Annotated in this window: 48 protein-coding genes and 1 tRNA gene (2 of these 49 cut by a window edge); 24 read left to right on the top strand and 25 right to left on the bottom strand. The window is 55.3% G+C overall.

Annotated elements, in window-relative coordinates; genetic code table 11:
- Positions 1-2,470: the 3' portion of an aminotransferase class III-fold pyridoxal phosphate-dependent enzyme gene (locus AC2FGC_RS07315; RefSeq protein ID WP_496781825.1), read on the top strand. Its footprint begins 596 nt before the window's first position; the window shows 2,470 of its 3,066 coding nt (coding positions 597-3,066); the start codon falls outside the window, past its left edge; it ends in the stop codon at positions 2,468-2,470.
- 50 nt (positions 2,471-2,520) lie between these two features.
- Here the strand turns inward: AC2FGC_RS07315 and AC2FGC_RS07320 are convergent, their stop codons facing one another.
- Positions 2,521-2,997: a hypothetical protein gene (locus AC2FGC_RS07320; protein WP_496781826.1), complete on the bottom strand. Its 477-nt coding sequence runs from the start codon at positions 2,995-2,997 to the stop codon at positions 2,521-2,523.
- Positions 2,994-3,161 carry a hemin uptake protein HemP gene (hemP, locus tag AC2FGC_RS07325; protein ID WP_081894606.1) on the bottom strand — a complete coding sequence of 56 codons (168 nt, stop codon included), beginning with the start codon at positions 3,159-3,161 and terminating at the stop codon, positions 2,994-2,996. The genes AC2FGC_RS07320 and hemP overlap by 4 nt, the downstream gene beginning before the upstream one ends.
- Positions 3,162-3,386: 225 nt before the next feature.
- Here hemP and gph point away from each other — a divergent pair, with 225 nt between their 5' ends.
- Positions 3,387-4,046 (top strand): phosphoglycolate phosphatase, encoded by a 660-nt coding sequence (gph, locus tag AC2FGC_RS07330; protein WP_496725347.1) that lies wholly within the window; start codon positions 3,387-3,389, stop codon positions 4,044-4,046.
- 143 nt (positions 4,047-4,189) lie between these two features.
- Here the strand turns inward: gph and AC2FGC_RS07335 are convergent, their stop codons facing one another.
- Both AC2FGC_RS07335 and AC2FGC_RS07340 read right to left on the bottom strand, forming a co-directional pair.
- A complete protein-coding gene (locus tag AC2FGC_RS07335) occupies positions 4,190-4,624 on the bottom strand; it encodes a hypothetical protein (RefSeq protein ID WP_496781828.1) in 435 nt (144 codons plus the stop codon).
- A gap of 422 nt (positions 4,625-5,046) precedes the next feature.
- A complete protein-coding gene (locus AC2FGC_RS07340) occupies positions 5,047-6,246 on the bottom strand; it encodes an ROK family transcriptional regulator (RefSeq protein WP_496725343.1) in 1,200 nt (399 codons plus the stop codon).
- A 186-nt stretch (positions 6,247-6,432) separates the two neighbouring features.
- On the opposite strand from AC2FGC_RS07340, the gene AC2FGC_RS07345 reads away from it, so the two are divergent.
- The 4 genes from AC2FGC_RS07345 to AC2FGC_RS07360 all read left to right on the top strand — a co-directional run bounded on the left by AC2FGC_RS07345 (position 6,433) and on the right by AC2FGC_RS07360 (position 10,052).
- A complete protein-coding gene (locus tag AC2FGC_RS07345; RefSeq protein WP_496725341.1) occupies positions 6,433-7,452 on the top strand; it encodes a sugar ABC transporter substrate-binding protein in 1,020 nt (339 codons plus the stop codon).
- 115 nt (positions 7,453-7,567) lie between these two features.
- A complete protein-coding gene (locus tag AC2FGC_RS07350) occupies positions 7,568-8,638 on the top strand; it encodes an ABC transporter permease (RefSeq protein ID WP_496725339.1) in 1,071 nt (356 codons plus the stop codon).
- Positions 8,638-9,420 carry an ATP-binding cassette domain-containing protein gene (locus AC2FGC_RS07355; RefSeq protein ID WP_496725337.1) on the top strand — a complete coding sequence of 261 codons (783 nt, stop codon included), beginning with the start codon at positions 8,638-8,640 and terminating at the stop codon, positions 9,418-9,420. The genes AC2FGC_RS07350 and AC2FGC_RS07355 overlap by 1 nt, the downstream gene beginning before the upstream one ends.
- A gap of 122 nt (positions 9,421-9,542) precedes the next feature.
- Positions 9,543-10,052: a nucleoside/nucleotide kinase family protein gene (locus AC2FGC_RS07360; protein ID WP_496725335.1), complete on the top strand. Its 510-nt coding sequence runs from the start codon at positions 9,543-9,545 to the stop codon at positions 10,050-10,052.
- Positions 10,053-10,907: 855 nt separating this feature from the next.
- On the opposite strand, the gene AC2FGC_RS07365 is transcribed toward AC2FGC_RS07360, so the two are convergent.
- The 5 genes from AC2FGC_RS07365 to AC2FGC_RS07385 form a co-directional block, all read right to left on the bottom strand.
- Complete coding sequence (locus AC2FGC_RS07365) at positions 10,908-14,282, bottom strand: D-Ala-D-Ala carboxypeptidase family metallohydrolase (protein ID WP_496725333.1); 3,375 nt, start codon at positions 14,280-14,282, stop codon at positions 10,908-10,910.
- Between the two features lie 30 nt (positions 14,283-14,312).
- Positions 14,313-16,517, bottom strand: a complete 2,205-nt coding sequence (locus AC2FGC_RS07370; RefSeq protein ID WP_496781830.1) for a hypothetical protein — start codon at positions 16,515-16,517, stop codon at positions 14,313-14,315.
- A gap of 125 nt (positions 16,518-16,642) precedes the next feature.
- Positions 16,643-17,890, bottom strand: a complete 1,248-nt coding sequence (locus AC2FGC_RS07375) for a type 2 periplasmic-binding domain-containing protein (protein ID WP_496725329.1) — start codon at positions 17,888-17,890, stop codon at positions 16,643-16,645.
- Positions 17,887-19,908, bottom strand: coding sequence for a hypothetical protein (locus AC2FGC_RS07380; protein WP_496725327.1), 2,022 nt, complete (start codon positions 19,906-19,908; stop codon positions 17,887-17,889). The genes AC2FGC_RS07375 and AC2FGC_RS07380 overlap by 4 nt, the downstream gene beginning before the upstream one ends.
- Positions 19,909-20,253: 345 nt before the next feature.
- The gene (locus AC2FGC_RS07385) at positions 20,254-20,448 is read right to left on the bottom strand and encodes a hypothetical protein (protein WP_496781833.1); all 195 of its coding nucleotides are present in this window, start codon (positions 20,446-20,448) and stop codon (positions 20,254-20,256) included.
- Positions 20,449-21,158: 710 nt separating this feature from the next.
- On the opposite strand from AC2FGC_RS07385, the gene AC2FGC_RS07390 reads away from it, so the two are divergent.
- Positions 21,159-21,416: a hypothetical protein gene (locus AC2FGC_RS07390; protein ID WP_496725323.1), complete on the top strand. Its 258-nt coding sequence runs from the start codon at positions 21,159-21,161 to the stop codon at positions 21,414-21,416.
- Positions 21,417-21,516: 100 nt separating this feature from the next.
- Here AC2FGC_RS07390 and AC2FGC_RS07395 read toward each other — a convergent pair whose 3' ends face one another.
- From AC2FGC_RS07395 to AC2FGC_RS07420, 6 genes are all read right to left on the bottom strand, one after another.
- On the bottom strand, positions 21,517-22,335 hold the full coding sequence (locus AC2FGC_RS07395; RefSeq protein ID WP_496725321.1) for a nucleotidyltransferase domain-containing protein: 819 nt from the start codon (positions 22,333-22,335) through the stop codon (positions 21,517-21,519).
- A 225-nt stretch (positions 22,336-22,560) separates the two neighbouring features.
- Positions 22,561-24,366, bottom strand: a complete 1,806-nt coding sequence (locus AC2FGC_RS07400; protein WP_496781835.1) for a TniQ family protein — start codon at positions 24,364-24,366, stop codon at positions 22,561-22,563.
- Positions 24,363-25,355 carry an ATP-binding protein gene (locus AC2FGC_RS07405; protein WP_496781838.1) on the bottom strand — a complete coding sequence of 331 codons (993 nt, stop codon included), beginning with the start codon at positions 25,353-25,355 and terminating at the stop codon, positions 24,363-24,365. Before AC2FGC_RS07405 ends, AC2FGC_RS07400 begins: the two co-directional genes overlap by 4 nt.
- Positions 25,348-27,486 carry a TnsB C-terminal domain-containing protein gene (locus tag AC2FGC_RS07410; protein ID WP_496781839.1) on the bottom strand — a complete coding sequence of 713 codons (2,139 nt, stop codon included), beginning with the start codon at positions 27,484-27,486 and terminating at the stop codon, positions 25,348-25,350. The genes AC2FGC_RS07405 and AC2FGC_RS07410 overlap by 8 nt, the downstream gene beginning before the upstream one ends.
- Positions 27,483-28,256 carry a TnsA endonuclease N-terminal domain-containing protein gene (locus AC2FGC_RS07415; protein WP_496781842.1) on the bottom strand — a complete coding sequence of 258 codons (774 nt, stop codon included), beginning with the start codon at positions 28,254-28,256 and terminating at the stop codon, positions 27,483-27,485. Before AC2FGC_RS07415 ends, AC2FGC_RS07410 begins: the two co-directional genes overlap by 4 nt.
- 176 nt (positions 28,257-28,432) lie before the next feature.
- Entirely contained in the window at positions 28,433-28,657 is a 225-nt protein-coding gene (locus AC2FGC_RS07420; protein WP_496781844.1) for a helix-turn-helix domain-containing protein, read from the bottom strand.
- A gap of 953 nt (positions 28,658-29,610) precedes the next feature.
- Between AC2FGC_RS07420 and AC2FGC_RS07425 the strand changes: the two genes are divergently transcribed.
- The 3 genes from AC2FGC_RS07425 (at position 29,611) to AC2FGC_RS07435 (ending at position 34,304) form a co-directional block, all read left to right on the top strand.
- Positions 29,611-30,558, top strand: a complete 948-nt coding sequence (locus AC2FGC_RS07425) for a DUF2726 domain-containing protein (RefSeq protein WP_496781846.1) — start codon at positions 29,611-29,613, stop codon at positions 30,556-30,558.
- Positions 30,559-30,735: 177 nt separating this feature from the next.
- The gene (locus AC2FGC_RS07430; RefSeq protein WP_496781847.1) at positions 30,736-32,523 is read left to right on the top strand and encodes an ATP-dependent nuclease; all 1,788 of its coding nucleotides are present in this window, start codon (positions 30,736-30,738) and stop codon (positions 32,521-32,523) included.
- Entirely contained in the window at positions 32,523-34,304 is a 1,782-nt protein-coding gene (locus AC2FGC_RS07435; protein ID WP_496781851.1) for an ATP-dependent helicase, read from the top strand. Before AC2FGC_RS07430 ends, AC2FGC_RS07435 begins: the two co-directional genes overlap by 1 nt.
- 731 nt (positions 34,305-35,035) lie before the next feature.
- On the opposite strand, the gene AC2FGC_RS07440 is transcribed toward AC2FGC_RS07435, so the two are convergent.
- From AC2FGC_RS07440 to AC2FGC_RS07460, 5 genes are all read right to left on the bottom strand, one after another.
- Positions 35,036-35,953 (bottom strand): toll/interleukin-1 receptor domain-containing protein, encoded by a 918-nt coding sequence (locus AC2FGC_RS07440; protein WP_496781854.1) that lies wholly within the window; start codon positions 35,951-35,953, stop codon positions 35,036-35,038.
- 269 nt (positions 35,954-36,222) lie between these two features.
- Positions 36,223-36,299, bottom strand: a tRNA-Arg gene (locus tag AC2FGC_RS07445).
- 64 nt (positions 36,300-36,363) lie between these two features.
- Positions 36,364-37,746 carry an ATP-binding protein gene (locus tag AC2FGC_RS07450; protein ID WP_496725304.1) on the bottom strand — a complete coding sequence of 461 codons (1,383 nt, stop codon included), beginning with the start codon at positions 37,744-37,746 and terminating at the stop codon, positions 36,364-36,366.
- 18 nt (positions 37,747-37,764) lie between these two features.
- A complete protein-coding gene (locus AC2FGC_RS07455) occupies positions 37,765-39,183 on the bottom strand; it encodes a dihydrolipoyl dehydrogenase family protein (RefSeq protein WP_496781856.1) in 1,419 nt (472 codons plus the stop codon).
- Positions 39,184-39,187: 4 nt separating this feature from the next.
- Positions 39,188-39,919, bottom strand: a complete 732-nt coding sequence (locus AC2FGC_RS07460) for a TVP38/TMEM64 family protein (protein ID WP_496781858.1) — start codon at positions 39,917-39,919, stop codon at positions 39,188-39,190.
- Positions 39,920-40,215: 296 nt separating this feature from the next.
- Here AC2FGC_RS07460 and rpmH point away from each other — a divergent pair, with 296 nt between their 5' ends.
- The 14 genes from rpmH (at position 40,216) to AC2FGC_RS07530 (ending at position 52,613) form a co-directional block, all read left to right on the top strand.
- The gene (gene rpmH, locus AC2FGC_RS07465) at positions 40,216-40,350 is read left to right on the top strand and encodes a 50S ribosomal protein L34 (RefSeq protein ID WP_005632162.1); all 135 of its coding nucleotides are present in this window, start codon (positions 40,216-40,218) and stop codon (positions 40,348-40,350) included.
- A 25-nt stretch (positions 40,351-40,375) separates the two neighbouring features.
- Complete coding sequence (gene rnpA, locus AC2FGC_RS07470; RefSeq protein ID WP_496725298.1) at positions 40,376-40,801, top strand: ribonuclease P protein component; 426 nt, start codon at positions 40,376-40,378, stop codon at positions 40,799-40,801.
- Positions 40,798-41,037, top strand: a complete 240-nt coding sequence (gene yidD, locus AC2FGC_RS07475) for a membrane protein insertion efficiency factor YidD (protein ID WP_058272404.1) — start codon at positions 40,798-40,800, stop codon at positions 41,035-41,037. The genes rnpA and yidD overlap by 4 nt, the downstream gene beginning before the upstream one ends.
- Positions 41,038-41,113: 76 nt before the next feature.
- Positions 41,114-42,730, top strand: coding sequence for an acyl-CoA dehydrogenase family protein (locus AC2FGC_RS07480; RefSeq protein WP_496725296.1), 1,617 nt, complete (start codon positions 41,114-41,116; stop codon positions 42,728-42,730).
- A 44-nt stretch (positions 42,731-42,774) separates the two neighbouring features.
- Positions 42,775-43,668: a tRNA 2-thiocytidine(32) synthetase TtcA gene (gene ttcA, locus AC2FGC_RS07485; RefSeq protein ID WP_496770130.1), complete on the top strand. Its 894-nt coding sequence runs from the start codon at positions 42,775-42,777 to the stop codon at positions 43,666-43,668.
- Between the two features lie 71 nt (positions 43,669-43,739).
- Positions 43,740-45,272, top strand: a complete 1,533-nt coding sequence (locus AC2FGC_RS07490) for a putative bifunctional diguanylate cyclase/phosphodiesterase (RefSeq protein ID WP_496781862.1) — start codon at positions 43,740-43,742, stop codon at positions 45,270-45,272.
- Positions 45,273-45,395: 123 nt separating this feature from the next.
- On the top strand, positions 45,396-47,225 hold the full coding sequence (yidC, locus tag AC2FGC_RS07495) for a membrane protein insertase YidC (protein WP_496781864.1): 1,830 nt from the start codon (positions 45,396-45,398) through the stop codon (positions 47,223-47,225).
- Entirely contained in the window at positions 47,222-47,959 is a 738-nt protein-coding gene (locus tag AC2FGC_RS07500; RefSeq protein WP_496725288.1) for an MOSC domain-containing protein, read from the top strand. The genes yidC and AC2FGC_RS07500 overlap by 4 nt, the downstream gene beginning before the upstream one ends.
- Positions 47,956-48,609 (top strand): ribosome biogenesis GTP-binding protein YihA/YsxC, encoded by a 654-nt coding sequence (yihA, locus tag AC2FGC_RS07505; protein WP_058276193.1) that lies wholly within the window; start codon positions 47,956-47,958, stop codon positions 48,607-48,609. The genes AC2FGC_RS07500 and yihA overlap by 4 nt, the downstream gene beginning before the upstream one ends.
- A complete protein-coding gene (locus AC2FGC_RS07510) occupies positions 48,606-48,974 on the top strand; it encodes a DUF2946 domain-containing protein (protein ID WP_496725285.1) in 369 nt (122 codons plus the stop codon). Before yihA ends, AC2FGC_RS07510 begins: the two co-directional genes overlap by 4 nt.
- Before the next feature lie 67 nt (positions 48,975-49,041).
- Positions 49,042-50,445, top strand: coding sequence for a PepSY-associated TM helix domain-containing protein (locus AC2FGC_RS07515; RefSeq protein ID WP_496725284.1), 1,404 nt, complete (start codon positions 49,042-49,044; stop codon positions 50,443-50,445).
- Between the two features lie 105 nt (positions 50,446-50,550).
- Positions 50,551-51,414: an acetylglutamate kinase gene (argB, locus tag AC2FGC_RS07520; protein WP_496725282.1), complete on the top strand. Its 864-nt coding sequence runs from the start codon at positions 50,551-50,553 to the stop codon at positions 51,412-51,414.
- A gap of 18 nt (positions 51,415-51,432) precedes the next feature.
- Positions 51,433-52,119 carry a ferredoxin gene (locus AC2FGC_RS07525; protein ID WP_496725280.1) on the top strand — a complete coding sequence of 229 codons (687 nt, stop codon included), beginning with the start codon at positions 51,433-51,435 and terminating at the stop codon, positions 52,117-52,119.
- Positions 52,116-52,613 carry a SixA phosphatase family protein gene (locus tag AC2FGC_RS07530; RefSeq protein WP_496725278.1) on the top strand — a complete coding sequence of 166 codons (498 nt, stop codon included), beginning with the start codon at positions 52,116-52,118 and terminating at the stop codon, positions 52,611-52,613. Before AC2FGC_RS07525 ends, AC2FGC_RS07530 begins: the two co-directional genes overlap by 4 nt.
- 48 nt (positions 52,614-52,661) lie before the next feature.
- Here AC2FGC_RS07530 and AC2FGC_RS07535 read toward each other — a convergent pair whose 3' ends face one another.
- From AC2FGC_RS07535 to AC2FGC_RS07555, 5 genes are all read right to left on the bottom strand, one after another.
- Positions 52,662-53,453, bottom strand: a complete 792-nt coding sequence (locus AC2FGC_RS07535; protein WP_058272392.1) for an amino acid ABC transporter ATP-binding protein — start codon at positions 53,451-53,453, stop codon at positions 52,662-52,664.
- Between the two features lie 12 nt (positions 53,454-53,465).
- Positions 53,466-54,770: an amino acid ABC transporter permease gene (locus AC2FGC_RS07540; protein ID WP_496725276.1), complete on the bottom strand. Its 1,305-nt coding sequence runs from the start codon at positions 54,768-54,770 to the stop codon at positions 53,466-53,468.
- A gap of 1 nt (position 54,771) precedes the next feature.
- Complete coding sequence (locus AC2FGC_RS07545; protein ID WP_282153885.1) at positions 54,772-56,040, bottom strand: amino acid ABC transporter permease; 1,269 nt, start codon at positions 56,038-56,040, stop codon at positions 54,772-54,774.
- A gap of 126 nt (positions 56,041-56,166) precedes the next feature.
- Entirely contained in the window at positions 56,167-57,183 is a 1,017-nt protein-coding gene (locus AC2FGC_RS07550; protein WP_282153884.1) for an amino acid ABC transporter substrate-binding protein, read from the bottom strand.
- Between the two features lie 208 nt (positions 57,184-57,391).
- Positions 57,392-57,671 carry the 3' end of an ATP12 family chaperone protein gene (locus AC2FGC_RS07555; protein ID WP_496781866.1) on the bottom strand. The gene runs 428 nt beyond the window's last position, so the window shows 280 of its 708 coding nt (coding positions 429-708); its start codon lies beyond the right edge, outside the window — the gene reads right to left on this strand; it ends in the stop codon at positions 57,392-57,394.

The following is a 57,671-nucleotide window of genomic DNA, read 5'->3' on the forward strand; positions in this document are numbered from 1 at the left end:
CAATGATGCCAACGACTACAATATATTGGTCGACGGTGAACTGGGTCAGCGGCAAACCGTCTCTGGCTTGATCGACCTGGGCGACATGTGCGCCGCACCGCGTATTTGCGATCTGGCGATAGCCGGGGCGTATATCGTCCTGGACCACCCAAAACCCGAGCCGGCATTGACGGCGTTGGTCCGCGGCTATCACGCCGCCAATCGTCTGCGTGCTGACGAGGTCGATTTGATCTGGCCGCTGCTGCGGATGCGGCTGGCCGTGTCCGTGGTAAACTCGACCCTGATGGCGGCGGACAATCCGGACGACCCTTATGTGACCATCAGTCAGGCCCCCGCTTGGCGGTTTTTGGAAAACGACAGGGTGAATGGCGGCTTGATGCTCGCCCGGCTGCGCGCCGCCTGCGGGTTGCCGGTAACCGACGGGGCCGAACGTATCCACGCCTATCTGTCCGAACATCGCGGTCAATTCGCGCAGATGTTCGAACAGGACCTGAGCGATGTTCCGATGGGATCGCTTTCGGTCGAGAATTCAACTTGGCCCCAGAACCCGTTCCACATGCCTCTGGATGAAGCCGCGCGTGTCGGTGAGGAATTCGGTGAGGGGCTCTGGCTGGGCTACTACAACGAACCGCGCCTGATCTATGCCGAGCCAGCGTTCCGCAAAGGGCCGTGGAAAGCCTCTGACCGACGGACAGTGCATTTGGCGGTGGATGTGTTCGCCCCAGCCGGAACCGTGTTGTATTCCCCGATGAGCGGTCGGGTCGAAGCGGTCGAAAACCGTGACGCGCATCTGGACTATGGCGGCGTCGTGATCCTGCATCATGAAACACCCGAGGGCGATCCGTTCTATACACTCTACGGTCATCTCGACCCCGAAGTCTGCGACCGACTGAAACCGGGCGATCCTGTGGCGCAGGGCGCGGCTTTTGCGCGATTGGGGGATGCTACGCAAAACGGCGGCTGGGCTCTGCATGTGCACTTTCAACTGGCCCTGACAACCAATGGCATGCAAAACGACTGGCCCGGCGTTGGTGATCCTGACGAAATGGAGCTGTGGCACGCCGTCTGTCCAAATCCGGCAGCGTTGTTGAATCTGCCGGACGACAAGGTGTTCTATCGCCCGACCGACAAGCAAGCGATCCTGCAAGGTCGGCATGACCATTTCGGCGGCAACCTATCCTTGACCTATGACGACCCGGTCATGCTGGTCCGCGGTTGGAAACATCACCTGTTCGACGAATGGGGGCGCCCCTATCTGGACGCCTATAACAACGTCCCCCATGTGGGTCACGCTCATCCGCGCATTCAAGTGGTCGCGGCAGATCAGCTTAAGCGGATGAATTCGAACACTCGCTACCTGCACCCGGCGCAGACAGCCTTCGCTGACAAAATCCTGTCCAAGCTACCGGATCATTTCGAGGTGTGCTTTTTCGTCAACTCGGGCACCGAGGCCAACGAGCTGGCCTTGCGTCTGGCGCGCGCGCATACCGGGGCCAAAGGCATCGTAACGCCTGACCACGGGTACCACGGCAATACGAATGCGGCGGTGGCGATCTCTGCCTACAAGTTCAACAAACCGGGAGGAAATGGTCAGGCCGATTGGGTCGAGTTGGTGGAAGTCGCGGACGACTATCGTGGCTCGTTCAAGCGTGATGATCCTGATCGGGCACAGAAGTTTGCCGATCTGATTGACCCGGCAATTGCTGCGTTGTTGGACCGAGGCCAAGGGTTGGCTGGCTTCATCGCCGAGACCTTCCCCTCGGTTGGCGGCCAGATCATCCCACCCAAAGGGTATCTGCCAGCCGTTTACGACAAAATCCGTGCGGCCGGCGGGGTTTGTATTGCTGATGAGGTGCAGACCGGGCTGGGGCGTCTGGGCCAATACTACTTCGGCTTTGAACACCAAGGCGCGCTGCCGGATATCGTTGTCATGGGGAAACCCATCGGCAACGGCCATCCGCTGGGCGTACTGGTCACGACCAAAGCCATCGCCGACAGTTTCAACAACGGCATCGAGTTCTTTTCGACTTTTGGCGGCTCCACCCTGTCCTGCCGGATCGGCAAAGAGGTGCTGGACATCGTCGATGACGAAGGCTTGCAAGATAACGCCCGTGTCATGGGTGGGCAGCTGATGGATGGGCTCCGTCAGATCGAGGCTGATTTCGCCTGTGTCGGTGACGTGCGCGGTATGGGCTTGTTTCTGGGCGTGGAACTGATCAATCCGGACGGATCCGAAGGCACCGAAATCTGCAATTATATCAAAAACCGGATGCGCGATCACCGTATCCTGATCGGCAGCGAAGGACCCAAGGACAACATCCTGAAAATTCGCCCGCCTTTGACGATTGAGGCTGAAGATGTCGACATGATCCTAGGGGCTTTACGCGAGGTCCTATCCGAGGTCGGCGATTACGCCCCCACCTCGGTCTGCGATCATGACCACCACCACGCGGGCTGTGGGTGTTGCTGAAACAAAAAACCCCGGCTCTGACAGGCCGGGGTTTTGAAGTCGCCTGCCGCTTAGTGCAGCACGGCCGAGGGGGTTCTGTGCCCGGTGGTTGGCAGGGGAATCGATGCGGTCATCCGGCGCAGCACCATACCCATCTCTTCGGACAGTGACGCCAGTGCCGGGGCAAAGTCGGGTCGAACGATCAGCGTTGCCATCATCATCGCGTCTTCACGCGCCCCTTCCGAGGCTGCAGCAATCATCTGGGCGAAACAGTTTTCGTCTGCGCCAAGGCAGGAACAGCCAAGCCCGTGCCGCACCAATGGGCGACGGCCGTGATGGGCACACAGCCCGCACAAACGATCCAGCGTCATCATTGCCGCCCGCCCCTGATCCAGACCAAGCGCAATTTCGAAGTCGCTTGCAGCATCCGCACGGGCCTCGGGACTTTCGCTCCACAATCGCAGATACATCACAGCACCGGCTTCGATTGGGCTAAGGTCGGACAGACGCCCAACCGCAGCGCCACCGCGAGAGGAATGCGTGCTCATTTCGTCAGGATCAGCTTGCCGGCGCGTGTGATACGCAAGGTATAAAGTTGATCGCCCAGTTCGATATGGGCCAGGTTGCCACCCTTGGTCAGATCTTCGGCCTTATGTGCCGGAAGCATGGACACCGCATAGGACTGGCTGGGATTCGGGGTCTGCACATTCATCAGGACAACTCCAGTAGGTTCTCGGGCAAAGGGCCTTAATTTGTTCGCGCTTTCAACAACTTGGCTGACCCGAACTGGGTTGGCTGAGGGGGTCTTTCCGTTAATCTGATTAATTTAGTCAGGTATGTCAACCCTATTCGATGGAAACCGCGAATGTGGGGTGATTGCGCAAGGATTTCATGCAGGTTAGGTCTGGCTCACACGCATTAACCGACGGGGAAACCGATGACGGCAACAATCATGTTCGACCTGGACGGAACGCTGGTGGACAGTCTTCCGGACATTGCAGCGGCCGCCAACCGGACATTGCTGGATATCGGCATCGCCCCGTTGCCGGAAAGCACGATCAAACAATTTGTGGGCAACGGCCTGCCAAAACTGGTCGAACGCATGATCCGCCATCACGACCTGCCGATCGAACAGCATAGCGAATTGACCGAACTCACACTCGCCCATTACTCTGCCGCCTCCAGCGACAAAACAATCCCTTACCCAGGCGTCCCGCAAGCTCTGACGCAACTGCGCGAATTGGGCTGCGTTCTGGGCGTATGCACAAACAAACCTGAGGCGCCCGCACGTCATATTCTGGACGCACTGGATCTGGCGCATCACTTCGAAACAGTGTTTGGCGGCGACACACTACCCGTTCGCAAACCAGACCCCGCGCACCTTGAGGCAAGCTTCAACGCGGTCGCCAACGCTGGACCCCGGCTCTATGTCGGAGACAGCGAAGTGGATGCCGAAACTGCGCGTCGTGCAAACGTGCCCTTTCTTTTGTTTTCGGAAGGCTACCGAAAAACTCCGGTGGAAGAGATCCCACACAGGTTCAGCTATGATGACGCGCACAAACTACCCGCACTCGTCCTGGAGGCATTGCAGGGATAGCGGAGAAATTTGCTGGCAGGGGGATTTGGGAAGGCGGTTGAGGGGCCGGCCGAGGGGGTAAGTAGCCAGCCCCTCATCGGGGAAAAGTGGTATTGTCCGCAGTAATTCTTTGGATGCATTAACCCTAACGAATCGACCTGCATTCAGAAATTGGGGGTTTCCCGTAGGCAGAGATAACTAATTGAATTTTCATCCATTTTTATGACAAAAAATGCCAAATAACCGAAAATGCACATTTTGGCACGCGTCTGAACCCAAGAATCATCCATCTGGCCGGCGAAAACTCTACTCCATGCGCTGCCTGCCAAGAAAAATTGGACAGACCTTCCTTGGAAAACAATCCTCGTCCGCAGGCCGATCAGGGTGACGCTGGATTGCGCCAAATTCAGCAATGGGTTTTCGATAAACTGAAAAAACGGTGTGTTCTTCGGGTCCGGTGAGATTGCGAGCCGGCAGAACGCTTCAAGCTTGAATTGCTCGCCATCAACGCTGCTGGCTTCGGCCCAGTTCAGACCAGGCCGTGCAAGGTTTGTCTTGCGATCCATATGGCTGCGGCGATTTTTGATTTTGAACGTCAAAGAGCCTCGTTCGGTCGCCTGCCAGTTGGTTCAGGCGCAAGCCGCGATCTGTACCATGAACTCAACTCGCAACCTTCAGGGTGCTTCGTTGCACGAGATCCTTGTAGAGCTCGCGTGTCCAATCGACCGTGAATGCGAGTTGGTTAATAAACATCATCACTATCAGACTGCTCACACACTACCATTGCCAAAACGCAAAATAACAGACGCGAACACTATGGGCTCATTACGGACCTCGGTGCCTTTTCAGCGCAGGCTCCTGCCTCGCCGACAGCTGATCACGCAGACGGCCCAATCCGGTCCTCCGCTGCTTTTTCTATACTGCGCTGCAACCTCGCCAAAGCGGCCCATCAAAGGCCGCCTCCTTGAGCAGGATCCGCGATTCTTTCTTGATCAGGAAGTTTGACGACGACGAGCTTCCTCTACATCCCAGAAAGCCCAGCATTGGTATTCAATAGAAATTGGCGGAAAATTGGGCTGCTAGCCGCCCCAATGCCGCGAGCGTTTTCCCCAACCGCAGCGACCTCAACGACCGGAGGAATCAAGCCGCGTTTGTCTTGATTGACTAAGTAACGGCGAACCCTAGACACCAGTTCTTCCCGAACCTCAGGCGGGAACGCGCCATCGATGAAAATGGCCTCAAAGTCGATGACAGCACAGATTGAAAGAGCGGCCTTAGCTAATTCTTGCGCCGTGGTGCCAATCCACGGCTCGACATAGCGAGAAATGCTGCTCCAGTCCTGCGGCTTCTCCCATAGAATCCCCGGGTCGACACCCGCTTCGATCAATCGGTCCTCGAGCAAAAACAGCGACCCCGTGTCGATCAGTTGTTGGCTTTCACCCAAAGGACCGGTCGTGCGCATGGCGCCCAATGCACCGGCATTGCCTTGGTTGCCTTCGAACACGGTGCCGTTCAATGCAACACCGCCGCCGATCATTGAGCCAATAAAAAAGTAGAAGTAGTCACGGTATTCTGCCCCACGTCCATAGAGATGCTCTGCGTGACAGGCGGCTGTCGCGTCGTTGACCACAAAAACCGGCAAATCGCTGAACTTGGCGACCTCGGAAAAGAAATTCACGTTTCTCCAAGACCTAAATTTTTTTGCAGCAAGCCCAGACAGATCGTGCCATTTCCAAAGTTCAAATGGAGTCCCGATCCCGATCCCACAAACACGATCACGAAGCCTCTGAGGCTCGTGGGACAGAAGCGTTTCCAAACCAGACTCCAAAAAACCGAAAATGACTTCTGGTAGCGGATAGTCATAAGTCGTGGAAAGTTGGCGGCGCGGCGTGCCAGTAAAGTCGATCAAGAGCAGATCGGCGCTACGCCGCCCGATCTTCATCCCAACCGACAAGATGCCTTCCGGGTTTAATTCCATAGGGGTTGAGGGCTTTCCAACCTTCCCGCGCAGTGGAGTACCACGCTTGAGAATCGCGTCCTTTTCTAGCTTGCGCAGAATGATTGATACAGTCTGAGGAGACAAGCCCGTTAATCGCGCGACGTCGGCGCCTGCGGCGGGCCCATGCCGTTGTAAAACTGTCAAAATCAGACGCTCGTTGTGATCGCGAACCCCGCTTTGACTTACCCCACCGGTCAGTGTGTTGAGCGCTTCTCTCTCCATAAGCCTGAACATAAACACCTTGTTTTCTTATGAAAAGGTACTCCAGTAAATTAATAAATAAACTTTATTTATTTATTGACAGAAAGACTAGAATCACAGTTTCTTGAAATAGACCTTCATTGGAGGATGAGGGCGAGTCTCGTTGGCCTGCCATGCGGGGCATCAACAATTTTCTGGGAGGACTACATGAAAAATCTATTCAAGATTGCCGCATCTGCTACCGCGCTTACGGTAGCTGCTGCATCTGCTCACGCAGCCGAAGAAACCGTTTGTCTGATCACGAAGACAGATACCAATCCATTCTTTGTAAAGATGAAGGAAGGCGCAACGGCCAAGGCCGAAGAGCTTGGCATGACCTTGAAGGCCTTTGCCGGTAAAATCGACGGCGACCATGAAACTCAAGTTCAGGCCATTGAAACTTGTATTCTCGACGGCGCAAAGGGAATTCTCCTGACGGCCTCGGACACAAGCTCGATTGTCCCCGCTGTTCAGCAGGCGCGTGACGCTGGCCTGTTGGTTATCGCTCTGGACACGCCGCTAAGCCCGATTGATTCCGCTGACGCAACCTTTGCGACAGACAACTACAAAGCTGGCCTGTTGATCGGACAATGGGCGAAGGCAAAGATGGGCGACGCAGTGGCTGACGCCAAAATTGCGACGCTTGATCTGAACGTCAGTCAGCCAACCGTGGACGTTCTTCGCAATCAGGGCTTCCTCGACGGCTTCGGTGTGGACCTGGCAGACCCCAATGTCATCGGCGATGAATCTGATGCTCGATTGGTCGGCAGTGACGTGACCGACGGCAACGAAGAAGGTGGGCGCCGTGCCATGGAAAACCTTCTGGCCAAGGACTCGACGATCAACGTGGTTCACACGATCAACGAGCCGGCGGCGGCAGGTGCCTATGAGGCATTGAAATCTATTGGACGTGAAAACGATGTGCTGATCGTTTCGGTCGACGGTGGCTGCCCCGGTGTACAAAATGTGCAGGCCGGAGTTATTGGTGCCACAAGCCAGCAGTATCCGCTTTTGATGGCTTCGCTTGGCGTCGAGGCTATCAAAAAGTGGGCTGAAGAAGGCGTAAAGCCTGAAAACACGCCCGGAAAAGACTTCTACGATACCGGAGTCGCGCTCATCACGGACCAACCTGTTGATGGCGTGGATTCGATCTCGGTCGCCGAAGGCTTAGAACTCTGCTGGGGCTAAAAAGACCTAATGAATGAGGCGCATGAGAGCGCCTCATCACTCCTTTCACCAGCAAACCGAAACTTCCTGTACACTGATCTCGTGGGCGTTACGCCGCCCGCGAAAAGGGGGAGATATGTCCGAAGCAAACCAAAGCGCCCAGGAATTTGAATCCGCTGCTAGCAGAACAGAAACTGTTGCGGCTTTTGAGGACCATCGGCGTGGCGTTCTGGGGAAGTTGCAGCATCTTCTTCACGTCAATCCATCCTTTGTGCCTCTTATTGTCTTAGTCAGTGCAATGTTGATTTTTGGCCTGCTTCTGGGCTCAAAGTTCTTCTCTCCGTTCGCAATGACTTTGATCCTTCAACAGGTCCAGATTGTGGGCATCGTGGCTGCCGCGCAAAGCCTTGTTATTCTGACGGCCGGAATTGATCTGAGCGTCGGTGCGATCATGGTTTTTTCTTCCGTCATCATGGGGCAGTTTACGTTTCGGTACGGTATTCCAGTGCCAATTGCCGTTATGTGCGGGCTTGCAGTCGGAACTTTGATCGGAGCCCTTAACGGGTGGCTTGTCAGCCGAGTTAAGCTCCCGCCATTTATCGTCACGCTTGGAATGTGGCAAATCGTTCTGGCTACAAACTTCCTGTATTCTGCGAACGAAACCATTCGCAGTCAGGATATTGAGGCAAACGCGCCGTTCCTTCAGTTTTTTGGAACCAAGTTCAGCATTGGTGGAGCGACCTTTACAGTTGGCGTCGTTTTCATGCTCGTCCTGATTTTTGTGTTGGCATATGCACTCAAACACACGGCCTGGGGGCGGCATGTCTATGCGGTCGGAGACGATCCAGAGGCTGCCGAGCTCTCCGGTGTCAACGTCCACAGAACTCTGATGTCCGTCTACATGCTGTCCGGATTGATCTGCGCCTTTGCGGGCTGGGCTTTGATTGGGCGCATCGGGTCGGTCTCGCCGACCTCCGGCCAATTGGCCAACATTGAAAGTATCACCGCGGTTGTGATCGGGGGCATCTCATTGTTCGGCGGGCGAGGATCCATTCTGGGATCGTTGTTCGGAGCTCTGATCGTTGGCGTGTTTACTCTGGGGCTGAGGCTTCTGGGCGCAGATGCACAGTGGACCTTCCTGTTGATCGGTCTTCTCATCATCGCAGCGGTCGCAGTCGACCAGTGGATCAGAAAGGTATCGGGCTAATGTCAGACACAACTCCAGTCGTCCAAGGGCGCAGGATCGTGAAGCGATATGGCCACGTCACCGCCATCGACCATTCCGACTTTGAACTGCGACAAGGAGAAATCCTTGCAGTTATCGGGGACAACGGTGCGGGTAAATCTTCCATCGTCAAGGCGATTTGCGGGGCCACCATCCCGGATGAGGGCGAGATTCTGATCGAAGGGAAGAAGGTAAACTTTAGCTCTCCAATCGACGCCCGCAATATGGGTATCGAAATCGTCTATCAGCAGCTTGCCATGTCTCCTGCCCTTTCAATTGCGGACAACATGTTCATGGGGCGCGAGATCCGCAAAAAGGGTTTCATGGGCAAATACATGCGTCAGCTCGACCGGCCAGCTATGGAGAAGTTCGCCCGCGAAAAATTAACCGAGCTTGGCCTGATGACCGTGCAGTCGATCAACCAGGCGATAGAGACGTTGTCCGGCGGCCAGCGCCAAGGCGTTGCCGTTGCGCGCGCAGCCGCCTTTGCGACCAAGTTTATCATCATGGACGAGCCCACAGCAGCTTTGGGCGTGAAAGAGAGCCGCAAGGTGCTTGAACTCATCCAAGACGTACGCGCACGTGGCATTCCAATCATCCTGATCAGTCACAACATGCCACATGTCTTCGAAGTCGCGGATCGCATCCATGTGCATCGGCTGGGCAAAAGGCTCTGCACCATTGATCCCAAGGATTACACGATGTCCGACGCCGTGGCCTTTATGACCGGCGCCAAAGAACCACCAAAAGAAGACGCCGCGTGATCGAGCAGGACGCAAAGCGCGTGTGCGACCTGATCTCCTCCCGGAGGCAGGTTGGGGTTCGGACGATTGTCGCAATCGCCGGCCCCCCTGCATCCGGAAAGTCGAATCTGGCAGAAACCGTTGTGCAAACGCTGAACGCACAACAATGTTCTGCGGTTCCGTTAGCCTCGCTGGTACCCATGGACGGCTATCATCTGGACAATCGCGTACTTGAGTCGCGTGGTCTGCTAGCGAGAAAAGGCGCGCCAGAAACCTTCGACGGATTTGGGTTTTGCAATGCAATCAGAGGACTGCAGTCTACACAACAAGAGTCCTTTCACCCCAAATTCGACCGCCAAATGGATCTGGCCATTGCCAACGCGATTGCTGTTCACCCAGAAACTCCGACTATAGTCGTTGAGGGAAACTACCTTCTGATGAAAAGCGACCCGTGGAGAAAATTGTCGGATGTCTATGCCGCAACGGTTTTTATCAGTCCGACTTTGGAGGAGATTGAAAGGAGGCTGCAAAACCGCTGGATCAAGCATGGGTTTGACCCAAAAGCCGCCCTGCAACGCGCGACAAATATCGATCTGCCGAATGCTGAACTTGTCTTCAGAGAAAGCAAAAAAGCCGACCTGACATTGAACTAGAATTACACCGAATTCGGTATGCGTTACGCGTTTTGATCAGACACAACCGACGCAAAAGCGATCTGCTGGTACTAACGCTTTCCTTTCTTAGGTCAGCGGGATTTGGACAAGCCAAACACCCCTGGCCGTCAGGGTGAGGGCGCAGCCCTCCCCCTCGGGCAACCCTAATAGACAGGGCCGTGTCCTCGGCTGCGCCTCCGGTCCGCACCACCCCTGTCGAATAGCATTGCCTCGCCCCCTCCCGCGTTCGCCACGTGGCAGATCAGCAGAAAAAGGCAGCTTCGCTGTCTGATCTGCAAATCAGCCCTGATTTTCCAAAAGGGAAGCCAGATCAAACGAAATTCTCTGCGGGAGTATTAAAATGGGAAACTTGAGTCAGTTTAAGACGCGAAGGCCAAAATCAATTGATGTCCAACATCGGGGGTGCCATCCGATGTCAAACATTCACTACTTTTCTGGTCCAACTGTGACGGTTGGGTCAGGTTCGTGTGACGTTCAACAGGAAATGTGGAACGTCACTTATTTCTGACTCAATTGACTCGCAAAACCTCAACAAATGGGTAATTTGCGTCATTCAATTCTGACCCAAACGTCAAACATTTCTGACCCAACAAAGACAGCAGCATTTCACTAACGCTGCGGCTTAGGTCGGCAGTGAGTACAAAGTGCGAAATGCCGCGATGCTAATAAATGACCGCTTCAAAATGAGACCAGGACGTCTTGTTGCTTTGGATGCCTTTTAGTTCGAGGTTTTGGAGATAGTTGTTCGCCAAAAAAGAGCCCGGCAAGAAGCCGGGCAAGATTGTGTCAGGGATCACCACACAGAAAGATCGTAGTTTAGCTGCAAGCTCAGACTTAGCTTAACGGGATATCTGCGATCAAGGTTTTGCGTGTATCTGCAAGCCGGGTCTTTACCAGTTCGCGCACGGCATCGTAGATCGTTGTGCTCAGCGACAGGTTTTGCGCGGCCAGCCAGTAGTCGAGCTCATTGCTACCCCAGGCTACAAAGAGAATATTCTGCTTTTGATCTTTATAAGTGAAGTTGAAGGCCCCAAGCGCAATGTTGATCACATCCCCGGCCGCCTCAGCGGCACCAATCTGAAAATTGCCACCCTTCGTTTGCGAGGTTTCTAGGTCGAACAGTTTGATCTTTCCATCATCATTCGACAAACCGCGCAGGGCCTCGATCGCGCTTTTGACAATCTCAAACTGATTTCCCGTTGCGACCTGGGCCAGAGTGGAAAGGATCACTTTGTCAAAGCTGCCACTCCCCTGCATTTTTTGACTAGTGGTAAAGGGTGCTTCTTCTCGGACCCAGCCAAGTAGGCTCAGTATCTCCATATACCGGGCAAACCATGCCTCGCGCTGATTGACCGGATCAAACTGACTGTCCGCAGCACGCTGCGCAAACAGCGTTGACAGCAGTACGTCCTCTTTCTGGCCCGGCGTCAGGTTTTCGACAAAGGAAATGACGCTGGACGCGCTGACAGCGGCCGCAAGGGTTTGCTGCTTTTCTGCAAGCTCGGAACTGGGGTCAAAGGCGTTAGAGGACCGGACAACCGGATCAGCAAATGCTGAGCTTGCGGTTTTGGACCGTCTTCCACGCATCGGAGCTAGTTCAAGGCTGTTCAGCATGGCCAGACGCTCGGTCAGGTTCCGCGGCCCTGCGGGTGCCATCGAGGTTGCGGCGGGCAAGGCGCTGTTGCGGAAGGCGGGTGGCCAGGTGGCATTGTTCCCGCGTGTGTCGACATGAGTGAAGCTGTTATAGCGCCCAATCCCGCCTTTGAACAAATGCTCTCGGTCGCGCAACACACGCAGCGCCTGCGCCACATCCGGGGCCGACATACCCCGAACCTGAAAATCAAGCGCGGTGAACTTCATGTGCTGGCTGCCGCTGGCGCCACCGATGCAGGCGTTATAGGCCGGTCCCCGATAGGCATTGGTTATCACGATGGGCTTGCCCAGACGTTCGCGCAGATGTTCCAGCACGCGGGCCGTTTCCGCGATATTTGTCCACAGCGCGCGTGGCGGGTAAGTGTTCTTGCCCTGACAATTGCCGCCGGGCGTTCTGTGGGCACCACCCAGAATCAGAAACTCGTCGGTGGAAAAATGCCTGAGGCCAAGGGATCGTATGAAGGCGTCGAAATCGGCATATTCGGACCATGTCAGCGCCGCCTGTGAATCCCGGAACCCCGCACCGCGATGTTTGGCGGACAGGATTGCGTCGGCCAGTGCCTGATCAATCTGATCAGCTTCTTCACCGTCACCTTCAACTTCATCCTCGGCCATAGTGACCGGCGCTGTTGGGGAATGCGCGACACTTGCGGCCCCTCCGGGACGCAGGGTAAAGGGCCTGTCGCCGGTAAAGTCGGGGTCGGACACAAGTTTTTCGAACAGTTGTGGTGTCTGGCTCGGGCTGTCGATTTCGGCGTCGATTTCAGCCCGGAACGCACGGTAATCCCCTGGGAACCGACCGTTGTTCCAGACTTTCAGCAATGCGCCGGTAAATGCGCCATAGTGTGCGCCGTCCATGGCAAACTGCTCGTCCTTACAGGCACCCAGATTAAGAACCGATGCCTTGACCGGCGTCGACAGCGGATTTGTCATCACGCTTTCCTTGAGGGCCGAGTAAGACCGCGACGCCTCGCGGTAGACAGCCTCATTCGCGCGCCAGACCCGGTCTTCCACGTTAAGAGGCATCGCGCGCACCCCAAGCGGTGCGTCGATCTGGCGTCCGAACAACATGGAAGGACCGGCCGGGCCAAACCTGACCATCGATCCCGAATGGCAGGTGTCGGGCACCATCAGAACCCGCACGCCCGCCCGGAATTCCGACCACAGCATGTAAAGCTCGTCATCGGCCAATTGGAAGTCATAGAGGCACAGCGTTTCATCCATCTTGACGTCGCCATCGTGATCTTCGTCCTGATTGAAATCAGGAAGGCGACCGCCGTGGCCCGAAACCGTCATCAGGAACATGTCGCCGCCTTTCAGGTCACGCGCAGCGCGGCGGATCTGTTCGGTCACGTTTTCCCGCGTCGCATCTGAAGTCAGCAGATGGGTCGGGGCAAAGCCTTCGGTTGTTGCAAGCGCCTCCATTGCTTGCGCATCCGCTTCGCAGGCCGTCAACTGGCCGTCCCACCCGTCATAGTGATTGGGATCGACCGTATTCAACCCGACATGCAGCGACATACCATTTGGTTGACCACCGGCAATGACCGGCGGCGCTGCCATCGCGCGCGACAGTTCCGACGCCCTGCCGAACGGGCCGCTGATGATCATCGACGGGCCGCTGCGGGAATTGGCGAGCACCTCGATCTCGCGGCGGAACTTCTTTGCCACGTCGCCATAGCCTTCGTCGGTTGGGTGCAGGCCGTCATGCCAGCGATGATCGCCCACTACACCTCTGCAATCCAGATAGGTGACATGCGGCATCGCATTTGCCAGCCGTCGCAGACGACGGTTGAAATTGTCCATCATCCGCGCTGCGATGGCCTTTTGCAAAGACCTGCTGCGAATGCCCCGGCTTTCCATCGGTTTGCCCAACCACCGGTCCTTGTTCGGCACCGGATAGTCGTAACCGTGGCACAGTATCGAAACATGCGGGAATTTGGTCTGCACCTCGCGGAACATGCGGCCATAATGTTGCAACGCATCGTCCAGCAGGCGATGGAAGGACGGCAGCAGATAGTCTTCGGGCTGCAGCGCGGGATCGAACTCTTCCAGATGAGAGGCCAGCGCGCCGCCGGCAACCAGATCATTGCCGCCACCGGACAACAGCAGAATTTCCGCCCCCGTTTCGCGCAGGGCCGAGACATATTCGCTTTTGTCCGCCATCCGCTTGAGCAAATCGCCCGCCGCGCCCAGCGAAAACACGGCATAGTCGTCCATCAGGTGATCAATCGTGTCCTTCAGCAAAAGCGGGTACTGAAACCAGCTGTCTCCTTCTGAAACAATGATCGGCCCGTCATACCCCTTGGACAGCGCCTTGCGGAACCGGGATTGTCGACGAAGACGGGCGAACCAGTTGGCGGAATTCATTAAAGCCGCCGTGCGCTGATCGGCATCCGCGCTGCGCGGAATCTGAACCGTGGACGGGTTGATCTTCAACTGCGGCGCAAAGGCGCCCGAGGCTTCCTGATCCACGGTGAAATACTGGGCCAGTTCGCTTTCTTCAATCGACGGGTCGGCCATTATCGCCATTAGTTGTTCAACGGAAATTTTTGCCATTCTCAGCGTCCTCCCTGCTGATACACCGGGCTACCTGCGGCAGTCCCGGATGGTTTGAAAAATGCTTTCGGTAATTGTGGGGTCCCGCATCAGGTCCGATTGCGTTACCGGATCGCCGGTTTCGGATTGGTTCGATATGCGGTTGAGCTGGAAAATCGCCGATTGGGCCGGAAAATCCTGACTACCCGCAATATTGGCGGCACCCAGAAAATCACGATGCTGACCGCGCTGAACAGTGCCGGTTTCCGACAGGATATAGTTGGGGTCTTCAAAGACGTGCGCCACCAGATGCAGCAGCGGCTTGCTGTAACGGCCAAAGCGCAGGTTCTTCTCAAGGCTCGGGGCGGGCACGTAAATCCGGCCCCGGATGTCCGACAGTTGCTTGTCGGACAAATCGACCCGCGGTGTGACCGTTGGCGTTTGCGACCGACTGGGCGATCGGTGCTTGCCGGTCTGTCCGCCGTTCATCGCCTCAAGGCAGGGTGTCAGATACCGGTTGGCACGCCCGAGACCGATAACCGGATGAACCAGATGCAGCGTATCGAAAAGGGCCGAGGCATCGTGGCTAGGAAGAAGCTGCCGTTCAGCCGGTCTTTTTCTGTCCTCGGCAATCATCAACAGCATTTCGTGAACGACCAACGCGCCGGCGCCTTCACAGACCAGATGAATTTCGCACTGCGTTTCGTCCTTCAACTCCATCAGTCCGCGCAGAAAGCAGGTTACATAGCCCGGCCAATGATCGTCGGTTTTCTGTGGTTCGGTCGGGTGTTCGGTGGGGCCGCGCAAGGTTTTCTTTGCGCTGGTTTCGATTTCCCGCCAAAAGGCCCGGCCGATGCCGCGCACGCGCTCTTCAATCAGCGCGTCCAGATGCTGAGCGCGTTCTCCGGCCTGTTGCTCGCAGTCGTCAAAGAGGACGTCAAAAACCTCCAGCGAGGTTTCTGCGAAACTGTTGCACCAGAAGATGGAATAGGGATACAGATTCAGCTTTTTAATCGCACGCTTGCGCGCCGCAGCCGCATTGAAGGCAGGTTTTATCCCTTCCAGACTGCCAGGTATCCAGACCAGCACACCCTTATACGGGTGCTCTGATTTCGCGGCCTTTGTCCGCTTGGGTGTCAAGGTACTTTTCAGGTAGTCGCAGGTTTTTCCCCAACTGGAAGCGAACGAGGGATAGGATCCTGTCGATACGTGCAGACCATCGTCCAGATGCATGAAATGGCCGACCAATTCGAAGCAGGGTGTCGAACCGGATTGAATGGGTTGGTACAGCCCGTTTAACCCTTGTTCGCCGATAGAGACGTCAAAGGCCTTTGGTGCAGGCACACCAAGCCGCAGAACCCAAGCGTCAATGATGTTTTTTGCCCAATCCGCGTACGACCAAAGTGCGATGCCCGCTTGTCCACGGTACCCGCCCCAGTCCGAACCCCAAGAGTTCAAAACATGAAACCCGTTGCTGTCATATCCTGTCAGAACCACCGCATGATATCCAATCAAGCTTTCCTTGGGGGGCCAAGGGATGATGCCTCCGTTGGCTGCTGTCACGTTCAGCCAGCCGTCATGGATTTGGGTCGAGACCAATACAGCCTCGGCCTGGTTGAGCGCCGAATGATAGTGGTTGAGCGATGATGCGAGGCGAAAATAGGCCCCTAACCCGATTTCACGCGCCTTTTTCGCCTGGGCGACAGACGGGTAATAGGTTTGATTGTTTTTGCTTTGCGGGAAATAGCTTGTGCTTTGCCACCTGCTTTCTTCAGTGGCTTGAGTGTCCATGGGCCAGTCCAGACAGGCACCGTGATGGTAGAACCCCTTTACGGCAGAACGGAGCGAGCGTATGCCCGCGACTTCCTGCTGCTCGTTGTTGTCCGGGTAACGGTCATGGAAATAAGCCATCCGGTACAGCATGTCAGCGCTGGCGATATCCGTGCGAAGTGTATCCTTTTTCTGATCCAACTTGGCCTGTCCGTCGGAGCGGCGCAGCAGTTGCAAACAGCGTTGAATGTCGATCAAAGCGGCCAGCGAATATCCGACGCAACGCTGTGTGTGCTTTTGATTGCGGACGCCAAAGATCGGCTGCCTCAAATCCGTGCCAGGGATGGGATCCGTTAGGTTCTGGTCAAGTGACACACTGTCCAAAAGGATGGACAGGCCGGGCACAAACGGTTGATCCCTCAAATCGACCCAGTCCTTGCGGACACCGCGCGCTGTAATGAACTTTTTGTCTATAGCACCAGGCACAATTCTTTCTCCGGTCATCAAAATGCAGAACGAGGACCGTGGCGGTCCGGGAAAATTCATTGTCCCTACGAGGCAGCAGGGTTTTTATTCAAAACAGCCAGATAGATAGCGAGAACTTTGCCGTTCTATTCCTCGGGATTCACGTTGCCGGTTGGTATGCTGTTAATTCTGAACAATGTTTCTAAGTATTGAGATTGCCGTCTTTCCCCGAACCGCCCGTTGAACATCTGGGCAATCGTGCCGTCGGTGAACATGGAATATAGCGCCAGCGTGAAATCCTCGGGGAAGCCGCTGTTTTCGTTGGAAAGAACCAAGGCATAGGGTTCATAAGTCCCGCGGGAAGATGGCGTTTCATCTGCGAGGCAGTCATTGTCCGTGTTGTTGGCGCGATAGGTGTCGACCGCTGCCCGAACCAGATCGACATCTCCGAAATAGCGGTAAATCTTGCCGTTGCAGAACGCCTCGGTCGCCAAGGTATGTGAGTCAAAAGCTTGGGTGCAAATGCCGACGGACGAAGGCGCCAGTTCGGCGGCTTTGACAACTGATGGTCCGATGGTCGACCCGTCGAGGTACCCCCAAATTTCGAACTCAGGCTCTACCGGGTCCGGCTCTGGCCAGATTTGCGGAGGCCAAACTTTGCGCTTCTGATCTTCGGTAGATTCCGGCAACTCCAGATTTGTTGTCATGGCGTTCAGGATAGCATCGCAGGCGGTTTTCCAGTCTATACTTGGCTTCTTGTCAAACAACGACTGATCGGGTCGGCGAAGCCATTCCAGGCCGGTGGGGTTTTCGCGCTTGCCACAAAAGACAGGGTCCAACCCCGGAAACTGATCGCATCGACGTTCCAGTTCTTTCGCAAGCTTTTCCCGATAAACCCTTCTGGGATACCCCAACTGGAAATACGACCCGTTTGCCAGATAAAGGATGGGAGAAAACACAAACCGGTGCAGGCTTTCACCTGTTTGGTCGGCATCTATTTCCGTGAACGTCTGCATCCGTTTCAGGTTCACAGTGGTCGGATCGCATAACAGGTCCACTGTCCCGATCTCGGCAGTGCATGAATCGTATTTTTCTTTCTCATTTGTGCAGTAACTGCCTTTGGAAAAAAGGTCCGCCCTTTGCCCGGCCGAGATTGGCACGGTGTCGAACGGGCGATCTGAACGCACGAGTGCCTCGACACAGATATCCCAGAACAGCCCGCGGTATTTTTGGCTCTTTTTGTCTTTCCAGATAAAGGGCGGCACATCGGTGCGCGCGCCCATGATGACGTTTCGATCCTCGTTTTCAACGGCCTCAGGTTGGGTATCTTGTCCAACCGCAAGCGCAGGTAGGCAGATCAGGCTCAGCAGGGTGATCCGGGCAATGGCTTTCATTTCTCAGCCCCCACAACGTCAGAAGGTATGCCGTCTGCGGTCTCTTTCGGGGCACGATAGAACGCACGACGGGTCAGAACCTCGGACAGGCAGAACATCACCAAAGCCGCCAGAACAACGGTATAAAGCGTCGCCCAGATCATTAGCCCGGCGTCAATATGATCGAACGGCCGCGGATAATCCTGAGAAGCTGCCAGAAAAGACAGATAGCGCATGACAGGGGTTATGATCAGCATCATAATCACACCCATCGCGACCCAGGCCAGACTGTCCAGAAACGACAGCTGACGCCAGATTTTAGCATTCGATTTCAGCTGGTCGCTAGAGGGACGCCCCTTGCGCTGTCTCTGCTCGTACCGCCCGGCATCCGTCCACAATCGTTGCCTTGCATCCAAAAGTACAATCACAAGCACCGCCAGACAGGCCGCCCGGAAGGAAATCGGACCCATGTATTCAAACCGCCAGCGGATCGAGGTCATGAACTCTTCGAATGTCATGCGCCAGGCTTCTGCTTCGGTGGTTCGGGTTTCCGTGAGCCATATCTGCACCGCGATGTTCAATGCCGTAGAAACCAGGAAGGCAATCAAAAACAGGCCCAGGGCCTGCGGCAGCCATCGCGTCCAGTGGTTGGGATAGCGCATGTTTTCCCACTTTCGCTGGCCGTCCTCAGCGACCGAAGTCATGCGGACCCAGCGAATGGTGATCGCAACGATTGTGGCGATGCAGTAGGTGTTGAATGCGTTGACTGAATACAGCCTGATCCTGAGATATGTATCGCTGCTGAGCAAGCCCCATGTCAGGTTGAATTCCGCACGCCCCGGCCACAGTACGGCCCAGGCGATCGTCCAGATCAGCACGATTGCCAGCGTCCAGAACAGTGCCAGATTGTTGCCCCGACGCTGCATCAGCGGTTCGGTCTTGTTTTTGTAAAGGACGTCTACAAATTGCCGCAGTCTGGCCCGCGCGCGGCGCTGGCTTTCGGTGGGAGCAGGGCGTTGATCATAGGGTTGAATAACGTCCTGTTCGTCGTAAAGGGCAATCAGCACGCAGAAATCGCTGGCCAACTCATCCGCAGCGGTGGCCATCGCATCCCAGTCTTCATAGGAAAGATCGGGGTTGTTCGCGGAACTGAACAACTCGTTCTTGCGGCGGCGCAGTTCATTTTCGATTTCCTCGAAACGGTTTTTGTCACCAGCCCCCGTGATCCGCAGCTTTTCATCCAGAAACCAGGCCGACGCCACAAGGATGACTTCGATATTCAGGATGAAATCATCCAAATTGCCCAGAAAGGGCTTGGCCTTGACGTGCAGGTCCATGACCCGTTTGCGCTCGGGTTCCGAAATCAAATATTCGCTGGAGTAATCTTCTTCGCCATCCGTGAAGAACCGCAGAACCTTGGCGTTCGACCGCAATGCGTCCGAGGTGTCGATGACCCAGGTCGGAATTCCTGCAACGCGATGCGCAAACATGCGCAGCCATTCATCCACGCGAACCAGCGCCTTAATGGATGGTGCCAGCCCTACCATGATAAGGGCCAGTCCCATGGACACTTCCGGCGCGATATTGATGCCTGACCTGGCGTCCGCGGGCTCGGAACTCACGGCGGGTTTAAGGCTTTCTATCCAGAATTCGACCGCTGACGTTCCCATCGGCGCAAAACCCGTGGTCGGTTCGGATGAGGCGTCTGACACAGGGGCCGTGCTTGTCGACGCCTCGGTCGGCAACGTGCTGGCCCCAATCTCGGGCAACAGGCTTTGGCCGCCGATCAGGGGCAACAGAACCTCGGCATAGGCGCACAGGATCAGATAGAGGATGATCAGCGAAAGCGTGTAGATGAAATAGGCATATGTAACCTGTCGACGCGCGCGCAGTTTATCCGGCGTCAGGAACAAGACCAACCGATCAAGACGCTTGCCGGTCTCGTAGGAAATCCGGTTAAAACGTTCATGAGAAAACGCAATGATTATGCCGACGCCAAAAATCAGCGCGACAACGTCGTGCATACCGTCCGTAGACATGATGTTACATCGCTATCTTATCGGCACGATTCGCGCGAAGGGTCGCACCCAACCTGTGAATGCAGCGAAGAAGGGGATGCTGCAAACAGCAAAGCGAGCAAAACGACAAATACCAAAGCTAATTTCACAACAAAATCTCCGTCAAATCGGAAAAGTTAATATTACGTATGATAGTAAATAATACTGATTCTTTCAACTTTTGACTGGGCGCCAGGAATTGAAACCGGTGTGGGGTCAGTTTGTTTCACTTCGATCGAGATTTATATTGCATTGTTATTAAATGGATAGAAGCCATGTGCTTTGAGGCAATTGGAGCCGTTTGGGCAAAGGGATGGCTCGTCCAGGTTATTGATCCAAGGTATTAATGCATCTCCTTTGTGTAAATCCGGGTAATACGACCATCACTTTTTGTCGTTGAATTGGCTTACGCATGGCGTTCGCAAGTGCCTTCCAGGTCAGACCATCGTTGAATAGCTGCAAACTGGCATCGCGACGTCTAGTTCCAATAATCGCATCAGCTTCGCCGATGATGTCGCTCATTTTGGAGCCGGTTACGCCATATATTTGGTTAGTGAAAATCCATTCGAGATCTCAATAGAAAACTAGTGTTATGCTTGGACAGGCCACGGTCATTGGATAATAAACTCTCAACGGCTGCAAAGCTCGCGGTTCGGTCAAAACGCATTACCATGTCGATCTCCGGTCTCGCAATCGGCTAAAAAAGCCGTGAACAGAAGTTCTCGCCCACAAGGGACGAATTGCATCTACCTCAATAAACGTTTGCTTTCAAAAAAATTAAATTCAGAACTATGTTCGCTTCAGGCTGCAATCCGCCGATTGCTCCCCAAGCAGCTCGACCCAACGGGAATGGTGGCAACAGGTCACTCGCCAAGAGTGAGGGTGACGACAGTTAGAAGTTTGGCGCCAGCCGGGGCGCTGCCGGTCCGTCGCAGCGTCCGGAATTTCGCAGCCCAAGGATGTTTGGCGCTCCCGTAACAAAATATGAACATCACTGAACGGGTGTTATGTGAAGCGATCTCTGGTTGAGTGGACCGTCCGTCCACAGCCTACCGGCTCAATCACCTAACACCACATTGAGCGGCTTTTTCCCGCCCCATTGATCTTGTTCGCCCAGTCCGATATTCAGACCGGCTGCGTTTTCCGCCGTCTATCCGAGCCCAGCCCAAAACCAACGAGCCAACCGATGGAGGGTGCCATGTAGTTCAGAAACTGCATGAAAGGCCAATGACATGGCCCATTACAAACGCAAACGTCCCCGTACCGTGCTTGGGAACGGGTACTCACGCCTAGGTCTGAGCCGTCGTCTCGGAAAAGACCCGGATGATGTCCGCTGGCTCGGCAATTGGCCACGCTGTCACGACATCACCTTTCACACGCGTCCAACGAGACGCAAATCCAAGTCTCTTGCGTTCGGCATCCTGAAAGGCGCTGATCCTGACGACCTAGTCTGGCCCGATGGGCGCAAACCCCACCACTACTATTGGTGAGAATGTGCGGCGGAAGCATCACATCACTCCGCCGCGCACTTTGACTCAGGTGGCCGTTGAGACGACCGAAGCAGTTTGGCCCGTTGCGGCCATCGTTAGATCACAAACCAAGTCCCGCTTCTTTTCTCACGATGTGCCGCAGCAAGTTATTGCCCTCGGTCATGAGGTCGTGGCGATCTTCGTTCTTTTTCACTACGGATGCCCACGCCATTTGATCGTGTATGAATTCATCAATGACCGCTATGCGCTGTCCACGACCCATTTCCTTGGTTTTGCTTTTTAAAGTCAAAAGCCTGTCAATGTGCCCTACTAGGTTGGGAGACAGGTCCTGATCTTTCATGAGATCATGCAGGTTCATGGGCGGTGGCGTGTCGGGTATCTGCCGGATCCACGAGATCGCCAAAGCGGGTCTCAGGATGTAGAAATACGTTTTGAAGCTCACATCCAGGCTCTCACCAACATGCTTGTCCCACTGTTTCTGTGCCAGGTTGCGATAGTGGTGCAGACAGGATTCAACGAAGGTCGTCTTGGCTGCGAAGGCAATCAGCCGTTCACATATCGTATCATTCCATCTGTACCTGATAGGACTGGATAACCACTCCAACATCACAGGGTTAGGTTTGATCAACAAACCAAGTGCTTTACGAATATCCCAACCGTTTATGTCCCAATCGCCCTCGATTGGCAGTTCGAGGACATCGCGGCCGGGTTCAATGCTCAGATACCAGTCTGGCCGATGTACGTAGATGAAGCGTACATCGTAATCACTGTCGGGGGACGGGAAACCCCAAGCACGGCTGCCGCTTTCAATGGCGAACAGCACTCGGACATCATAATCCGCTTCCAAAGCGGTAAGCTTAGATTGGATGACCTGCTCGATCTCAGGCGAAACGCTAGAGGTGAAAGTTGGACGGGTCATCGTGTTTCTCGCAGTGTCAAGACAGCCATCTGGGAAGGTACAACACAGTTTTTGTCAACAGGAACTAGGCAAGCAACCGCGGAACTATGGCCATCGGAGGCGGCATTATCATGTCCCAAACCCCACTATTATTGGTGAGCATGCGCGGCAGAGCATCTGGCCAACTCCGCCGCGCGCACTGGTTCTAATATCCGTTGAGATCATCAGACCAGATTAACTCGTTACTCAGTTCGCCAGTTCCCGAACCACATCCCGTGTCTCGTTCGGGTAAGCACGAACAAACCCAGCTTCACAGGGGATTGTCTCAACATCCCTTCGGTCCAGCGCTGGAGCCAAATGGATCGCCGCGATCTCAAACTGCTCTGCCATTTGGCCCAGCGTTACGTAGGATTTTTCAAAAGTCTGAATACTCTTTTCAGTGATGTAGCAACGATAATGCTGCGTGTCCGGATTTCGCAGTTTTATCTGATTCAGGTATCCACCATCTCGCAATAGCCGGATTGAGCCGATGCTAATTCTCAAGCGCGCCGCCGCATCCAGAAGCGACAGATCGCCAGAAAACACGCGCTCCGATTTCTCCAGGATCTCAGCGCAGTCGATAAGGATTCCAGCCAACCCCTCTACGTCCGGATCTCTCCAAACGCCGGTCAGTCGGCCTGCTGCCCAATCGGCGACAACGCGAGCCAGGGCCACCCTGCTCTGTCGGCTGTACTCCGAGAGGGGCAGCCTATGACGTGCCCGAGAGGCAATGCGCAGACCTGCAAGCCGGGTCAGCAAGTCCTGTACTGAAGATGTTGGCACATAGCGCAGAGACGTTCCAAAACGATAGGATTCCAGAACATTATGCCGGATCAGCGCCTTCACCTGGACCGGATGGATGTTCAGCTGGTTCGCGGTGGATTTGATATTCTGCAATCCGGACCAGAAATCGAGCACGGCGGCCAGATCCTCATGGCTGACATCTTTCATGTCTGACAGGTCACTCGCATTTTTACCGCGAAGATGGGCGAGAATACCTCGCACCCGAACCTCGCCGACCCCATGTAGCTCCCGCGCGCGTTCAAGCGTAATGAGTTTGGGTGCTGAGATCTCCGTACCCAGAACTTTCGCACCGGTCTGCAGCGGATAGTTTTCACGCACAAAATCCTGCACGCAAGCCCTGAGGACTGCTGTCGCCGGGTCCTCTTCAGTTTCCTTAAGCCAGGTGTAGAATTCGCCCATATCTGTCGTGAAATAGGACCGCTTGGTGGAAGACCGGCGCCTGGCACGCTCCAACTCAGATTTCAGGGCTTCCGGCCCACTCTTCAGAACCTCGAAACCAGCCGACATGCAAGTACGCTCTTGTTCAAAGTCCAAATCCGAGCGGCCGACGCCGCGGTCCATGGCAATCGCCATACCTAATGTCAAAGCGGCCTGATGAAGATGCGTCAGCTCCAGCGAGTCCAACCAGTCACCAGCGACCCCAAACTCAATTCGGCGGCTCAGGTAGGTTTCAAACGAGGATCGCCCAAGCGATGTTGCGTCTTGAGCGGCTTCAAAGATCAGATATTGGTGACGCGTTACTTGTTCAACCACATCATAGGTGCGATGTACGTATGACGCGTTGGGAAGCTGGAGCAGCGGAACGCCGTGTTTTGCGCAGGTCCCAATCGGAAGCACCAACCACTCAACAAGTTGAAACGCGTTCTCGGGACCCGACCCATCAATGACATCCACAATACACCTGGGACAGGTTCGGGTGGTAGCCCGGCGGAACGAACCTGTGGTGGCAAAGGAATACCCGACGCGGTACCGACAAGGGCCAACCAATCTGGATGCCGCCAATTCCAACGCCTCAAGTGGCACCCCAGCGAGTTGAGACAGTCGCTCCAGCTGATCCGGATGGGCCGAACAGATATGGGGCCATCTCAGACCCAGATCTGAACAGAACTCCCTCGGAATACTGCGATTGCGGCGTGACAGGCGGGCGACATAAGAGGCAGGGGTTTCCATGTGATGATGAGTCAAAGTCAGAGCGAGTAGTGCTGTCATGACACTCCTCCATCCGGCGAAGGGTCATCAGGATCCAACCAGCCCATAATGGTTCTGACATCAATGCTCAGGTAGTCTTGGGCAAGGAACGGGTTGAATGCAGGGATACACCCCGACTTGCGCCGGAATGCCTCTGCAAAGTGTCCAAGTCGGAGTTTGGTTTCCCCGTCATAGAGCGCCTCTTCTATCCCGCTCAGACACATTTCGATGAACAATCCAAACTCATTGCCACCTGCATGGACCAGCCGCTTGAGAAACTCTCTCTGTTGAAGTTCGATGGAAGGTATCAGACCAGATTTCCCAACGAACTCAGTAAAGATCTCTGTGATCTCGGGTTCGTGGGAAATCCAACTCACTGCACCCAGGTGCACAACATCTATGCGCCTTTTAAGCTGAACATCCGAATTGATCATCTCGATCAGATCGGGCGTGCCAGACAGAACGAGTCCAACCGGCCAATCCTTATCGTTCATCAGAGACTTCAGGGTGTTCACCACGTCATTGCGGGTTTTGACGCCTTTGCTGATGTAGAGGTCCTGAGCCTCGTCCAGATGCACAAACAGGGTCCTTCGCATTTGGAGAAACTGACGCACCTGCGTCCATATGATGCCCACCGACTTGTCACGAGTGAGCGGATATCCCAGACTGGACAGGATCGTCGTGCCAACATTCTTTAGCGTCGCTGGTGACGGCACCAATAGCCGGATCACTTCCGCCACGTCCAAGCCCTCCGTTGGCAGGATCAGGTCAGTATGATTGTCAAACAAGCGGTCTACGAGAGTGGATTTCCCACAGCCTGACGCCCCGATCAGAGCAATACCGCGCGCCTCGCTGCGACTACCCAATCGGATAGCCGCTCGTCTTTGGCGCAGATGACGGTCAAAAACCAGTTTGAGATCGTGGAACACCTGATGCGAAACGAACATGTCTCGAAGACGCGCAATCTGAGCGTCAATCTCATCAGATGGATCGCCAGGGAGATCAGTCATTTTCAATCCTCCATTTCGAAGGTCTGGGACGATCCCCATTGGGGCTTTGCCCCTGACCAGCTGTAACTTCGGTGGTGTTTTCTCCTTCGTCCAATGACGGGATGACATGGCCGAATAGATCTGGCTCTGGCGGAAGGTCAAAGCCTTCAGGATCATCCGTTTCGATGCTCAAACTCTGGAACAGATCTTCCCTAGCTCGTCTAAGCCCAGCCGGTGTCTGACGCTTCAGGACAGCCCCGAACCGACGCTCTTCTTCTGAGTTCTTTTGGATGATGGCATGCAATGCGTCAGAGACAGTCTTCTCCTGAAGCACGGCCTCGGCCTTGTGCTTCAGCCGCAGCTGACGTGCAGTCGCTTCCCACTGTTCATAAGATACTCCATCGAAGCACTTCTGCAGAGCGCGCGCCGCAAACCACTTTTTTCCGATCTGAACCATGATCCAACCAAGATCGTTCAGGTCAACTTTGATATGAACGTGACGGCGGCGGTCGTGCACATAATACTCACGCAGTGCCTGGCAGGTGTAGTCGATGCCAAATAACTCAACACCCTTGCCTGTGACACACCGTTTGTACTTTAAACCGAAAGCTCGACGCCTGGTGGTTTCTGCGAGCTTGGTGACAACGCCCATTTTCTCGGCGAGGCGTTTCCAGCAATTGTTGGGTGTTTCGCCGTTCAGCCCGCGGTGCGGCATGTTGTGATACACGTCTGCAACAAAGCGGATGAGGATTTCCATCAGCACATCATCTGAAAGAGAGGCCATCTTTTCTGAAGGATAGTCTCCTCGCTCTTTAGGATCGGAAAAAGTGCGACCCGCGAGAAGCGGCATCAGGGCCGTCCCAAAGGTTCGAAAGATCCGCTCCACGCGCCCTCGCAAACGCGGTAGCCCTCCGCGTGGCGTCTCAACAACCCCATGCGCATCAAAGACAGCACTTCGAAACGCATCGTCCACAAATGCAACGCCCAAATCGGTTACCAGGGAACTTAAACCGCCATGGTGATGCCAGGTCGACTTACAGCCAGCCGCTATCGCAAGGTCCGTTTTGTCACGTGTGATGTCGGACAACAGAGCCATGGCGTCTTGGCAATTCGGCTTTTCCGCCAGTCTCATCCCCACCACACATCGCGTCGCACAGTCGATCGCGAGATAGAGCCAGCGACGCCCACGGTGCAGCTTTGCAAGTTCTTCGGGGCTCAAATGGTCCAGGGCCCCGCGCTCGGCCAATATCGAGATTAGATCAACGCACCATTCATCGATCTCAACACGCTCCATTGGGTAGCTTGCTGCGACACCTTCTTCATAGAGCGCGTACTTGCGATTGGCGTAGTCGACGCCATGCCGTTGGACGCATGTGAAATACGGATCAAGCTCAGAAAGTGCGCGCTCAACTTTGCGCCGCGAAGGAATTGTGAGCTCCGGCTTACCCTCCACCGCTCGTTGCTCGTTCACACTTTTAAACCGGTCCCGGCACACATCCGCGACGTTCTTCTTGGTTAGTCTTTTCCGGGTCAAATAGGCTTCGAGGCATTCGCCCAGCAATCTCGAAGCCTCCAGGCAGAACCGCGCAGTCCGGTTGCCAGACCTATGTGTACCCGGGATCAACCCGAGCGGAGAGCCGCCTGCTTTCTCGTATCGTTTAACCCATTCTCTTAGGGTTCTTGGACTGGGAGGATCACGGAAAACGTTTTTCTTCCCAGCCCTCGGGTTCCGCCAATTGCTTTGGGCAGCCCGTGCCTGTTTGTTCACATGGGCCTCGATGGAAGGAATGACACTCTGAAGTGAGAAATCTGTCCGCTTCGCCTCATCATCACGCTCGAACTGGTAAAACCCGTCGACCCAAGAGAAGCGCCATACTACTTCAGATCTCACGTCATCCGGCAGGCTTGCAATTGCCTCAACACCCGCACTCATACGCACATCCTGACGCTCCGGTATAGAATACCCAGGATCAAAGGTCACATCGGACCTTTGAAGAAGGTCGGCAAATTCATCGAATGTGAGAGACAGGTTTCGGCCAGTCTCATCAAAATCTTCGAAGTGGTAACCAAAGTCGGTTTTCCGTTCTAATTTGTACTTCCGACCATCTACGGTCAGCAGGCCAAAGACACTCACTCTGAAAGGCAGGTTCATTTTGCACCTCCCTTCGAAAGCAAAGTGTCGAGATCAATCAGATGCTTTCTGTCGGCCGCTAGAACGTCTTCAAAGACCGCGATCACGATGCTCCTGAACCCTGCGCCTCCGAGCGCCAACAACTGGCACAGCTCGTCGACCGTTACTGGAAAACAAACGTCACGGATGATGGATTTGAGATGAGCCTGATGCGCTGAATTTCGCGTCTTTGAGAACTCAACGAAACGTTGTGCGTTGAGAGCCTCTGCGCGGGTGAAATCGCGCTCCGTCACCAACACAATGTCATCGGCAAAATCCTTGCGCATGGCCGCGCGAATCTGCTGTAGCTCGCGTAAGAAATTCTTCTCCAACACCACCTTCCACGGCTTCACCGCTATGGCCAATCGACGACCGCTTTTTAGCTCAACCAAAAAGTCAATGAAGTGGGTTTTGCGATTTCCTGATTGATCGCGGTAGCTGATGAATTGTGGCTGCTCCCACAAGTTTGCCACTGCAGGATTAGCCAGCACCAGGAAAAACACCCGCTCTTCCAGCTTACTTTCATATTGAACGATCCTCGGACGAATCTGCCCAGGCAATTGCATAACAGCTCCGCCTCTGGAGCTATGTGTCGACCTCCTTGGAATACCCCGTGTTGCAAGGCTGGGCTCAGGCGACATCTCGCCCGTTAATGTGAACTCTTCATCTTTCATGTCTTTGATTTGGAGCGCCGACCAGCTTGGGCGATCGTGCTTCTCCACCTTCTTTTGGTGTTCCTTGGGCAAAGCCAAGCCACCTCATCGCCAATAGCGACGACGAAACTGTTGACTTTGCGATCATGGCGGGGGAAGAAGGTGTATCGGTTGCGTATCGATACTGATTTCAAAGGCCTCGTGGGTTGCCGCCCTCGGGGCCTTACCCTTTCTTCCTATTATTGCTGTTGCTAATTCATCTGCAGGCACCTCCGTTATTCATAACGTACCGGCCACAGAGCCTCGGACGTTGTCCCAAGCTTCTCTGCTATGGCTTTCTGAACATAGGCGGAGCGCCTGTATCCTTGTGACACAGTAGACACTGAGCTAATGGAACGACCGATGTCACGGCTCAGCTTGGCCAATGAACTGCCTTTAAGCCGAAGGTCACACTTGATCTGCTCATGCTTGGCGAGATCGACAATCAAATTCCCTGTCATGTGAAATGTTCCGACTGATTCCAGTTAACGAAACCTAACAAATGACTTTACAGGTGTCATTTTTATTGTTTAATTTCTGATATTTACACATTTGCGCCTCAAAAATTCAATGCAATGTCAGGCCGTCATCAGTTAAGCTGCTGTAACGCCGAGGGCTTTGCGCCAACGGATGCAAACAAAGATCTATGACCTTGAAGAAACTGGATAAGGCTTGAACACAGTAGTCGAAATAAAATGCGGCAGAGTTCCGACTATTTTCCTGCGAGAGACGCCAAATGCGTGGCAGCCATACCTGCGCCGCAAACTCCTCGCTCTACTCAAACTTAGCAAAACCCATAGGGAATTTGCTGAGCGGCTCGGAATTAGCCCTATGGTTGTGCGTCGGCTCCTAGACTTGCTTGGCGTCGACTATGTTCAACGCCTCTATAGGCAGCATGAAAGGGGAAAGACCTGTTCAGATATCGCCAACGCAAACGGAATGAAGCCTGCAACGCTGTCCAAACTCTTTAGGGAACGCGGCTTTGAGGTGCAGCGCGGGGTTCGCAGGCCCAAAGTGCCAAAACATAAGCTGCGCCGTATTTGGACAGAGACCCAAGTAATCAACAGGGTAGCGCGAAAACTCAAAATCCGCTGGGAAACGGCGCTACGTCTGCTCGAGGATGAAAAGCTGATCGTGGGTTACAAAGGTCGACCGAGAAAACTCTCAAAATCATCACGGCCGCCTTAGGTTTTTCGTATGCGCCTCAGGGGCATTCTAGCAAACCTAGATAAGTCACGGCGCGGCCCTTAGCCGACCTCCACAATCCCGTCAAAATGCTGCGGCGCAGCCCGTCGATCCAGACATTCGCTGCGCCCGAATAATCCCTTCGGAAGCGAACAGTTCACGGGCAATGCTACCGGTCCGATGATAACTGGAATATCCGCTAATGCTCCTCTCGTGCTAGAGATGACTAATGTTACGCAAATTCAGAAACTTCAGTGAAGATCGCATTCAACAGCAAATCCGCGCGGTTATAGGGCGTCACGGAGCTGAACTGCATGAAAAGGTCCGGGTCGCAGACATCGTAAATGTCGACATGCTAGATCGACGCGAGCTAGGCACATACGCACTGCAGTCCCATTTCGATTTCGTTCTGATCGACGAGAACCAACACGCAGTCGTCGCTATTGAATTTGATGGACCAGGACACAGCACGCCCAACGACAAGAAGAAGAATTCGATTTGCAATCAGGCAAACCTACCGTTGTTTCGTATTTTCGGGTTTCAAGAAGTGCGCGATATCAACGCGATGACGTTAACGCGTTACTTGGTGGAGCTGGTGTTCCATGCCCGCGTTTTCCAGCAAATGAAATACGAAGGGCTCCTCGAGCCGAGCGAACCTTTTATGCTCAGCGGCTTCATCAAGGATGAAGCCAAGAGCATTTTCGACAGCGAGTTCGATTTCGTCGCAAACGCTAACGGCAAGCTGACATGCGCCCTGAAACACAACGGTTTGAACGACGACGATCTACCCCACTTGAGTATCGAAAGACTAGTCGTGCGTTCTCCACACGACGACCTTCGCGCCTTCGTTTCGATCAACTCATCAAAGGGTCTGATCATGGGCAAGGCAAGAGTTCGCATCAGCATGCCCTCACCCGGTTTCCTTTCGGAAATTGGAAGCATACCGATGGAGATTGCGCAATTCGCCGACGGGATGGCTTGCGACGATCTCTTTGAGAACATCCACCTAATCGGCTCTGGTGCGGGACATGTGGTGAGATCAGCAGACGAAGTACTTCAAGAGATTTTTGACCTGGGCCGCCAAGGCTACAAACTTGCGTTGGGCGGAGGCGGCAGCCGTTCCGACGTCGATCTGATTGGGACATTTACGGCGGGCACAGGCGGCCAGCTCTTTTGATCCAGCACGGCCCAAACACATGAATGATGATAGTACACTACACCGATGCGGCATTAGTGCACAGCGTACAAAAGCTAAGTAAGGCACGCCACTTAGCTGTGGCACAGGAACGAGACTTTCAATACACGTTAAGATTGAGAGCCGACTGGTTCTACAAACAAATTTTGTGGATTGCCCATGCACATTTCGAGAGTTCAAATTCGTAATTTCCGTAATTTCAAGAGCATTGACGTTCCGATGTCAAAAAACTCGGTCTTAATTGGAGAAAATCGCTCCGGCAAAAGCAACTTCATACATGCTTTGAGACTCGTTCTGGACACGTCTCTCCCTGATCGATCACGTGGTCTCAAAATTTCGGACTTTTGGGATGGCATTGAAGATCCGTTTGCCGAAGGCGGAAGTTCTATCGAAATCGACGTCGATTTTGTAGGGTTTGAAGCAAACCCTGCAACTCATGCGTTGCTTGCAGATTTTCGGGTGGCTGGCGACCATACGGTTGCACGAATTAGTTATCGGTTCCGCCCTGACTGCGAGGGCGAGCCCTCGAGCGAAGCGGACTTTGATTACATTATTTTTGGAGGCGGTGACGAAACCAGATCGGTACCTTCAAAGACAAGAAAGAGAATAGTTCTTGATGTATTGCATGCACTTCGGGACGCCGAGTCAGATCTTGCAAATTGGAGGAAGTCCCCACTCAGACCGTTAGTTGAAGATGCATTTTCAAGGGTTCCCGACAGTGAATTGGTGAGCGTGTCAAGCGCGATTGAAGGTGCTGGGGAGGCTCTACTCAAGCTAACCGAGATTACTTCTCTTGAGGCTACATTGCGCGACAAACTGCTTGCGATTGGTGGTCCACGCAATGACATTGATGCGAAATTCGGAATTTTGTCTACCGATCCGTCTAGGTTAGCTAACATTCTGAAATTGTTTATAGATGGTGGCTCGCGTGACATCGGAGACGCGAGTCTTGGATCGGCTAATCTAGCGCTACTGACACTTCAGTTGGCAGAGTATGAATGGAAGCGAGCGCAAAACGAACAAGATTTTACGATCATCGCAATAGAAGAACCTGAAGCGCACTTGCATCCTCAGCTACAGCGCAAAGTGTTTAGCACCCTATTTCAGGAGAGTCTGGAAACACCTCAAAGCCTTATCGTCACCACGCACTCGCCAAACATCGCTAGTGTCACGCCTTTCAATCAAATTGTCTTGCTTCGAAGCCAAGGCGACAAAGGAACTGTTGCGCATTCTTTGGCAAAACTAGTGCTGGCAGAACACGAGAGAGATGACCTTCAGGGCTATCTCACTACGACCCGAGCCGAAGTCTTCTTTTCGAGTGGCATCATCTTTGTAGAAGGGCCTTCGGAAGAAGCGTTGCTGCCCGCATTTTCTGCGACTTTGGGTCATGATTTAGATGCTCTAGGTATTACTGTTTGTAGCGTAGATGGCGTAGACTTTGAGCCATACGTCAAGCTTGCTACAATGCTAGACATTCCATTTAGCGTCATAACTGATTGGGACCCATCCGTCGGAGGCAACGCTCTCGGATGGGCGCGGGCAAAAAAACTTCTGCTGACCAATCGTGCATTTGGTGGCAAGGTCGATGCGACTCCGGAACAAATTGCACGCCTCGACGCTCAAGAGGATTTCCTTCGCGGCAGCGCACGGAACCATGGCATTTATTTGAACACTACGACGTTGGAAACTGAACTTGCGCAAGACCCAGATCTCGCAAGTGTTCTTCTATCAATCCTGTCAGAGCAAACCTCTTTTGGCCAGACTTTGAAAAATAGAATTGCAAAGTATCAAGCAAACCATTCTGAGATTGTCCCAGAAAAGCTGATGTTGATGATCGGATATGTCGGAAAAGGGCGGTTTTCCCGTGAACTGGCTAAGAGAATTGGAGGGATAGAACCACCAGACTACATTAAACAAGCTATAGAAAACGTGGTTGCGAAAGTTTGATGTCCAGCGTTAGGGCTCTTAAGGGTGCAATCGGGTCGCTGTCTCAAAACCCTGAGCAATTGTTGGCGGCAAACGCTACAGATCATTGTGTGGTTCTTGCTGGACCAGGAAGTGGCAAGACGAAAACGCTGACCACAGCAATGTTAAGAACACTGTTGGAGGACGTATCAGAACCCCGCGGAGTTGCCTGCATTACATACAACAACGAATGTGCATTTGAACTCGAAAAACGCTTGGCGGTGCTTGGTTTGGAGCGAGGGAACAGGGCATTTATCGGAACTGTACACGGTTTTGCTCTAACTCAGATAATTTTACCTTTTGCGCGATGTGTTCTTCCGGATTGGCGGTCTGATGTAACTGTGATCTCGGAACCGGATAGGAAAAGCGTCATTTCTGAGGCCTATGCATCAATTGGTGGTTTCGGCGATCCTCAAAAACGTTGGAAATTTGCTGAGGAGAAGAGAAAATCTATAGTCGATAGGTCGAACGTGTCATGGCGAGGGAACAACCCCGAACTTGCCGACTTCGTCGAAGCATACGAAGGCATTTTGAAAGTTCGCAATCAAATCGACTTTGACGGTATGCCGTTGCTTGCTTACGCCATGGTTTCGAGGTTTCCTTGGATTTCTGAGGCGCTCAAGGCGAAATTTCCAGTGTTGTTCGTCGATGAGTACCAAGACCTAGGCCATGCTCTGCATGAGCTGGTTCTAAAACTTTGCTTTGAAAGTGGCATTAGGCTCTTTGCCGTCGGCGACATCGATCAATCAATTTATGGCTTCGCAGGGGCGGAACCTTCGCTGCTAGAAGGCCTGTCAGCTCGAGCCGATGTTCAGACCATTCGCCTTCGATTTAATTACAGGTGCGGTACAGACATCATCGATGCCTCCATGGCGGCATTGGGTGCAGAGCGCGGGTATGTTGGGCCAGACGGTGCAGGCAAAGGTTCTATCAAGTTTCATCAAGTCGATGGAGACGAATATGCTCAGGCGCAGTATTTGTTGGATACCATCCTTCCTGATCTACAATCGAGGGGTTACGAGCTAGGCGAAATCGGTGTGCTTTACCGCTGGGCCAAGCATAGCGACAAGCTTGTTTCGTTGTCTGAAGCTCAAGGCGTCCCTGTTTTGCGAGCGGATAATAAAGCCCTGATAAAAAGGAATTCTCCAATCTCAAGGTTCGTCGAACGATGTGCTCAATGGGTTGTGGGCGGATGGAAAACAGCGGATCCAAGATTTCAGCGGCTTTGCCACGATGCAAATTCTCTGGTTTTTGGCGCGGACGCTTCAGAACATGAAAAACGGCAACTTGAGCACGAGCTCATCAACTTCCTTACGCCAATGGACGGAGGGGCATCAACACATGCGTGGTTGCTCAAGTTCAAGTGTGAAATTTTCTCACCATGGATTGCAAGGAAACGTACAATTTCCGAGCAGTGGGAAAATCTAGATGAGATGATCAAAAGAACAGATATTGCCCAAAATGGCGTAGACCTAAAGATGTCTCATTTTTGCGGCGACACGTCCGGTTCTGGCGCAATCAACCTAAGTACATTTCACAGCTCAAAGGGCCGAGAGTTCCGGGCAGTAGTCTTACTTGGCATGAACAATGACATCATTCCAAACTTGTACAGCCGGAACGATCCCCAAAAGCTAAGTGCCGAAAGACGCGAGTTCTATGTTGCTGTAACTCGAGCTGAAGAAGAGCTACACGTTGTCTTCAGAAAAGGCTCACACTCACCTTTTGTTCGAGAGCTTTATGACCGAACACAACAAAATCAATAGCCCAGTAAAGTATAGAACCGGATCACCAATTTGACTTTAGAGGCCGAAGTTCGCGGTCCTTTTGTACTAAATGTACGTGAGTCACACACATTTTGAGATGTCGGCTCTTAGCCTCACTCAAAGTACTGCTTGCACCGCAGCGAACTACGTTATCCGCCGATTTACTAGAATAACAACGCGTTCTGGCGAAAATAGTAAAGGCGCGGCCTGCTCCGTCGTACTTGTTTTGGGGCCAGCGGGATTTGGACAAGCTAAACACCCCTAGCCATTAGGGGTAAGACGCTGCCTTCCCCCTCGGGCAACCCTATTAGACAACACCGTGTCCTCGGCTACGCCTGCGGGCCGCACCACTATCGTCGAATAGCATTGCCTCGCCCCCATCCGCGTTCGCCACGTGGCAGATCAGCAGGAACAGGCGCCTTCGGCGTCTGATCTGCAATTCAGCCCTGATTTTCCCAAAAGGAAGTCAGGATCAATGAAATCAGTTTAGGTGCTGGATGAAGGAAGTGAGGCGAAAATGGCAAGGTTCTGTCGCTGGTGGCAGAACTATGTGTCGCCTTACAAGTAAACCAGTGGCGGACCGAGGAAGAGACAGCCGTTTTATAGAAGCTATATTTTTCAATATCTTACAATCATTCTGCGGAAAAAATGTTGCGGGATTTGTTGCGGGATTTATCTCAACCCTCGAACTTAACCGGCTCGACGATAGATGATTCCATTTGCTGTGCGACTTAGAATGGGATTTCTGAATCTACATCCTCATTGACAGGCGATGCGGTTCCAACCGATGAAGAGTCTCGCTGCTTAAGCAAGCGATCAATCCGATCTGGCACACCCCAGGAATACTTAATCTGCTCATTTGCGCCCACTGCCTCCCTCAACTGAGATGTGTATGAAGGTGTCCAAGTGACCAGGGTCTCGACTTGCTCGCAGTTCGCCTTGGCTTCGGCAAACGAACCACTCTTGCAAAACTTAGCGACAACCGTATCCGACGCCTTTACTGTGGTCTTGGGATGTTTTTTGTAGGCTTCCCAAAGCTCTCCTGCGATCTCTGAAACGCTTTTTCCCTTGCCATTGAACGCCTGTTTTTTACCGAACAATCCGTATGGAGCTACATCAAGCCTAACAGAAAACACCGGCGCGCCTCGCCCGAGAGCAAATCCGACCTCTTGATCAGTCCAAGTGCTTTCGCTGAAACCATCGTGAAGAAGGGCAATTAACGCATCACATTCCCGCAAAGCGCGTTCAATCTCTGCCTGCCATTCTGCGTCTGGTTCGATGTCTTCGTGGGCTACGAAGCAATTCGCACCAAGCTTTGCCATCTCGGACTGCAGCTCCGACGCAAAGACCTTATGTTTCGCTAAGTGTGAGATAAAAATATACAAGCATTCTTGATCATTCGACGCTGCGTTTCCGGCGATGTCGTTGTTAGGTCCAGAAAACCCGAAGTGCTGTGACAATTGAACAAGTAGCTCATCGGCGACGCCTTTGAGCATGCTTAGAACATACGAATACCTGTCACCACTCCACGTGTTCTGAGTGTTGCCTCCAAATTCCTCAAGAGTGAGGTCAATTTCTGCCCACTCCTTATCTTCAAGTTCTGCTGCAATAGATTTCTTCAGTTTCAGTTTTTCGGATGGGCTAAGCATTCTTCTTACGCGTTAATGGAGGTTCAAATCTTCAACTAGGATTACGTGAAAAATGTCTCACGTCGATAGAAGTTTTGTGCGGCAAAACGCAACGGCTAACGAGGAATACCCAAACGCTACTTTGCGTCCGAAAATTCGTAGTGTTGCGGGAATTGTTGCGGGATTTTCAATGTTGCGGGATTGCTCGAAAAATAGGCGGTCAATCCAGGGTGTAAGCCATTGTTTTTTAAAGAATTTCCAAGCGCCGCCACTTTTTTATGCAGTAAAAGTGGCGGACCGAGGAGGATTCGAACCCCCGACCCCTTGATTCGTAGTCAAGTACTCTATCCAGCTGAGCTATCGGTCCGCGTTGGTGAGGCGGTATTTAGACCCGGTGTTCGGGACACGCAAGTCGATTCTTCAAAAAGTTTTCAAAAAGTCCCATCGCCCCGCGGAAGCCTGATTTCAAAGGTCGTCCCCTCGGGCCCGCTATGGGCCAATATCAGGTCCCCGCCGTGCCCACGCACCAGTTCCTGCGAGATGGCAAGCCCCAGCCCAGAGCCTCCCTTACGCACCCCGCCCTGAAATGGCGTAAACAGGTTCTCGCGTGCTTTGGGCGGCAATCCAGGTCCGTTATCCCTGATCTCAACACACCAATCGTCTTTATACTCGCAGCCGGCGATCGTGATGTTTCCCGGCTTCCCGGATGCCACTAGGGCCTGACGCGCATTGCGCACAAGATTCATCATGACACGGAAAATCTGCTCAGGGTCTGCCCGGGCCACAAGGTCTTTGGGCACGTCGTTCACGATCTCGACGCAGGCATCCGCAACAGCCAGCTGTTCGCTGGCCACGACATCAGCCGCGATATCGTGCAAGGGTACCATTGTCAGGGTTGGCGCGGGCTCTTCCGCGCGCCCGAAGGCCAGCGTGCTTTCGCACAGTGACACCGCCCGTGTGATCGAATTCACCAGCTTGGGCGCCATACGCCTTACCAAGGGATCATCGCTGGTTTCGATCCGGTCGGTAAACAGCTGTGCCGAAGTCAGTATGTTCCGAAGATCGTGGCTCACCTTGGCCACCGCGCCGCCCAGTTGCGCCAGGCGTTCACGTTGCTTCAGGGCCTGAGTCAGTTCGGTCTGCAGCTGCTGCAACGCTTCTTCAGCCTCGCGCAGTTCTGTCACTTTGGAGTTGGGGGAGATGATTCCCCTCGCGTCTTCGGGTGCCCCTGCATAACGCTGCATATAACCAACAACACTTTTGATCGGTTTCACCAGAACAACGCGCACGGCCAAGAACAAAAAGAACGCGGTGATAATGGAAATTACGAAAGACAGCCCCAAAATGCGCAGGCCATAATCGGTCATCGCCATTCGCAGTGGCATGCTGTCTATGGTGACTTCAATCAGCAGTCCTGCCCCTTTGACCGGCTCGCCAATAACGCGGATGACTTCGTTCTCTGTCGTGAACAGTCGCGCCAGCGCGTCGCGGATCAACACCCAAGGCCCTGCGTCGCGCAGATCGTAGGTCTTGGTGATCTGTTCCGGAATCGGCGAAGACAGCATAAGCTGGCGCACCTCATCGCGACGCAACACGACGTTATAGACACCGGCGTTGGCCAGCAGCTCGGTCTCGAGGTCTTCGGCCAGCATATCGTCAGCCAACAACGCCAATGACGCGATCTGCGCGCGTTCAAGCCGGTTCAGCAGAAAGTCTTCGCGAAAGCGCGCGATGGAAGGAACAAAGATCAAAATCTCGGCCAACATCACGAAGACCGTCGTCAGGATCAGAAATCGGCCCGACAGCGAATTCAATCTGTTCTCCCTTCCTGGTTAGGGCATCCAGCGCTGGACGAACCTGACCACTCGTTTAACCATCTGATTCTCAAACAGCCTTGGCGAGAAATAGGCACCCGCCACCCGTTTGTTAAGCTCTCCGATCGTCGGATAGGGCGAAACCATCGCAGCGATCTGACCCATCTTCAGGTTATTGGCCAACGCAAGCGACCACAAGTTGATCAGCTCTCCGGCCTGATGCCCGACGATTGTGGCCCCCACAGGCCGACCCTTTACGACCATGACCTTAATGAACCCTTTGGTTTTCCGCTCAGAGATTGCCCGGTCGTTATGGTGATAGTCAAAGCGCGCGATTTCGACCTTGTCACCATGGTGTTTGCGGGCCTGAGCCTCGGTTAGGCCCACCTGCGCCAATTCCGGGTCGGTGTAGGTCGCCCAAGGGATATGTGCGGTTTTTGCCTTTGACGGTAAAGCAAACAAAGCGGAACGGATGATGATGCCCGCGTGATATCCAGCGACATGAGTGAATTGCAGACCACCAGCGACGTCGCCAATGGCGTAAACTCTGCGATTCGTCGTGCGCAGCGCGTCATCGACCTTGATCCCGTTGCGGGTTGGTTCAATCCCGGCAGCCTTTAGGTTCAAACGGTCTGTGTTGGCCTTACGCCCAACCGCCAGCAACAGATGAGACCCCGAATAGATCTCACCCGTCTCGGTCACAATTTCTATGGCCCCTTTGTTGTCGCGAATCTGGGCGACCATAGCCTCTTCATGGACAACCACCCCTTCGGCGCGCAAGCTGTCCAAAACGACCGCGGCGGCCTCGGGGTCATCCTTGCCTAGCGCCTTCAGGCCTTCGACAACCGTGACCTTACAGCCCAGCCGGACATGCGCTTGCGCCATCTCCATCCCGATCGGTCCGCCACCGATGATCAAAAGATGTTCGGGCCTGTCGCGCAGGTCAAAGATCGTCTCGTTGGTGAAGAACGGCACCTGATCCAATCCCGGAATCGGCGGTACCAACGGTGACGAGCCCGTCGCGATCACGACGCGCCGTGCAGTGATCAGATTGTCGCCCGCCTGCACTTGTGTCGGAGAGGCGAAGCTGCCGAATTCCCGGATCACATTCACGCCAAAACCTTCAAACCGTTCCTGGCTGTCCATCGGCTCGATCTGAGCGATCACATCGTGAACGTGGTCCTTGGCGGCGGCGTAGTCGACCTGCGGTACCACGTCAACCACGCCCAGCGCGGCAGAATGTGCCTGGCCGTAAGCTGCCTTGCCGCTGGCAATCAGGGCCTTGGAAGGGACACAGCCGAAGTTGAGGCAATCGCCACCCATCTTGTGACCTTCCAGCAAGATCACATCGGCCCCCATCTGGCTGGCGCCCGCAGCGACTGACAGCCCCCCGGACCCGGCGCCAATCACCAGGATATCGGTTTTCAATTCTCGCATGATTTCAGCCGTCCTTTCGGCCACGCAGGGATTTGATGACAATTGGCAACGTGGCCAGCACACACAAACCGATGATCGGGCCAATCACAAATGGTTCCCATAACAGCGATACATCAGGTGTTTCGCCCCGATCGAACACACCACCCAGCCCGACACCGATCCAAGTGTAGACGATACCGCCCGGGATAATGCCCAGCGCGGTGGTGATCAGGAAATTGCGGAACCTCACGCCAACCAGTGCAGGCACCAAGTTGGCCACAAAAAACGGCACAACGGGAACAAGACGCAATAGAAACAGCACCGAGATCTCATTCTCGCGTAACCCGTCTTTCAGTTTCTTGATCGTCCCTTCCGAGGACTCAAGCCGTTTGGTCAAGGATTCGCCCAACCCCCAGCGCGCCGCCAGAAAGATTGCAGAGGCTCCGATGGTTGCCGCAAACACGTTGAACACGGTTCCGACGAACAAGCCAAAAAGAAACCCGCCGGTCATTGACGCCACTGCGGCACCCGGCAGCGAAAACGCGACGATGACAATGTAAATGCCAACGAAAGCTGCCGCCATCGCCCAGTAGTTGGCGTCACGCCAGGCCAATAGCGCCTCACGATTGTCGCGCAGGGTCTCAAAAGTCAGGTAGTCGCCCAGTGTGAAGAATCCCACCGCAGCGACGGCGAGAATCACCAGCAATGGAATATGCCGCGCCAATCCGTTGCGCGGCGCCTGAGTCGTTTCGCTCATGAGGCTGTCCGGTTTACTACGTTTCATTCTGACCCCAACATGCGCTGCTTGCGGCCCTCGCAACAGGGGGCTCACGCTGCCTTGATGTTTTTGGTAGGGAATGTGAGGGTTTGGGGCGATAATCCCGCTGTTTTGAAACCTTTTGCCCGACCCGATTACAGAATTGTTGCAAAAGCCGCGAAAACCCCCACCTAGGGGTTTGACTTACCACCCACTACCCAGTAGAGGACGGGCTTCGAACACCACGGGCAGGCGAATCCGCGCTGCACCCGACCGCATAGATTGGAGACGGAGCGATGAAACGCACCTATCAGCCTTCGAACCTGGTTCGCAAACGCCGCCACGGTTTCCGCGCGCGCATGGCCACTAAGGCCGGCCGCAAAATCCTGAACTCGCGCCGCGCACGCGGTCGCAAGTCGCTGAGCGCGTAAACCGCTCACCGATCAGGTTTTGAACATGACGCCGCCGGAGGCCCTCGTGGATGGTAAGAACCAGCCCGGGGAAACGCCCCCGGCGGCGTCCGTTTGCGCGCCTGAATCTTTGACCGTTCTCAGGAAACGATCTGAATTCCTTAAGGCAGCGCGTGCCCGCAGGCAGGGCACATCCTCGATGATGGTGCAGGCTCGCAAACGTACCCCGGATGAAGCAGCAGGAATTCGGGTTGGCTTTACCTGTTCCAAAAAGGTTGGCAATGCCGTAGCACGCAACCGCGCCAAACGCAGGTTGCGCGAGGCCGCCCGGGCTGTTCTGCCCGTCAATGGCAATGACGGGTGGGATTACGTCCTGATTGGTCGGGCCGAAACCACAGCCGCGCGACCCTATGAGGCACTTCTGGACGATCTGCGCTATGCGCTTCGCAAAGTACACAACTCGCGGAAATGACTCTCTTCTCTCATATCCTGGCTATGCCCGTCAGGGCCTATCGGCTTGTATTCAGCCCTTGGGTTGGCTTCAATTGCCGATACCAGCCCACCTGCTCGGCCTATGCGCTGGAAGCACTGGAAAAGCATGGGGCCATCAAGGGAAGCTGGCTGGCGGCACGGCGGATTGGCCGATGCCATCCCTGGGGCGGTGATGGGTATGACCCCGTACCCAACCACAAGGAAGACGACAGCTGATCCTTATGACCCTCCGTCAGCCTTGACCCATTCGGACATGCGCTGAACACTTGAACTCGTACTGCCCGAGGTTCAGATGACATCCGACGCCCGCCATTCCCTGCCGACACATGACGTATTGAATCAGCCGCCTGTGCGCGGGGATTCTAACCTCTGGTCTTCAGATCCCGTCCTGCGAAACGCCGTGCATTTCTCGGGCGGTCGCGAAGCGCCTCTGGCGGCATATGGAGATACCTTGGGACGGGTGAAAACCCGTGAGCTGGGGCGTGAGGCCAATCGGCACCTCCCCGAACTTCGATTGTTCGATCAGGGCGGTAGGCGCCTGGACGAAGTACGATTTCATCCCGCCTATCATGAGATGATGCAGATCAGCCAATCTGCCGGCTATGCCGCCTTGGCCTGGGACGGTCAGCCCGGCGGCCACACGACCCACGCCGCGATGATGTACCTGGCCAGCCAGGTTGAGCCCGGCCATTGCTGCCCATTGACCATGACCTACGCGGCAATCCCGGCTCTTGCTGCAAATGAACAGATCGCCTCCGAGTGGCGGCCTAAGCTCATGGCGCGCAGCTATGATCCGGCGACGAAACCGGTCGAACAAAAATCCAGCGCCACTCTGGGCATGGCAATGACCGAAAAACAGGGCGGCTCGGACGTGCGCGCCAATACCACCATCGCCACCCGGGACGGAGAGCACTGGCGTCTGCGCGGGCACAAGTGGTTCTGCTCCGCCCCCATGTCGGACGGTTTTCTGACGCTGGCACAAGCGCCCGGTGGGCTGACCTGTTTCCTCGTCCCCCGCTGGCTGGACGGTGAACGCAACGCCATTCATCTGATGCGTCTAAAAGACAAGCTGGGCAACAGATCCAACGCCTCGTCCGAAATCGAATATCACGATGCCTTAGCTCACCAATTGGGGGACGAAGGCGCGGGTGTTCGAACAATTATCGAGATGGTCCATCACACCCGGCTGGATACGGCCGTGGCCCCGGCAGGCCTGATGCGCGCAGCACTCATCGAGGCGCATCATTGGGTCACCCATCGCAGCGCTTTTCAGCGCCGGTTGATCGACCAACCTCTGATGCGCGCTGTTCTGGCGGATCTCGTGTTGGACTGGGAGGGCGCGTTGACGCTGGGGATGCGCGTCGCGCAGGCCTTCGACGGCCAGTCAACCGAAGACAAGGCCTTTGCCCGTATCGGTGTCGCCCTGGCCAAGTTCCTGAATAACAAGCGGTGCCCGGCCGTAGTGGTAGAGGCGATTGAGGTGCTGGGTGGCATGGGCTATGTCGAAGACACGCCCCTGCCCCTGCTGTATCGCGAAGCCCCGCTGAACGGTATTTGGGAGGGGTCGGGCAATGTGATCTGTCTCGACATTTTGCGCAGCCTGTCTCGCGAACCGCTAGCCGCTGAGGTCCTGCAGGCCGAACTGGATATAGCAACGGGTGTCGACCGCGGCTATGATGCCGCACTCAAGGCGCATCGTGATCGGTGGTCCGGGCTGCCGCCTGAGAGTGAAGCCCGTTGGTTTGCCGAACGAACTGCATTGCTGCTGACAGCAGCTCAGCTATTGCGTCGCGCACCCGCGGCCGTTGCAGACGGGTTCATCGCCACAAGGCTTTTGGGCAACAGCGGCCGCATCCCCGGATCCGTGTCCGGGTTGGACACGGACGCCTTGCTGGCGCGCCTGGGCTGACCCGGCCACTTGCCCGGTTGCCTCAACTGCTGTAGGGGCTGCGCATGTTTGACGAAGCTGACGATATCCACCCGCTCTTTGCTGGCGCGCCCTCGACCACCGAGTTCAAAAAGCTGCGCAAACGCATCGTGCGCCAGACCCGTGAGGCCATTGAGCAGTACGGGATGGTGGACGCTGCAGCGCATAACAAGGACGGAAAACCACCCCGCTGGCTGGTCTGCCTTTCGGGAGGCAAGGACAGCTATACCCTGCTGGCGATTCTGTACGAACTGAAATGGCGCGGTCTGCTGCCCGTTGATTTGCTGGCTTGCAATCTGGATCAGGGTCAACCCGGATTTCCGGCTACCGTTCTGCCCGAGTTTTTGGAACGCATGGGTGTTACGCATCGCATCGAATATCAGGACACCTATTCCATCGTCATGGACAAGGTTCCGCAGGGCCGCACCTTTTGCGCCCTGTGTTCGCGCCTGCGCCGAGGCAACCTGTACCGCATTGCGCGGGAAGAGGGATGTTCGGCCGTCGTACTGGGCCATCACCGCGACGATATCCTCGAGACTTTCTTCATGAACCTGTTCCACGGCGGGCGCTTGGCCACCATGCCGCCCAAGCTGGTGAACGAAGAAGGCGATTTGTTCGTCTTCCGCCCCCTCGCCCATGTGGCAGAGGCCGATTGCGAGAAATTCGCGACCTCGATGAACTATCCGATCATCCCCTGCGACCTCTGCGGCAGTCAGGATGGGTTGCAACGTCAGCAGGTCAAACAGATTTTGGATCAGTGGGAAAAGAACAGCCCCGGACGCCGTCAAGTGATGTTCCGGGCTCTGACAAATGCGCGTCCGTCGCATCTTTTGGACCCAAAATTGTTTGATTTTCAAAATCTTGCACTCAGTCCAAATGAAAATGACGAAAATTCGGGCGAAATTCCTCAGCTCCGTTAACGAGTGACTCAGATTGGTTTCCTAGGGTCGACCTGAGCGTTTCAAACGCAAGGTAGAGGCCCGAAGATCCGATGTGGAAACATATCTCAGTCAGCAGAATTTTTGACTCTCTTGCCATGGTGCTAAGCGGCCCGCCCGCCTTAGCCTTCGCGCCTGCGATCAGTCTGGCCGCGTATTGGATTGGTGGAGAGCAGGCATTGGTTGTCGTGGCACTTGCCCTGCCGCTTGTGTTTGCCGCGGTTTCAACCGCGCACAAGGCCAGCAACCGGGAAAAAGACGATAACGGCCTCATGTCTCTCGACAGGTTTGCCGCCGAGATGGAAACGCTGTTCGCGGAAAACCAACGCACCGGTCACGAGGCTGCCTGCATGGTTGTCGAATTGGACGGCTTTTCTGAGTGTCTTGATCTGCACGGCAATGCGGCAGGAAACCTGATGGCGGAGCAGTTCCGCGACCGCGTTCTCTCTGTCATCCGCTCACATGACATTGCCGCAGGTCTGGACCAAGGCAAGATTGCAATCGGCCTGCGCGCCGCACAGAATCTGGATCTGGAGGCTTGCATTCAGATGTCCGGGCGCATTCAGGCCGCCGTTGATGAGCCGATCATACTGAATGGAACCAGCGTTTACATGTCATGCTCTATCGGGTTTTGCCTGCAATCCACGGTGCCCGACATCACCTTTGCCGAATGGATCGATGCTGCCAACGCGGCCTTGGCCGAAGCGCAAAGAAACGGTCCTGCAACCATCCGCGCCTTTTCATCTGAAACGCAGCGGCGGGCACGCGTGCGCGCCAACCTGCGCAATGAATTTATTGCGGCCTTGGATAGTGGCGAAATCCGCCCATGGTTTCAGCCGCAGATTTCCACAGACACCGGCCACGTTACCGGGTTCGAGGCGCTTGCCCGTTGGGAACACCCACAGAAAGGCGTGCTGGGACCGCCGGTTTTCCTGCCTTTTGCAGAACAAGCCGATCTGATGGAACGCTTGGGTCAGGTGATGCGCCATCACGCTTTCGCCGCCATGCGCCAGTGGAACCTTGCCGGTGTCGTTGTGCCCCGGATTGGCGTGAATTTCTCGTCAGAAGAGCTGCGCGACCCGGCGTTGATCGACCGTCTGAAATGGGAGCTGGATCAAAATGACCTGACGCCCGACAGATTGACCGTCGAGATTCTTGAAACAGTGTTTTCCAGGCGGCCCGATGACGTAATCACCCGCAACGTGATAAGCATGTCCAAGCTTGGCTGCTGCATTGACCTCGATGATTTCGGCACTGGCCACGCCTCCATTGCGTCGATCAAGCGCTTTGACGTTTCACGCATTAAAATCGATCGGTCCTTCGTGGCAAAGGCGGATCGGGACGCAAGCCAGCAACAGTTGGTCAGCGCGATTTTGACCATGGCGGAACGGCTGAATGTCGAAACACTGGCCGAGGGGGTCGAGACACAAGGCGAGCATGCCCTGATGGCGCAACTGGGCTGCGACCACGTGCAGGGGTTTGGAATTGGCAAGCCCATGCCGTTTGAAAAGACGTTGGACTGGATGGCCGCACATCAAAACAAACTCAACGGAATGCCAAAAATCGGGCGTCAGGCACGTCCTTAGGCGCGAATTAACGCCACAGAACCCCAATCGGTGATGAATTACAGGGCGATTCCGCTTGACCTTTGGGCCCGCACTCTGTTGAACCCAGCGGGTGTCTTTCACTGCTTAAGGTGGCTGTCCCCGATGGACGATCAGAACAAGAACCTCATCCTCGCAACCGCGCTCAGCTTTCTCGTGATCCTGGTTTGGTTCGTGCTGTTTCCACCGCCCGAGCCGACGACCGCACCGGAATCTGCCGAGATCAGCGCGACTGATGGTACAGAGGTTCAGACCCCAAGCGCTGCTGGCACCAATACAGTTGGTGAAGCAACCGCAGACGCCACCGAGATCGAGCCCGACGCCCAAGCACCTCGGGTCGAGATTGAAACACCGCGCCTGAAAGGCAGCCTGTCCCTGTCCGGCGGTCGTATCGATGAGCTGTTCCTGAAAGATTACAAAGTTTCGATCGAAGAAGGCGCGCCCATTGTCGAGCTGCTGTCGCCCGTTGGTTCGGAATCGGCTTACTATGCCTTGTACGGTTGGGCACCGGGCGCAGGCGTCGCCGGCGCTGACGTCCCCGGCCCTAATACGCTGTGGACCGTCGAAGACGGCGAAACCCTGGGGGTCGATACCCCGGTCACTCTGAAATGGGACAACAGCAAGGGCCTGACCTTCCGCCGCACTATTGAGGTTGACCAGGACTACATGTTCACCGTCACCCAGTCGGTTGAGAACAATACCCAGGCCGAGGTCGGCATGGCCCCATATGGCATCCTGGCCCGTCACGGCATTGGCGAAGACGGCGACCTGCCCGATCTGAAAAACTTCTTCATCCTACATGAAGGCGTTATGGTCATGGCTGACGGCGTTCTGGACGAGATCGACTATGGCGATGTGCGCGACTTTGACATTGACCCGAATGAGCGTGCGCAAGCCGAAGTCTTTCAGGTCAAGGAAGGTGGCTGGGTCGGCTTTACCGATCACTACTGGATGACCACTCTGATCCCTGCAGAGGGATCGGCATTCAAGGGTGCGGCTAAATATGACGCCCGCCGCAAGATTTATCAGACCGAAACGGTTCTGCCGACGCTGACTGTCGCGCCCGGCGCAACTGAAGAAGTCACCACCCAACTGTTCGCGGGTGCCAAAGAATGGGAAACCATCCGCGAGTATCAGGCTGACGGTGTACAGAAGTTCGTCGACAGCATCGACTGGGGCTGGTTCTACTTCCTGACCAAGCCAATTTTCTGGCTGCTGCACAACATCAATGCCCTGATCGGCAACATGGGTTGGTCGATCATTGGCCTGACGCTGATCATCAAGGCGATCCTATTCCCGCTGGCGTACAAATCCTACGTCTCGATGGCGAAGATGAAAGAGCTTCAGCCGCAGATGGAGGCCATGAAAGAAGCCGCAGGCGACGATCGCCAAAAGATGCAGCAGGGCATGATGGAGCTGTACAAGAAGGAAAAGGTAAACCCGGCTGCGGGCTGTTTGCCGATCCTTTTGCAGATCCCGATCTTCTTCTCACTGTACAAGGTGATCTTCGTCACCATCGAACTACGTCAGGCCCCTTGGTTTGGCCCGTTCCAGGACCTCAGCGCACCTGATCCGACCTCGATCATGAACCTGTTTGGATTGCTGCCCTTTGCCGGTCCGCAGCCCGAAACCTTCATGGCGCTGATCTTCATCGGTATCCTGCCGTTGCTATTGGGGATCTCGATGTGGTTGCAGCAAAAGCTGAACCCGGCGCCAACTGACCCGACTCAGGCGATGATCTTTGCCTGGATGCCTTGGGTGTTCATGTTCATGTTGGGCAGCTTTGCAAGCGGGCTGGTCGTTTACTGGATCGCGAACAACACGATCACGTTCACGCAGCAATACCTGATCATGCGCAGTCAGGGTTATAAGCCTGACGTGTTCGGCAACATCAAATCCGGCTTCAAGCGGACGCCCAAAACGGACGACAAATGAATGCTGAGGTAACCCATATCTGGCGGCATCCGATCAAAAGTCATGGTCGCGAGGCCCTCCAGACTGTTTCAGTGACCCCCGGGCAGACCATGCCCGGGGATCGCGTTTGGGCGGTCGCGCATGAGGCGTCGAAAGCGGACGGCTCTCAATGGGTGCCTTGCGCCAATTTCAGTCGCGGGGCGAAAGCACCGCAACTTATGGCTATCTCGGCCCGGCTAAACGGCGACACGATAACTCTGACACATCCGGATCGTCCGGATCTGACCTTTGATCCGGACCGGGAACAGCAGGCCTTTCTGGACTGGGTCCAGCCGTTGATGCCTGCGGATCGGTCGGCGTCAGCCCGGATCATCCGAGTGCCGGGTCGCGGCATGACCGACAGCGATTACCCTTCGATCAGCCTGTGCAATATGGCATCGCACCGCGCGGTCGGGCAAAAACTTGGCAGCGATCTGTCGATCCAGCGCTGGCGTGGCAACATCTGGTTCGATGGCCTGCCCTTGTGGGAAGAATTCGACTGGCTGGGTCGCGAGGTACAGATCGGTGAGGCCGTGTTCCATGTCAAAGAACGCATCCGACGATGTTTGGCGACAACGGCAAATCCGAAAACCGGCGTGCGCGATGCGGATATCCTGGGCACATTGAACAGTTGGGGCCATCAGGATTTCGGCGTTTACGCCGAGGTTGTCCGAGGTGGCGCAATTTCAGTTGGCGATAAGGTTCACGCGTTATGAGCACCCTACCCTTCCCACTGGTCGAAGACCCGGACAAGTTTGCGCTGGAACGCGGCCGCAAATTGTTTGCGGGACAATCCGAGTTTGTCAAAGGCGTGGTCGCGATGAACGGCCTGCCGACCCCTGACCGGCTTGAGGTCTGCTTTGCCGGACGTTCGAACGTAGGCAAGTCCAGCCTGATCAATGCGCTGACCGGCACCAAAGGTCTGGCACGCGCGTCCAACACTCCGGGCCGCACGCAAGAGATCAACTTTTTCACCCAAGGACCCGAGCTCTATCTGGTTGACCTGCCCGGGTATGGCTACGCCAACGCCCCGGTGAAGGTCGTTGAAAAATGGCAACGGCTGTTGAAACAGTATCTAAGCGGCCGCCAGACTTTGCGACGGGCCTTTGTCCTGATTGACTCGCGCCATGGGGTGAAGCCGGTCGATGCGGAGATCATGAAGCTGCTGGATTCCAGCGCTGTTACTTTTCAATGCGTGATGACCAAGGCGGACAAGGTCAAGGCCAATGACCGGCAGAAGGTGTTGGATCAGGTACGCGGCGCATTGTCCAAACACCCGGCGGCATATCCGGAAATCGTGCTGACGTCGTCCGAAAAGGGTGACGGTATTCCAACCCTTCGTTCGATCATCGCACATCTGGAATGATCCGGATCGGCCGCATTTTCCCAATCCTTACGTTGCTGGCAATTGTGCTGACCGGAACGATCCCGCAGGGCTGGATGCCCGCGATGGGCACTGATGGGAAAGTGCTGCTGGTGATCTGTACTGGCGATGGAACAGTCGAACAATGGGTTGACCTGAACCCCGGCGATCCTGTGCACGACGACACGGATTCGCGCGCAATGTGCCCATTCGCGGGCCTGACGGCGGATACACACCTGCCGTCAGTCGGCGAGATTATCCCTTTTACGGCGAAAATCCAGCCACGCTGGATCCATCGTGATTTCACCCATCGCAGTGCCGGGTTCTACGCCCGCTATGATGCGCGGGGGCCACCCTTCTTTTCCTGATTCACCTCAACACTTTTTAACCCGTGCGCGCGCTGCGCGGGGCAGTAATCGAATCCGGAGAACAAAAATGGCACTGGACAGCCAAAACCTGGGGGATACCCGGGCGCAGAACATTGCTGCGCAAAAATTCTATTTCGCCGCCTGGCGGTGGCACTTTTATGCCGGGATCTTCGTCATCCCGTTCCTGATCATTCTGGCAGTAACCGGACTAATGATGATGTTCATCACCCAGTTCGACGGTCGCGACGGCGAAAAAATCGCTTTGGACGTCCACGGGCAAGCGCTACCGGCCTCACAACAGGCCCTTATCGCGCTTGATGAGGTGCCCGGCACGGTCGTCGAATGGATCGGCCCAAAAGCCGATAATTTGGCCACTGTGTTTCGCATCAAAACCGACGAAGGTCAGCGTCTTGTCGCCGTCGATCCTTACGGCGGAGAGGTTCTGCAGGTCTGGGATCGCCGCGCCGGATGGTATGATCTGGCCGACAACATCCATTCGACCCTGCTGATTGGTACGACCGGAGACCGCATTATTGAAATCGCAGCGGGGCTGAGCCTGCTTTTGGTCTTTACCGGTCTTTACATGTGGTGGCCGCGTGGAAACACCTTGTCTGCCTTTGTCCCCAATCTGCGCGCACGCGGCCGCGCGTTGTGGCGGTCGCTGCACGCTGTGATTGGGTTCTGGATGTCCGGGCTGTTGGTGGTGTTCCTGATCTCGGGCCTCTCCTGGGCGGGCGTCTGGGGCGGCATGATCGTCCAACCCTGGAGCAGCTTTCCGGCCGAAAAATGGGACAATGTCCCCCTGTCCGATGACATCCACGCCAGCATGAACCACGGCCACCATAATGACGTCCCATGGGCGTTGGAACAAACGCCCATGCCCGCCTCTGGGTCCGAGGCCGGGACAGGCGGTGTCCCACAAAGCACACAGGTCGATATCGACGCGCTTGTGGCCCTTGGCACCGCTTTGGACATGACAGGCCGGTTCCGTGTGGCCTATCCCAGCGGCGAGGATGGTGTCTGGACCCTGAACCGCGACAGCATGAGCAGCGACTCGACCGATCCGGTGAACGACCGCACTGTCCACGTGGATCAATTTACCGGCAAGATTCTGGCGGATGTCCGGTATGAGGATTACTCGTTGATGGGAAAATCCATGGCTATTGGGATCCCGTTTCACATGGGTCTGATGGGCATGTGGAACTTTGTCCTGAACCTGGTGTTCTGCCTGTCGGTCATCTTTGTCTGCGTCTCAGGCGTTGTAATGTGGATAAAACGCCGGCCTCAGCGGGCCGGACGTCTGGCTGCACCGCCAATGCCAGCGGAACTGCCATTGTGGAAAGGGACCGTCCTGATCGGCTTGTTCACCGCGATGGCGTTCCCGCTGGTGGGCCTGACCTTGCTGGCTGTGCTGGCCGTCGATCTGCTGCTGATCAGCAACATCCCGGCGATGAAACGCGCGATAAGCTGACACACAGACAGCCGCATCCGGGCAACCGGCGCGGCCCTATGCGCGATCCGGTCTTGGCAGAACTGCGCAAAGGCCCTAACACGGGTTCCCAGAGGGACTGCAGCCATGAAGACAAGAGACATGAACCGGGACTGGATCGCCACCGCCGCAACGCTGAACAGCGCACTGCCATACCTGCAACGCTACGACGGCGCTATTGTCGTCATTAAACTTGGCGGCCACGCCATGGGCAGTGACGAAGCCATGGAAAGCTTCGCACGCGATGTCGTCCTGATGCGTCAGGTCGGGGTGAACCCGGTTATCGTGCACGGCGGCGGTCCAATGATCAACGCGATGCTGGATAAGCTGGATATCCAGTCCGAATTCGTGAACGGCAAGCGTGTCACCGACAAAGCAACCGTTGAAGTGGTTGAGATGGTGCTGTCCGGCCTCGTGAACAAGCGCATCGTGCAGGCGATCAATGGCCAGGGCGGCTCGGCCGTGGGCCTGTCGGGCAAGGATGCGCAGTTGATGACTTGTGATCAGACCGATGAATCCCTGGGTTTTGTCGGAAGCCCGGCAGAGATGAACCCGAAAATCCTGCATGACCTGTTTGCCCATGATGTAATTCCTGTCATCGCCCCGCTGGGTGCGGGCCGGAACGGGGAAACCTTCAACGTCAATGGGGATACTGCCGCTGGTGCTATTGCATCCGCGCTAAAGGCCGATCGACTGCTACTGTTGACCGATGTCTCGGGTGTTAAGAATGCCGCCGGGGACGTCGTGACCGAACTGAAGGCGGGTCAAATCCGAGAGATGACGCTGGACGGCACCATTGCGGGCGGCATGATACCCAAGACCGAGACGGCTCTGGACGCGCTGCACAGCGGGGTCCGTGCCGTGGTTATCCTTGACGGACGCGCGCCCAATGCCGTCTTGCTTGAACTTTATACAGAACACGGTGCCGGATCGCTGATCCGACCGGACTGAGCCTTTGGCGGAGGAGACATGACCAAACGCCATCCCCCCTCCTCTGACCCGGCAGCGCATAGCTATGCTGATATCGAAAAGGCTGCACAGGACGTTAGCCTGATCATCATGGGCGCGCTGCACCCTCGCGTTACAGACGCCAAGCAGTTGGAAGGCGGCACGCTGATCCTGTTAGGCGCAGGAGCTGCGTTCTGGCCCACCCTGAAATCCTCGCCTGAATGGCAAGGTGATGACCCGGTTGACCGTTGGTCGCTGCGTGTGGTGGGGCAAATGGCGCAGGACTTATCCGCCACCGCCTATTTTCCATTTGGCGGTCCGCCCTATACGCCCTTTATCGACTGGGCATTGAAATCGGGACGCACGTTCAGCAGCCCGGTGGGCGCTTTGGTGCACGATGAGGTCGGCATGATGATCTCATTCCGGGGCGCGCTGCATTTCAGCAGTGAGTTTCCCATACCCGCACCACCTGGCTCGTCCCCCTGCACCACCTGCGCCGCCCCCTGCGCCCAGACATGTCCCGTGGGCGCTTTGAACAGTCGGGACTTTTATGATGTGTCGACCTGCCATGGACACCTGTCCACTCCTGAAGGGCAAACCTGCATGACCGGCGGTTGTCTTGTGCGGCTATCCTGTCCTCTCAGCTCGGGTGCCGCGCGTGATCCCGAACAATCCGCGCATCACATGAGTGCCTTTCACCCATCATGACACGCACACTGATCCTGACACGCCACGCGAAATCCAGTTGGGACAGCCCGGCCCTTGAAGATCATGATCGCCCGCTGAACAAGCGCGGGCGCAGGTCGGCCCCGGCGATTGCGACGTGGCTGCGTGAAAACGACTGGTTGCCGGATGAAGTTCTCAGCTCAAGCTCGGCCAGAACCCGCGAGACGTGGGAAAGGATGGGCCTGAAGGCAGATAGCGTTTGCTTTCACCGAACGCTTTACCATGCGGACCCCGCAGATATGCTGCTTGAATTATCGGACGCGACGAAACAGACCGTTTTGATGCTGGGCCACAATCCCGGCATTGCCGGTTTTGCGAACCAAATCGTTAAGCACCCGCCGGATCACGCCCGGTTCTACGACTACCCGACCTGTGCAACGACTGTGATCCGCTTTGACATCGGGGATTGGTCCGACGTCCGGTGGCACAGCGGCGATGTGCAGGGGTTTGTTATTCCACGCGAGTTGCTGGAATAGAAAAAGGCGAGGCCAAAGCCCCGCCTTTTCCTGAATTGGTAACCGGGTTCAGTGCCCAAGAATCTGGCTGAGGAACAGCTTGGTCCGCTCGCTCTGCGGGTTGTTGAAGAACTCTTCCGGTTCGTTCTGTTCCACGATCTGACCGGCATCCATAAAGATCACGCGGTTGGCGACCTGACGAGCAAAGCCCATCTCGTGCGTGACGCACAGCATGGTCATGCCTTCCTCGGCCAGCTCGATCATGGTGTCGAGCACCTCTTTGATCATCTCGGGGTCCAGCGCCGATGTCGGTTCATCGAACAACATGATACGCGGCATCATGCACAGCGAGCGGGCAATCGCCACACGCTGCTGCTGACCACCTGAAAGTTGACCGGGATACTTATCCGCCTGCTCGGGGATTTTCACCTTTTCCAGGAAGTGCATCGCGCGCTCTTCGGCCTCTTTCTTGGGCGTCTTGCGCACCCAGATCGGGGCCAGCGTGCAGTTCTCCAGAATGGTCAGATGCGGGAACAGGTTAAAGTGCTGGAACACCATGCCAACCTCGGACCGGATCTTGTCGATGTTCTTGAGGTCATTCGACAGCTCGGTCCCATCCACCATGATCGTGCCCTGCTGGTGTTCCTCCAGCGCGTTCAAGCAACGGATCAGTGTGGACTTTCCGGAACCGGAAGGCCCCGCGATCACGATCCGCTCGCCCTGATTGACGGTCAGATTGATGTCGCGCAGCACGTGGAAAGATCCGTACCACTTGTTCATATTGTTGATTTCGATGGCGACCTCATCGCTCACCTGCATCTTCGAGCGATCGATTTGACGATCAATTGCAAGTTCAGACATATGTTGAACTCCTTAATGGTGGCCAGTCTGAAGCTTGCGCTCCAGATACATGGAATAACGGGACATAGAGAAGCAGACGACGAAGAACAGCGCCGCGATGAACGCGAACAGTTCCCAGTAGATGCCGTTCCAGGCGGTGTCGGCGCGGATGGCAGATGCCAGTCCGATCACGTCGAACAATCCGATGATCGACACCAGTGTCGTATCCTTGAAGATCCCGATGAATGTGCTCACGATGCCCGGAATTGAGATTTTCAGGGCTTGCGGCATGATGATCAGTCGCTGTGCTTGCCAGTAGTTCAGGCCGAGACTGTCGGCACCTTCATACTGACCCCGTGGCAGGGCAGCCAGACCACCCCGGATCACCTCGGCCATATAGGCAGCCGAGAACAGGGTCATCATGATCATCACCCGCAGGATGATGTCAAAGTTGGTGCCCGGCGGCAGGAACAGGTTCAGCAGCAGCGAGGCCACGAACAGCAGCGTGATCAGCGGCACACCGCGGATGAACTCGATAAAGCCCACGCACAGGTACTTGACGATCATCAGGTCGGACTGACGGCCTAGCGCCAGTACAATTCCGATCGGCAACGAGACACCAATGGCCACGACACCCAGCAAGATCGCCAGCATGAAGCCACCGAACTGACGGCTTTGTACGGCTTCGATACCGATTGGCAGGATCGAGTCCAGCGCACCGACGAAATAGCTGGACAGAAACAGCCACCAGATAACCGACGCTGCGACACCCGCTATCATGCCAAACAGACCGCTCAGTTGTTTGCTAACAAGGGTGTAGACACCCCAACCGACAACAAACCCCAACGCTGCCGCGATCGGTCCCCAAATGGTGCCGCCCCACATCAGGAAAGGCATCAAGAATGGATAGATCGCAGTGACGATCAGCATCTTGGACGGCACACGATCCGAGTACAGGACCGGCGCCAATGCGACCAACAGCAGGATCAGCGATACAATCGGACGCCAGTACAGGTGGCTCGGGTAGAACCCGAACAGCAACTGCAACCAGCGGTCATTGATCACCGCCCAGCAGGCATGGCCATGGGTTGAACCCCAGGTGGCAATCATGATCTCGCGGCATTCGTTCAGCGAGTTGGCGTTCCAGACAGACTGAAAGATCCAAGGCAGAACGCCCGACAACACGTACCAGATCGCGTAAAGCGAAACCAACGTCAGGATCGAGTTAAACCAGCCTGAGAAGAGATTGTGCCTGATCCACCCTATTGCTCCGACTTCGGACGCTGGCGGGGCTTGTTCCGGCAACATTTCCGTGCGGACAAATGAAACATCACTCATATTACCGCTCCACCAGTTTGACACGGTTGTTGTACCAGTTCATCACCGCCGAAATACTCAGCGAGATGGCCAGATAGACCAGCATCAGCAGCAGAACGCATTCCAGCTCGCGGCCGGTCTGGTTCATGGTGATGCCACCCAGAGTCCCCGTGATGTCCATGTATCCGACCGCAATCGCCAGCGACGAGTTCTTGGTCAGGTTCAGATAGTTCGAGATCATCGGCGGGATGATCACCCGCAGCGCCTGAGGCAGGATAACCAGCCGCATGGTGCGACCCGGACGCAAGCCCAGCGCAGACGCAGCTTCGGTCTGACCCTTGGAAATAGCCAGAATGCCGGCGCGTACGATCTCGGCAATGAAGGCCGCCGTATATAGCGACAAAGCCAGCCATAGCGCGATCAGAGAGTTGCGCATATGCGTGCCGCCTTTGAAATTGAATCCTTTCAATTCCGGGTATCCAAGGTGTAAGCCCAGTGCAGTCATCAGGATGATCATCGGGACGAACAGAATGCCCAGCTGGATATGCCAGATCTTAGGACGATCGCCGGTTGATTCCTGTGTGGCGGCGGCCCAGGCGGACACTTTGCGCATGGTAAAGATGCTGCCACCCAGAACGACCAGAAACGCGACAAGATCCAGCGAAATATCAAACCGAAGGCTTGATGTTCCGAACAAGTGGATATCGCCCAAACTACGCGAGAACAGGAACTCCGGGATATACACACCCCGATTGGTAACGGCGACGGTGTTGAACAGATCCATCGTTGCCGTGGGGTTATCACCTCGGAACGCATTAGGTGCGGGCAAGCCTTCGATCAAAATGGCCATGGCCAGAACGATCCACAGCAGGACAGGCACGTTACGGAAAATCTCGACATAGAAGGTCATGATACGCGCGACCAACCAGTTGTTCGACAGACGCAGCACGCCGACAAAAACGCCGACTATCGTCGCCGTGATACACCCGAGAACCGCAACAACCAGCGTGTTCAGCAAACCGATGAAGGCGGCGCGAAGATGGCTGTCCTGTGAGGTGTATTCCAGCAATCGCTGGTTAATGTCATAACTTGCGGATTCTGCAAAAAAACCGAATTCGACCGGTTTTCCCAACCCTTCAAGGTTTTGAATGGTATTTGAGATGATCCAGGCTGCCAGAAGCATGAAACCAATCAATGCAATGACCTGAATGGTCGCTGATCGGTACCGCGTATCGTAAAGGAGCATGGACAGCCGGAACTGCTCCTTCGGCGGGTCAGTGAGAGTCGTCATGACCTATGTATTTCCCCGTGCATCCCGTTTTTTGCCGGCGAAGTTGATCTTCGCTCAATCCATCCGGGAGTGTTTCTTATTTATGGAAAAAGGGCGCAGGTTGCCCCGCGCCCTTTCCCGTGGATTTTAGCGGAACGGCGGCGAATACAGCAGACCACCATCGGTCCACTGGGCATTCAGACCGCGCGCAAGACCAATCGGAGTTTCTTCACCGATGTTCTTGGCAAACACTTCGCCGTAGTTACCACCCGCTTTGATGGCGTTTGCTGCCCAATCTGCGTTCAGACCCAGCATCTCGCCCAGAGTACCTTCGGTACCCAGCAGACGGTTTACTTCCGGGTTGTCGGTGCCAGCGCTCAGCTCGTCGATGTTTGCCGAGGTCACGCCCAGCTCTTCTGCCGAAACCAGTGCGTTCAGAGTCCAGCGGACAACGTCGCCCCACTCGTGATCGCCATGACGGACCAGCGGGCCCAGCGGCTCTTTCGAGATGATTTCAGGCAGCAGGACGTGATCACCGGGGTTTTCAAACGTGGCGCGGGTTGCAGCCAGGCCCGATGCGTCGGTGGTGTAAACGTCACATGCGCCAGCCAGATACTGCTGTTGCGCTTCGGCGTTGGTTTCGATCGGAACCGGCTCGTAGCTGATGTTGTTGGCACGGAAGAAATCGGCCAGGTTCAGCTCGGTGGTGGTGCCGGTTTGGATGCAGACGGTCGCGCCGTCCAGTTCTTTGGCCGAGCTTACGCCCAGTGCTTTTGGAACCATGAAGCCCTGGCCGTCATAGTAGTTGACGCCAGCAAATTCGAACTTCAGGTCGACATCGCGGCTGAAGGTCCATGTGGTGTTACGTGCAAGCATGTCGATCTCACCCGAAGCCAGCGCAGTAAAGCGCGTCTTACCAGTGGTCGGCACAAACTCGACAGCGCTGGAATCGCCCAGAACGGCCGCAGCGACGGCACGGCAGACTGCGACGTCAAAACCTTGCCATTCGCCATTCGCGTCAGGCAGCGAAAAGCCGGCCAGTCCGGAGGACACGCCACAGTTCAGCTTGCCGCGCGCTTTGACGTCGTCAACAGTGCCCGCTGTCGCTGCCGCAGCAGCCAGACCGGCGACTGTGGCCACGCCCAAAATTACGGATTTTTTCATTTTTACCTCTTCCTGTTTACCCGCCCCTATTCCGGGACGGCTCTGTCCGGCACCTCTGGCACCAGAAAGGTTACTCCAAAGGTGTCTCCCCTTTAGTGGGCATGAGTTTGCTCGCATTCATAAACAAACGTCAAGGGTCGGATCAGGGAAAACGATGAGTCAATTCAGCGATGACCGGATCTGTGTCAAAAATTAATGCCCAATAGGCTCAGATAGAGATTTCAATGAACCGTTTAGCGTGTAGAAACGCAGCTTTTTTGATCTCGGCAACCGCGTGCGCCTCGTCATCGTGGCCCCATTGTTCGGTTTGCCAGGCCTCGTCGAGCCTTGAAATGTCCCAGATTTCATCCGCCGCGCGCCAGTCCATGGCGGCGGCAAATCCCAGTACCAGTGAGCCGGACAGGCTGACAAGATCGTGAAAGGCGGCGAGCTGGAAGTCGTTGAATTCGTGTACGCGGCCTCGAAGTGTGCTGAGCGCTTCTGCAGAC

It is taken from the genome of Ruegeria sp. CDSC054, from assembly GCF_059610645.1.

What these genes read in the sequence shown, in the direction of transcription:
- yidC (WP_496781864.1), top strand. Translation starts at nt 45,396, where the DNA reads ATGGACGATCAGAACAAGAACCTCATCCTCGCAACCGCGCTCAGCTTT.
- AC2FGC_RS07390 (WP_496725323.1), top strand. Translation starts at nt 21,159, where the DNA reads ATGGCCCATTACAAACGCAAACGTCCCCGTACCGTGCTTGGGAACGGG.
- AC2FGC_RS07550 (WP_282153884.1), bottom strand. Translation starts at nt 57,183, where the DNA reads ATGAAAAAATCCGTAATTTTGGGCGTGGCCACAGTCGCCGGTCTGGCT.
- AC2FGC_RS07410 (WP_496781839.1), bottom strand. Translation starts at nt 27,486, where the DNA reads ATGAACCTGCCTTTCAGAGTGAGTGTCTTTGGCCTGCTGACCGTAGAT.
- AC2FGC_RS07385 (WP_496781833.1), bottom strand. Translation starts at nt 20,448, where the DNA reads ATGAGCGACATCATCGGCGAAGCTGATGCGATTATTGGAACTAGACGT.
- AC2FGC_RS07365 (WP_496725333.1), bottom strand. Translation starts at nt 14,282, where the DNA reads ATGGCAAAAATTTCCGTTGAACAACTAATGGCGATAATGGCCGACCCG.
- yihA (WP_058276193.1), top strand. Translation starts at nt 47,956, where the DNA reads ATGAGCACCCTACCCTTCCCACTGGTCGAAGACCCGGACAAGTTTGCG.
- AC2FGC_RS07400 (WP_496781835.1), bottom strand. Translation starts at nt 24,366, where the DNA reads ATGACAGCACTACTCGCTCTGACTTTGACTCATCATCACATGGAAACC.
- AC2FGC_RS07530 (WP_496725278.1), top strand. Translation starts at nt 52,116, where the DNA reads ATGACACGCACACTGATCCTGACACGCCACGCGAAATCCAGTTGGGAC.
- AC2FGC_RS07380 (WP_496725327.1), bottom strand. Translation starts at nt 19,908, where the DNA reads ATGTCTACGGACGGTATGCACGACGTTGTCGCGCTGATTTTTGGCGTC.
- gph (WP_496725347.1), top strand. Translation starts at nt 3,387, where the DNA reads ATGACGGCAACAATCATGTTCGACCTGGACGGAACGCTGGTGGACAGT.
- rnpA (WP_496725298.1), top strand. Translation starts at nt 40,376, where the DNA reads ATGACGCCGCCGGAGGCCCTCGTGGATGGTAAGAACCAGCCCGGGGAA.
- AC2FGC_RS07425 (WP_496781846.1), top strand. Translation starts at nt 29,611, where the DNA reads ATGTTACGCAAATTCAGAAACTTCAGTGAAGATCGCATTCAACAGCAA.
- AC2FGC_RS07490 (WP_496781862.1), top strand. Translation starts at nt 43,740, where the DNA reads ATGTGGAAACATATCTCAGTCAGCAGAATTTTTGACTCTCTTGCCATG.
- AC2FGC_RS07460 (WP_496781858.1), bottom strand. Translation starts at nt 39,919, where the DNA reads ATGAGCGAAACGACTCAGGCGCCGCGCAACGGATTGGCGCGGCATATT.
- AC2FGC_RS07320 (WP_496781826.1), bottom strand. Translation starts at nt 2,997, where the DNA reads ATGAGCACGCATTCCTCTCGCGGTGGCGCTGCGGTTGGGCGTCTGTCC.
- ttcA (WP_496770130.1), top strand. Translation starts at nt 42,775, where the DNA reads ATGTTTGACGAAGCTGACGATATCCACCCGCTCTTTGCTGGCGCGCCC.
- AC2FGC_RS07540 (WP_496725276.1), bottom strand. Translation starts at nt 54,770, where the DNA reads ATGAGTGATGTTTCATTTGTCCGCACGGAAATGTTGCCGGAACAAGCC.
- argB (WP_496725282.1), top strand. Translation starts at nt 50,551, where the DNA reads ATGAAGACAAGAGACATGAACCGGGACTGGATCGCCACCGCCGCAACG.
- yidD (WP_058272404.1), top strand. Translation starts at nt 40,798, where the DNA reads ATGACTCTCTTCTCTCATATCCTGGCTATGCCCGTCAGGGCCTATCGG.
- AC2FGC_RS07500 (WP_496725288.1), top strand. Translation starts at nt 47,222, where the DNA reads ATGAATGCTGAGGTAACCCATATCTGGCGGCATCCGATCAAAAGTCAT.
- AC2FGC_RS07345 (WP_496725341.1), top strand. Translation starts at nt 6,433, where the DNA reads ATGAAAAATCTATTCAAGATTGCCGCATCTGCTACCGCGCTTACGGTA.
- AC2FGC_RS07420 (WP_496781844.1), bottom strand. Translation starts at nt 28,657, where the DNA reads ATGACAGGGAATTTGATTGTCGATCTCGCCAAGCATGAGCAGATCAAG.
- AC2FGC_RS07545 (WP_282153885.1), bottom strand. Translation starts at nt 56,040, where the DNA reads ATGACGACTCTCACTGACCCGCCGAAGGAGCAGTTCCGGCTGTCCATG.
- AC2FGC_RS07340 (WP_496725343.1), bottom strand. Translation starts at nt 6,246, where the DNA reads ATGGAGAGAGAAGCGCTCAACACACTGACCGGTGGGGTAAGTCAAAGC.
- AC2FGC_RS07395 (WP_496725321.1), bottom strand. Translation starts at nt 22,335, where the DNA reads ATGACCCGTCCAACTTTCACCTCTAGCGTTTCGCCTGAGATCGAGCAG.
- AC2FGC_RS07535 (WP_058272392.1), bottom strand. Translation starts at nt 53,453, where the DNA reads ATGTCTGAACTTGCAATTGATCGTCAAATCGATCGCTCGAAGATGCAG.
- AC2FGC_RS07525 (WP_496725280.1), top strand. Translation starts at nt 51,433, where the DNA reads ATGACCAAACGCCATCCCCCCTCCTCTGACCCGGCAGCGCATAGCTAT.
- AC2FGC_RS07440 (WP_496781854.1), bottom strand. Translation starts at nt 35,953, where the DNA reads ATGCTTAGCCCATCCGAAAAACTGAAACTGAAGAAATCTATTGCAGCA.
- AC2FGC_RS07480 (WP_496725296.1), top strand. Translation starts at nt 41,114, where the DNA reads ATGACATCCGACGCCCGCCATTCCCTGCCGACACATGACGTATTGAAT.
- rpmH (WP_005632162.1), top strand. Translation starts at nt 40,216, where the DNA reads ATGAAACGCACCTATCAGCCTTCGAACCTGGTTCGCAAACGCCGCCAC.
- AC2FGC_RS07510 (WP_496725285.1), top strand. Translation starts at nt 48,606, where the DNA reads ATGATCCGGATCGGCCGCATTTTCCCAATCCTTACGTTGCTGGCAATT.
- AC2FGC_RS07350 (WP_496725339.1), top strand. Translation starts at nt 7,568, where the DNA reads ATGTCCGAAGCAAACCAAAGCGCCCAGGAATTTGAATCCGCTGCTAGC.
- AC2FGC_RS07435 (WP_496781851.1), top strand. Translation starts at nt 32,523, where the DNA reads ATGTCCAGCGTTAGGGCTCTTAAGGGTGCAATCGGGTCGCTGTCTCAA.
- AC2FGC_RS07430 (WP_496781847.1), top strand. Translation starts at nt 30,736, where the DNA reads ATGCACATTTCGAGAGTTCAAATTCGTAATTTCCGTAATTTCAAGAGC.
- AC2FGC_RS07405 (WP_496781838.1), bottom strand. Translation starts at nt 25,355, where the DNA reads ATGACTGATCTCCCTGGCGATCCATCTGATGAGATTGACGCTCAGATT.
- hemP (WP_081894606.1), bottom strand. Translation starts at nt 3,161, where the DNA reads ATGAATGTGCAGACCCCGAATCCCAGCCAGTCCTATGCGGTGTCCATG.
- AC2FGC_RS07375 (WP_496725329.1), bottom strand. Translation starts at nt 17,890, where the DNA reads ATGAAAGCCATTGCCCGGATCACCCTGCTGAGCCTGATCTGCCTACCT.
- AC2FGC_RS07455 (WP_496781856.1), bottom strand. Translation starts at nt 39,183, where the DNA reads ATGCGAGAATTGAAAACCGATATCCTGGTGATTGGCGCCGGGTCCGGG.
- AC2FGC_RS07355 (WP_496725337.1), top strand. Translation starts at nt 8,638, where the DNA reads ATGTCAGACACAACTCCAGTCGTCCAAGGGCGCAGGATCGTGAAGCGA.
- AC2FGC_RS07515 (WP_496725284.1), top strand. Translation starts at nt 49,042, where the DNA reads ATGGCACTGGACAGCCAAAACCTGGGGGATACCCGGGCGCAGAACATT.